Annotated in this window: 56 protein-coding genes (2 of these 56 cut by a window edge); 26 read left to right on the top strand and 30 right to left on the bottom strand. The window is 63.3% G+C overall.

The features are described 5' to 3' along the window. A protein-coding gene (locus WDU96_RS00740) for a methyltransferase domain-containing protein (protein WP_337336573.1) crosses the window boundary here: on the bottom strand, positions 1-408 show its 5' portion. 306 nt of this gene lie to the left of the window's left edge; only the first 408 of its 714 coding nucleotides appear in the window; its start codon is at positions 406-408; its stop codon lies beyond the left edge, outside the window. Continuing rightward, positions 405-1,532, bottom strand: a complete 1,128-nt coding sequence (locus WDU96_RS00735; RefSeq protein WP_337336572.1) for a type III polyketide synthase — start codon at positions 1,530-1,532, stop codon at positions 405-407. Before WDU96_RS00735 ends, WDU96_RS00740 begins: the two co-directional genes overlap by 4 nt. Before the next feature lie 149 nt (positions 1,533-1,681). Here WDU96_RS00735 and rraA point away from each other — a divergent pair, with 149 nt between their 5' ends. Further along, positions 1,682-2,149, top strand: coding sequence for a ribonuclease E activity regulator RraA (gene rraA, locus WDU96_RS00730; RefSeq protein WP_337336571.1), 468 nt, complete (start codon positions 1,682-1,684; stop codon positions 2,147-2,149). On the opposite strand, the gene WDU96_RS00725 is transcribed toward rraA, so the two are convergent. Next, the gene (locus tag WDU96_RS00725) at positions 2,146-2,739 is read right to left on the bottom strand and encodes a nitroreductase family protein (protein ID WP_337336570.1); all 594 of its coding nucleotides are present in this window, start codon (positions 2,737-2,739) and stop codon (positions 2,146-2,148) included. The genes rraA and WDU96_RS00725 overlap by 4 nt on opposite strands. A 171-nt stretch (positions 2,740-2,910) precedes the next feature. Between WDU96_RS00725 and WDU96_RS00720 the strand changes: the two genes are divergently transcribed. After that, the gene (locus WDU96_RS00720; protein ID WP_337336569.1) at positions 2,911-3,306 is read left to right on the top strand and encodes a VOC family protein; all 396 of its coding nucleotides are present in this window, start codon (positions 2,911-2,913) and stop codon (positions 3,304-3,306) included. Here WDU96_RS00720 and WDU96_RS00715 read toward each other — a convergent pair. After that, entirely contained in the window at positions 3,303-4,676 is a 1,374-nt protein-coding gene (locus tag WDU96_RS00715) for a glucose-6-phosphate dehydrogenase (protein WP_337336568.1), read from the bottom strand. The genes WDU96_RS00720 and WDU96_RS00715 overlap by 4 nt on opposite strands. Positions 4,677-4,753: 77 nt before the next feature. On the opposite strand from WDU96_RS00715, the gene WDU96_RS00710 reads away from it, so the two are divergent. Next, a complete protein-coding gene (locus WDU96_RS00710) occupies positions 4,754-6,553 on the top strand; it encodes a glycoside hydrolase family 15 protein (protein WP_337336567.1) in 1,800 nt (599 codons plus the stop codon). A 61-nt stretch (positions 6,554-6,614) separates the two neighbouring features. On the opposite strand, the gene dhaM is transcribed toward WDU96_RS00710, so the two are convergent. The 4 genes from dhaM to WDU96_RS00690 are packed head-to-tail and all read right to left on the bottom strand — an operon-like array spanning position 6,615 to position 9,824. Continuing rightward, positions 6,615-7,373, bottom strand: a complete 759-nt coding sequence (gene dhaM, locus WDU96_RS00705) for a dihydroxyacetone kinase phosphoryl donor subunit DhaM (RefSeq protein ID WP_337336566.1) — start codon at positions 7,371-7,373, stop codon at positions 6,615-6,617. A 1-nt stretch (position 7,374) separates the two neighbouring features. Further along, positions 7,375-8,010, bottom strand: a complete 636-nt coding sequence (dhaL, locus tag WDU96_RS00700) for a dihydroxyacetone kinase subunit DhaL (protein ID WP_337336565.1) — start codon at positions 8,008-8,010, stop codon at positions 7,375-7,377. 28 nt (positions 8,011-8,038) lie between these two features. Then, positions 8,039-9,031 (bottom strand): dihydroxyacetone kinase subunit DhaK, encoded by a 993-nt coding sequence (gene dhaK, locus WDU96_RS00695; RefSeq protein WP_337336564.1) that lies wholly within the window; start codon positions 9,029-9,031, stop codon positions 8,039-8,041. A gap of 28 nt (positions 9,032-9,059) precedes the next feature. Beyond that, positions 9,060-9,824: an MIP/aquaporin family protein gene (locus tag WDU96_RS00690; protein WP_337336563.1), complete on the bottom strand. Its 765-nt coding sequence runs from the start codon at positions 9,822-9,824 to the stop codon at positions 9,060-9,062. Between the two features lie 139 nt (positions 9,825-9,963). Here WDU96_RS00690 and WDU96_RS00685 point away from each other — a divergent pair, with 139 nt between their 5' ends. After that, positions 9,964-10,737, top strand: coding sequence for an IclR family transcriptional regulator (locus WDU96_RS00685; protein ID WP_337336562.1), 774 nt, complete (start codon positions 9,964-9,966; stop codon positions 10,735-10,737). An 18-nt stretch (positions 10,738-10,755) separates the two neighbouring features. On the opposite strand, the gene WDU96_RS00680 is transcribed toward WDU96_RS00685, so the two are convergent. The 4 genes from WDU96_RS00680 to WDU96_RS00665 all read right to left on the bottom strand — a co-directional run bounded on the left by WDU96_RS00680 (position 10,756) and on the right by WDU96_RS00665 (position 14,754). After that, positions 10,756-11,856 (bottom strand): ABC transporter permease, encoded by a 1,101-nt coding sequence (locus tag WDU96_RS00680; RefSeq protein WP_337336561.1) that lies wholly within the window; start codon positions 11,854-11,856, stop codon positions 10,756-10,758. Beyond that, on the bottom strand, positions 11,853-12,737 hold the full coding sequence (locus WDU96_RS00675) for an ABC transporter ATP-binding protein (RefSeq protein ID WP_337336560.1): 885 nt from the start codon (positions 12,735-12,737) through the stop codon (positions 11,853-11,855). Before WDU96_RS00675 ends, WDU96_RS00680 begins: the two co-directional genes overlap by 4 nt. 86 nt (positions 12,738-12,823) lie before the next feature. After that, the gene (locus WDU96_RS00670) at positions 12,824-13,492 is read right to left on the bottom strand and encodes a response regulator transcription factor (RefSeq protein ID WP_337336559.1); all 669 of its coding nucleotides are present in this window, start codon (positions 13,490-13,492) and stop codon (positions 12,824-12,826) included. Next, positions 13,489-14,754, bottom strand: a complete 1,266-nt coding sequence (locus WDU96_RS00665; RefSeq protein ID WP_337336558.1) for a sensor histidine kinase — start codon at positions 14,752-14,754, stop codon at positions 13,489-13,491. Before WDU96_RS00665 ends, WDU96_RS00670 begins: the two co-directional genes overlap by 4 nt. Positions 14,755-14,840: 86 nt before the next feature. On the opposite strand from WDU96_RS00665, the gene WDU96_RS00660 reads away from it, so the two are divergent. Then, positions 14,841-15,407 carry a hypothetical protein gene (locus WDU96_RS00660; protein WP_337336557.1) on the top strand — a complete coding sequence of 189 codons (567 nt, stop codon included), beginning with the start codon at positions 14,841-14,843 and terminating at the stop codon, positions 15,405-15,407. Positions 15,408-15,410: 3 nt separating this feature from the next. Here WDU96_RS00660 and WDU96_RS00655 read toward each other — a convergent pair whose 3' ends face one another. Continuing rightward, positions 15,411-16,250, bottom strand: a complete 840-nt coding sequence (locus tag WDU96_RS00655) for an exodeoxyribonuclease III (protein ID WP_337336556.1) — start codon at positions 16,248-16,250, stop codon at positions 15,411-15,413. Between the two features lie 77 nt (positions 16,251-16,327). Here WDU96_RS00655 and pyrE point away from each other — a divergent pair, with 77 nt between their 5' ends. After that, a complete protein-coding gene (gene pyrE / locus WDU96_RS00650) occupies positions 16,328-16,906 on the top strand; it encodes an orotate phosphoribosyltransferase (protein WP_337336555.1) in 579 nt (192 codons plus the stop codon). 152 nt (positions 16,907-17,058) lie between these two features. Here the strand turns inward: pyrE and WDU96_RS00645 are convergent, their stop codons facing one another. Next, positions 17,059-17,634 carry a YdeI/OmpD-associated family protein gene (locus WDU96_RS00645; protein ID WP_337336554.1) on the bottom strand — a complete coding sequence of 192 codons (576 nt, stop codon included), beginning with the start codon at positions 17,632-17,634 and terminating at the stop codon, positions 17,059-17,061. Between the two features lie 32 nt (positions 17,635-17,666). Next, a complete protein-coding gene (locus tag WDU96_RS00640; protein WP_337336553.1) occupies positions 17,667-18,476 on the bottom strand; it encodes an HAD-IIA family hydrolase in 810 nt (269 codons plus the stop codon). A 41-nt stretch (positions 18,477-18,517) separates the two neighbouring features. Here WDU96_RS00640 and WDU96_RS00635 point away from each other — a divergent pair, with 41 nt between their 5' ends. Beyond that, entirely contained in the window at positions 18,518-19,471 is a 954-nt protein-coding gene (locus tag WDU96_RS00635; protein ID WP_337336552.1) for an SDR family NAD(P)-dependent oxidoreductase, read from the top strand. A 52-nt stretch (positions 19,472-19,523) separates the two neighbouring features. Here the strand turns inward: WDU96_RS00635 and WDU96_RS00630 are convergent, their stop codons facing one another. From WDU96_RS00630 to WDU96_RS00620, 3 genes are all read right to left on the bottom strand, one after another. Continuing rightward, a complete protein-coding gene (locus WDU96_RS00630) occupies positions 19,524-20,165 on the bottom strand; it encodes a metal-dependent transcriptional regulator (protein ID WP_337336551.1) in 642 nt (213 codons plus the stop codon). Positions 20,166-20,169: 4 nt separating this feature from the next. Next, positions 20,170-21,240, bottom strand: coding sequence for a hypothetical protein (locus WDU96_RS00625; RefSeq protein ID WP_337336550.1), 1,071 nt, complete (start codon positions 21,238-21,240; stop codon positions 20,170-20,172). Positions 21,241-21,361: 121 nt separating this feature from the next. Then, positions 21,362-22,624 carry an Nramp family divalent metal transporter gene (locus tag WDU96_RS00620; RefSeq protein ID WP_337337628.1) on the bottom strand — a complete coding sequence of 421 codons (1,263 nt, stop codon included), beginning with the start codon at positions 22,622-22,624 and terminating at the stop codon, positions 21,362-21,364. A 287-nt stretch (positions 22,625-22,911) separates the two neighbouring features. Between WDU96_RS00620 and WDU96_RS00615 the strand changes: the two genes are divergently transcribed. After that, complete coding sequence (locus WDU96_RS00615; RefSeq protein WP_337337627.1) at positions 22,912-23,514, top strand: TrmH family RNA methyltransferase; 603 nt, start codon at positions 22,912-22,914, stop codon at positions 23,512-23,514. An 18-nt stretch (positions 23,515-23,532) separates the two neighbouring features. Here WDU96_RS00615 and WDU96_RS00610 read toward each other — a convergent pair whose 3' ends face one another. Further along, entirely contained in the window at positions 23,533-24,858 is a 1,326-nt protein-coding gene (locus tag WDU96_RS00610) for an MATE family efflux transporter (protein WP_337336549.1), read from the bottom strand. A 158-nt stretch (positions 24,859-25,016) separates the two neighbouring features. Here WDU96_RS00610 and WDU96_RS00605 point away from each other — a divergent pair, with 158 nt between their 5' ends. Then, positions 25,017-26,981 carry a M13 family metallopeptidase gene (locus WDU96_RS00605; protein WP_337336548.1) on the top strand — a complete coding sequence of 655 codons (1,965 nt, stop codon included), beginning with the start codon at positions 25,017-25,019 and terminating at the stop codon, positions 26,979-26,981. Positions 26,982-27,028: 47 nt separating this feature from the next. Next, on the top strand, positions 27,029-27,982 hold the full coding sequence (locus tag WDU96_RS00600; RefSeq protein ID WP_396667197.1) for a serine hydrolase: 954 nt from the start codon (positions 27,029-27,031) through the stop codon (positions 27,980-27,982). 13 nt (positions 27,983-27,995) lie between these two features. Here WDU96_RS00600 and WDU96_RS00595 read toward each other — a convergent pair whose 3' ends face one another. The 3 genes from WDU96_RS00595 to glsA form a co-directional block, all read right to left on the bottom strand. Then, entirely contained in the window at positions 27,996-28,676 is a 681-nt protein-coding gene (locus tag WDU96_RS00595) for a hypothetical protein (protein ID WP_337336546.1), read from the bottom strand. Positions 28,677-28,734: 58 nt separating this feature from the next. Continuing rightward, positions 28,735-29,616 carry a formyltetrahydrofolate deformylase gene (gene purU / locus WDU96_RS00590; RefSeq protein ID WP_337336545.1) on the bottom strand — a complete coding sequence of 294 codons (882 nt, stop codon included), beginning with the start codon at positions 29,614-29,616 and terminating at the stop codon, positions 28,735-28,737. 64 nt (positions 29,617-29,680) lie between these two features. Then, positions 29,681-30,985 (bottom strand): glutaminase A, encoded by a 1,305-nt coding sequence (gene glsA, locus WDU96_RS00585; protein WP_337336544.1) that lies wholly within the window; start codon positions 30,983-30,985, stop codon positions 29,681-29,683. Positions 30,986-31,034: 49 nt separating this feature from the next. Between glsA and WDU96_RS00580 the strand changes: the two genes are divergently transcribed. Continuing rightward, positions 31,035-32,033, top strand: coding sequence for a mechanosensitive ion channel family protein (locus WDU96_RS00580; protein WP_337336543.1), 999 nt, complete (start codon positions 31,035-31,037; stop codon positions 32,031-32,033). 74 nt (positions 32,034-32,107) lie between these two features. On the opposite strand, the gene WDU96_RS00575 is transcribed toward WDU96_RS00580, so the two are convergent. Then, the gene (locus WDU96_RS00575; RefSeq protein WP_337336542.1) at positions 32,108-32,617 is read right to left on the bottom strand and encodes a MarR family winged helix-turn-helix transcriptional regulator; all 510 of its coding nucleotides are present in this window, start codon (positions 32,615-32,617) and stop codon (positions 32,108-32,110) included. Positions 32,618-32,711: 94 nt separating this feature from the next. Between WDU96_RS00575 and WDU96_RS00570 the strand changes: the two genes are divergently transcribed. Further along, positions 32,712-33,059, top strand: a complete 348-nt coding sequence (locus tag WDU96_RS00570; RefSeq protein ID WP_337336541.1) for a DUF7882 family protein — start codon at positions 32,712-32,714, stop codon at positions 33,057-33,059. 34 nt (positions 33,060-33,093) lie between these two features. Then, positions 33,094-33,705, top strand: a complete 612-nt coding sequence (locus WDU96_RS00565) for a GyrI-like domain-containing protein (RefSeq protein ID WP_337336540.1) — start codon at positions 33,094-33,096, stop codon at positions 33,703-33,705. Between the two features lie 27 nt (positions 33,706-33,732). Here WDU96_RS00565 and WDU96_RS00560 read toward each other — a convergent pair whose 3' ends face one another. Then, complete coding sequence (locus WDU96_RS00560; RefSeq protein WP_337337626.1) at positions 33,733-35,133, bottom strand: MFS transporter; 1,401 nt, start codon at positions 35,131-35,133, stop codon at positions 33,733-33,735. Between the two features lie 58 nt (positions 35,134-35,191). Then, on the bottom strand, positions 35,192-36,496 hold the full coding sequence (locus tag WDU96_RS00555) for a condensation domain-containing protein (RefSeq protein ID WP_337336539.1): 1,305 nt from the start codon (positions 36,494-36,496) through the stop codon (positions 35,192-35,194). Positions 36,497-36,557: 61 nt separating this feature from the next. Between WDU96_RS00555 and WDU96_RS00550 the strand changes: the two genes are divergently transcribed. From WDU96_RS00550 to WDU96_RS00530, 5 genes are all read left to right on the top strand, one after another. After that, positions 36,558-37,352 (top strand): alpha/beta fold hydrolase, encoded by a 795-nt coding sequence (locus tag WDU96_RS00550; RefSeq protein WP_337336538.1) that lies wholly within the window; start codon positions 36,558-36,560, stop codon positions 37,350-37,352. Between the two features lie 15 nt (positions 37,353-37,367). After that, complete coding sequence (locus WDU96_RS00545; protein ID WP_337336537.1) at positions 37,368-38,060, top strand: GNAT family N-acetyltransferase; 693 nt, start codon at positions 37,368-37,370, stop codon at positions 38,058-38,060. Positions 38,061-38,426: 366 nt separating this feature from the next. Beyond that, entirely contained in the window at positions 38,427-39,560 is a 1,134-nt protein-coding gene (gene menC, locus WDU96_RS00540; protein ID WP_337336536.1) for an o-succinylbenzoate synthase, read from the top strand. A 51-nt stretch (positions 39,561-39,611) separates the two neighbouring features. Continuing rightward, positions 39,612-40,076, top strand: a complete 465-nt coding sequence (locus WDU96_RS00535; RefSeq protein WP_337336535.1) for a DUF4870 domain-containing protein — start codon at positions 39,612-39,614, stop codon at positions 40,074-40,076. Between the two features lie 108 nt (positions 40,077-40,184). Beyond that, entirely contained in the window at positions 40,185-40,655 is a 471-nt protein-coding gene (locus tag WDU96_RS00530; RefSeq protein WP_337336534.1) for a hypothetical protein, read from the top strand. A 10-nt stretch (positions 40,656-40,665) separates the two neighbouring features. Here the strand turns inward: WDU96_RS00530 and WDU96_RS00525 are convergent, their stop codons facing one another. Continuing rightward, positions 40,666-43,362: an MMPL family transporter gene (locus tag WDU96_RS00525; RefSeq protein ID WP_337336533.1), complete on the bottom strand. Its 2,697-nt coding sequence runs from the start codon at positions 43,360-43,362 to the stop codon at positions 40,666-40,668. A 167-nt stretch (positions 43,363-43,529) separates the two neighbouring features. Between WDU96_RS00525 and WDU96_RS00520 the strand changes: the two genes are divergently transcribed. Continuing rightward, the gene (locus tag WDU96_RS00520; RefSeq protein WP_337336532.1) at positions 43,530-44,918 is read left to right on the top strand and encodes a glycine--tRNA ligase; all 1,389 of its coding nucleotides are present in this window, start codon (positions 43,530-43,532) and stop codon (positions 44,916-44,918) included. A 112-nt stretch (positions 44,919-45,030) separates the two neighbouring features. On the opposite strand, the gene WDU96_RS00515 is transcribed toward WDU96_RS00520, so the two are convergent. The 4 genes from WDU96_RS00515 to WDU96_RS00500 form a co-directional block, all read right to left on the bottom strand. Next, complete coding sequence (locus WDU96_RS00515; RefSeq protein WP_337336531.1) at positions 45,031-46,452, bottom strand: flotillin family protein; 1,422 nt, start codon at positions 46,450-46,452, stop codon at positions 45,031-45,033. 151 nt (positions 46,453-46,603) lie between these two features. Further along, positions 46,604-49,486 carry an amidase gene (locus WDU96_RS00510; RefSeq protein ID WP_337336530.1) on the bottom strand — a complete coding sequence of 961 codons (2,883 nt, stop codon included), beginning with the start codon at positions 49,484-49,486 and terminating at the stop codon, positions 46,604-46,606. Positions 49,487-49,731: 245 nt separating this feature from the next. Beyond that, positions 49,732-50,154 carry a DUF1801 domain-containing protein gene (locus tag WDU96_RS00505; RefSeq protein ID WP_337336529.1) on the bottom strand — a complete coding sequence of 141 codons (423 nt, stop codon included), beginning with the start codon at positions 50,152-50,154 and terminating at the stop codon, positions 49,732-49,734. 1 nt (position 50,155) lies between these two features. Continuing rightward, positions 50,156-50,749: an HhH-GPD-type base excision DNA repair protein gene (locus tag WDU96_RS00500; protein WP_337336528.1), complete on the bottom strand. Its 594-nt coding sequence runs from the start codon at positions 50,747-50,749 to the stop codon at positions 50,156-50,158. A gap of 37 nt (positions 50,750-50,786) precedes the next feature. Between WDU96_RS00500 and WDU96_RS00495 the strand changes: the two genes are divergently transcribed. The 7 genes from WDU96_RS00495 to WDU96_RS00465 form a co-directional block, all read left to right on the top strand. Continuing rightward, positions 50,787-52,265, top strand: a complete 1,479-nt coding sequence (locus WDU96_RS00495; protein WP_337336527.1) for a protoporphyrinogen/coproporphyrinogen oxidase — start codon at positions 50,787-50,789, stop codon at positions 52,263-52,265. Positions 52,266-52,365: 100 nt separating this feature from the next. After that, entirely contained in the window at positions 52,366-52,794 is a 429-nt protein-coding gene (locus tag WDU96_RS00490) for a hypothetical protein (RefSeq protein WP_337336526.1), read from the top strand. A 1-nt stretch (position 52,795) separates the two neighbouring features. After that, positions 52,796-53,197 (top strand): phage holin family protein, encoded by a 402-nt coding sequence (locus WDU96_RS00485; protein WP_337336525.1) that lies wholly within the window; start codon positions 52,796-52,798, stop codon positions 53,195-53,197. Next, positions 53,187-53,465, top strand: coding sequence for a hypothetical protein (locus WDU96_RS00480; RefSeq protein WP_337336524.1), 279 nt, complete (start codon positions 53,187-53,189; stop codon positions 53,463-53,465). The genes WDU96_RS00485 and WDU96_RS00480 overlap by 11 nt, the downstream gene beginning before the upstream one ends. A gap of 183 nt (positions 53,466-53,648) precedes the next feature. Further along, positions 53,649-54,449 (top strand): uroporphyrinogen-III synthase, encoded by an 801-nt coding sequence (locus tag WDU96_RS00475; protein ID WP_337336523.1) that lies wholly within the window; start codon positions 53,649-53,651, stop codon positions 54,447-54,449. Continuing rightward, positions 54,446-55,429 (top strand): 2-phospho-L-lactate transferase, encoded by a 984-nt coding sequence (gene cofD / locus WDU96_RS00470; protein WP_337336522.1) that lies wholly within the window; start codon positions 54,446-54,448, stop codon positions 55,427-55,429. Before WDU96_RS00475 ends, cofD begins: the two co-directional genes overlap by 4 nt. Position 55,430: 1 nt before the next feature. Further along, positions 55,431-55,631: the start of a sulfite exporter TauE/SafE family protein gene (locus tag WDU96_RS00465; RefSeq protein ID WP_337336521.1), read on the top strand. Its footprint extends 546 nt past the window's final position; 201 of the gene's 747 nt are visible here — the first part of the coding sequence; its start codon is at positions 55,431-55,433; its stop codon lies beyond the right edge, outside the window.

Genomic DNA, 55,631 nt, shown 5'->3' with positions numbered 1-55,631 from the left:
CGCGTCAAATCGTTCGCCGGCGCCTATCAGGTCATTGGCATCAGCGGCACGGAAGGTGACCTGCGGTGGGCGCGGTCGTTCATTCGCGGCGTGCAGCGCACGAGGGTCGGGGTCGGCGCCAACCCACTCGACGTGAAGCCCGTCCTTTGCAGCCAGTGCCGACAGGCGCAGAACGATATCTCCTCCGCCCGAGCCGAGGTCGAGCACCCGAGCTGGACGACGAAGCCCGACAAGGAAGGGTGCGAGGTTGTTGCGGTAGACCGCGCCCCACCCCGAGATGAGGCGGTTGACCGTGCGGAACCGTCGCAGTGTTGCGCGAAGCCGCTCAGGATCGCAGGCGGGATCGTCCATCAGCTCCCGCAGGTCTTCGTCGCGGCTTCTGAGAGTGGTGCGCAGTTGGGCGGTCATGGCGTGGCCGACCGCTTGGTGAGAAGCGCTGACTCAACCGTCAGGCCCGGGCCGAACGCGAGCGCGCACACACTGTCACCGTCGCGAATTTCTTCATCGTGCAGCATCTCGCGCAAGATGAAGAGGAGCGTTGCGCTCGACATGTTTCCGTACTGTCGCAGTACCGCTCTCGAGGTGTCAATCGCGTTCGGCGTGAGATCCAGCCCGGTTTCAACGCGGTCAAGCACGCTGCGCCCCCCGGGATGTACCGCCCATGCATCGGGCCGCACCTCAGGGCCGAGAAAGGCGTCGACCGCCCCCCGAATCTCGCGGCCGATGATGCGCGGCACTTCTGCCGAAAGTGTCATCTCAAACCCGGCGTCGCCGATCGTCCAGACCATGTCGCTCTCGCCTTGCCCGGTGAGGGTGGTCGCAAAGCGCTCCATGTCGAGTCCGCCGCGACTGCGCAATTCCGGGCGCGCCGATATGATCGCGGCCCCTGCCCCGTCTGCGAACACCGATGCCGCGACGATCTGCTGGGGGTCGTTCGAAGCCCGCACGTGCAAGGTGCATAGTTCTGCACACACCACCAGCACCACGGCATCGGGCTGAGCCGAGGTGATCCGCGCGGCAAGGCGAAGTGCAGGGATAGCAGCGGCGCAGCCGATGAAGCCCAGGTGATACCGCTCAACCGTGGCAGCCAGCCCGAGGTCGCGGACGAGTCGGTAGTCGGGACCCGGGGCGAAAAACCCGGTGCACGAGACTGTGACGACATGGGTGATGTCTTCGGCGTTCACGTGTGCTTCTGCGATGGCATGCGCAGCCGCACGCGCCGAAAGGTCGGGCGCGACCGCGGTGTACACGTCGTTTCTGGTTCCAGTGCTCGGAATCAGAAGTTGTTCGTCGACGACGAAATCAGGGCCCCGGTGCGCAGATCCTCCGCCGGCGGGTTCGGCGGTGGCATCACCCAATTGGGTCAGCACCGTATGTCGGTAGTCGATGGCAGCAGCGTCAAATGAAGCGTGGATGAGTCTCTGGCTGAGTCGGTCTGTGCCGGGTTGAGACGTCAAGAAGTCGCGTATCCGCGTCTGCGCCACACGAGTAGGGGGCACCGCCGTGGCGAGGGAGAGGATGCGCGCCGTCATACTCCCCACCTAAGCACGCACAGTCGGTGCGTGGGTCGCGCTTGCGACGTGAGCCCCCACCGGCTAGGCATTCACTGGGTGTGAAACTCTGCGATTTTTCACCGCAGAGCCCCACCGGCGCAGCATCCACTCGCCCTTAGCCTGAGGGAATGACCATCGCGACGGCTGACCTCTATGACGAACGTGGTGAAGCGCTCGACTCGCTCTCGCTACCCATGCTTGACCTTGGCGGGCACGTCAGTTTTGATGGTCCGATTCGTACCGTGCGTTGCCACCGCGACAATGCATTGGTGAAGGCGATGCTCGCGACGCCGGGTGAGGGCGCGGTGCTCGTCATTGACGGCGGCGGCTCGCTGGAGTCTGCGCTTGTGGGAGACCTGATCGGTGCATCAGCCGTCAAGAACGGCTGGGCGGGTGTGATCGTCAACGGTGTCGTTCGAGACCGAGAAGCACTCGGGATGCTGCCACTGGGCGTCAAAGCGCTCGGCACCAACCCTCGCAAGAGCGCGAAAGAGGGTGCGGGCGAGATTGACACGGATGTCGTCATCGCAGGTGTCGTCTTCACACCCGGCAAGCACGTGTGGGCAGATGCCGACGGAGTGCTCGTCGAGCGCTAGGCCCCGAGAATCAATTCGCTGACCGGACGCCGCACCCGAGGAGCGACTTCGCGCTCAGCAAGTGCCTCGGGAAGGCTGCCAGCCTCACCAATCTCGCCGATCGCAATTGCCGTCATCGGAGTGAATCGCTCTGAAAGATCGAATGCGCTGCGCACCGCATCGCGGTCGAAGCCGCCCATCTGGTGCACGTGAAGCCCGTCGTGATGTGCTTGCACGCTCAGGTGTGCCACTGCCTGGCCAAGATCGTAGGCTGCGAATCCGATCTCTGTGCCGTCTTCGGCGGTGGTCTCTGCAACAGCGATGATGAGCGCTCCCGCGTTGGCTGCCCACGCCTGGTTGAAGCCCAGAAGCGACGCGACCAGAGTGTCGTGTGCTGTAGTGCCTCGGCGGGCGACGATGAAGCGCCACGGTTGCAGGTTGTGTGCAGACGGCGACCAGCGGGCGGCTTCGAGCGCGCTGGCGAGCTTGATCTCATCGATGTGGGCCGCGGCATCGAATGCGCGCGGGCTCCAACGACCGGCCAATACGTCCAAGACGGGACTATCGGTCTTAGCGAGGCGGTCAGAAGTGAGCACAGTTGCGTTGGTCATCGGAGTTCCTTCAATCAATGGATGCTGCTCGGGCGCCGGTGACCGCACTTTCGATAACAACATACGCACGCAGGAATTCCCTGCATGCGGCATCCACAATTACCGAACGGCTCTAGACAACGACACCGAAGCAGAGAATGCTGGCGAGCGAAGCGATGTCAGGAGGAAGAGATGTTCACAAAAGAGGGTGCATTCAGCGGGTTCTCGGTCGATGACATCGACGCGGCGCGCGAGTTCTACGGCAACGTACTCGGGCTCGACGTCGAAAGAAACCCGATGGGTTTCCTCAACCTGACTCTCGCCTCAGGAGGCAGCATCCTGATCTACGCGAAGCCCAACCACACGCCCGCGAGTTTCACGATCTTGAACTTTCCGGTCGCCGATATCGATGCCGCGGTCGACGACCTCAACGCGCGGGGCGTGACCACGAAGATCTACGGCAACGAAGAATTCGAGTCCGATGACCGAGGCATCGTGCGGGGAAACGGGCAGGGCCCCGATATCGCATGGTTTCGCGATCCCGCTGGCAACGTGCTCGCTGTCATGCAGGAAGAGGAACCCGCCTAGAGCTCGGGCCACGCCTTCGGCCCTGACGAACCGGCGGGATAGTCCTCGAGCGGCACCTGATCGGCGGCCCATGCCTCCAGCACCGGCTGCACGATGTGCCAGCAGCGCTCAGCGGTATCGCCTCGCACCGACAGCGACGGGTCGCCGTCGATGATGCCCGCGAGCACTTCACTGTAGGCACGGCGTTCGCCTTCGCTGAAGTCTGCTTCGAGCGTTGCGCGATCGAGGTGAAACGGTGCACCGGGGCCGTTGAGGTTGAGTTCGAGCGCCATCTTGTCGGCACCGAGGGAGAGGCGAAGCACCGATGGTTCGGTAGAGCCGTCGAAGCCCGCTGGCAGCAGTGACACCTGGCGGAAGCGAATGACGATCTCGCTGCACTTCTCGCCGAGTCCTTTACCCGAGCGCAGCGTGAACGGCACCCCGGCCCAACGATGCGTGGCTACTGCGAAGGTCACCTCGGCGAGTGTTTCGGTATTGCGCGTGACGTCGACACCGCCCTCATCGACATAGTTCGGCAGTTCGCGACCGTTGATGGAGCCGGCGGTGTACCGGGCGCGGCGCGAGTTGGCAGCAGGATCGTGGTTCCACACGCTGGTGGCGCGCAGCGCGGTCGCTTTCGCTTCACGGAAGTCTGCAGCATCCAATGTGGCCGGCGGGTCCATCGCGACGATCGCGAGCACCTGCAGCAGGTGGCTTTGGATCATGTCGACCATTGCACCCGCTTTGTCGTAGTAGCCGGCGCGGTTTTCTAGCCCCAACGTCTCGTCGTAGCGAATGGCGACAGATTCAATGTGCTCCCTCGACCACACGGGCTCGAACACTCGGTTCGCGAAGCGAAGACCGAGCACGTTGAGCACGGTCGAGCGACCGAGAAAGTGGTCGATGCGGTGCACCTGCTCTTCGGGTACCACCCGCGTCAGCTGTTTATTGAGCAGCTGTGCGCTTGCTTCGTCGGTGCCGAAAGGCTTCTCCAGCGCGAGAATGAGGCCGTCGGGCAGGTCGACCGACTCGAGGGCCGTGCACGCCTTCGCGGCGACGGCCGGCGGCACAGCGAAATAGAGGGCCACAGTCCCCGAGCACGTGTCCAGCAGGGCGGCGAAGTCTTCTGAGTCGGTGATGTCGCTTTTGCGATAGCGGGCGCCTGCGAGCACTGCCTCGACGGTTGCGCCCGAGGCATCCGCGGTCGCGAATGAGTCCGCGACGACCGAGCGCCACTTCTCGTCTGTCCAGTCATCTATCCCGGCGCCGACGAGGTGCACCGTGCGGTCTGGCTCTTCGGTGAGAAGCTGACCGAGGGCAGGCAGCAGCAGCCTGAAGGTGAGGTCGCCAGAGGCACCGAGAATACACAGGGTCGTTTCGGAGTCCGTCATGCCGCCCACCCTAGCGGCCAGGTCTTTCGCACAGGTACCGGCCCGGCGCCACCGACGAGGCTGACACAATCGAACACATGGCTTCACCGATCGAGGACTACGCAATTCTCAGCGACTGCCACACGGCGGCACTCGTCTCGCGCGAGGGCAGCATCGATTGGCTGTGCTTGCCCCGCTATGACTCTCCGTCGACGTTTGGCGCGTTGCTGGGTGACGACACTCACGGCAAATGGATGCTGCGCCCCACCGATCCCGACGCTGAAACGACCAGGCACTATGACGGCGATGGCTTCATCTTGGTCACACGCTGGCAGACCGCGTCGGGCGTCGCGGAAGTCGTCGATGTGATGCCGCACGGCGATCGTCGTGCCGACGTGCTGCGTCGTGTGCGGGGCATCGAAGGAACCGTCGAGTTCGAACAAGAACTGCGGGTGCGCTTCGACTACGCGCGGGCTATGCCCTGGATGCGACAGGCTGGCACCGACGATGCGCCCGCGTTGATTGCGACGGCGGGGCCTGATGCACTCGTTGTGCGTGGCGCTCGCCTCACCGCGTCGGATCACGCGCACCGCGGCACGGTCACTGTCGCCGCAGGCGAGCAGGTGGACCTGACACTCACATGGTTCTCTTCACACAAGGATGTTCCCGCCCCGATTGATGTCGATGCGGCGCTCGCCAGCACGGTCGCGTGGTGGTCTAAGTGGGCAGAGGGCATCGAGCACGCGGGTCCGCATCACGGCGAGGTCGTGCGGTCGCTGCTCGTTCTTCGTGCGCTCACCCACGAAGACACCGGCGGGATCGTTGCGGCGGCGACGACCTCGCTGCCCGAAGACTTCGGTGGCGCGCGCAACTGGGATTACCGCTATGTCTGGCTTCGCGATGCTTCTCTGACGCTTGAAGCGTTGCTTGATCATGGTTTCGTCGAAGAAGCGCAATCGTGGCGGCGTTGGTTGCTCCGTGCGATCGCGGGCAGCCCAGAAGACCTGCAGATCATGTATGGGCTCTCGGGTGAGCGCGACCTCACCGAGCGCACGCTGGATCATCTTCCTGGGTATGACGGAGCATCTCCGGTGCGCATCGGCAACGGAGCGGTCGACCAGTACCAGGCCGACGTGATCGGCGAGGTCATGGTCGCGCTCGAGGCGGCGCGCATGGCCGGGGTTGATGAGACCGAGTTCTCGTGGCCGCTGCAGCGGGCACTGCTCGATTTCGTCGAGCGGAACGTCGACCGTGCCGATAACGGCATCTGGGAGATTCGCGGCGAACCTCGCTACTTCACCCACTCACGCGTGATGATCTGGGCGGCGTTTGACCGCGGTGCGCGGGCGGTGCGCGAGTTTGGGCTTGATGGCGACGCGGCGCGTTGGGAAGAGCTTCGCGATCGGATGAAGGCCGAGATCGACGATCGAGGCGTCGACCCCGAAGGCGGGCACTTCGTGCAGACCTACGGATCAACCGACGTGGATGCCGCGCTTCTGCTGTTGCCATCAGTGGGCTTCTGCAAGGCCGATGACCCGCGCATGCTGGCGACGGTTGCCGAGATGGAGCGCACCCTGCTTCACGACGGCCTGTTGCACCGCTATCGCACTCAGACGGGAGTCGATGGTCTGCCGGGCGACGAGCATCCGTTCTTGGCATGCTCGTTCTGGCTCGTCGAGCAGTATGCAGCGAGCGGCCGGCTGAACGATGCACGCCTGCTCATGGACAAAGTCTGCGGGCTATCGAATGATCTCGGATTGCTGTCGGAGGAGTACGACGTGACGCTCCGGCGGCACGCGGGGAACACTCCCCAAGCGCTTTCGCACCTCGCGCTGGTGCGCGCGGCTGATGCACTGGTCGGTCACAGCGGTCGCGCGGCTCACAAGCAGAACGCGTAAACGACGGATGCCTCACCCACGCTGAGCGCCGGGTGAGGCATCCAATCTGGTGTGCTCGCGCCTAGAGTTCACCGAAGCCCTGCGCTACGAGGCTCTCCAGCTCGCCGATCACTTCTTGGGCCTGGGGCCCGCTAGCGTCGATGCGAACTTTGGCGCCCTGCGTCACGCCCAACGACATCAGCGAGATCAGCGAAGCGCCTGAGGCCGGGGCCTTGTCGCTGCCGAGGTCGGTGATGGTCACCTTGGCGTCATAGCGACCCACAGTCTTGACGAAAACCGCTGCCGGGCGCGCATGCAAGCCTGACGGATTGCGAATCACGCCCGTGAACACTGCGACACCGCTGGTTGCGGGTGCGGGGTCTGTCGCGGTTTCGGCTGGCGCTGCTGCGGGCGGTTCAGCCGCAGCTTTCCTGCCGGGCGCACCCTCAAGCTGTGCGATCTTGCCATCGAGCGCTCGGCGCACTTCAGCATCCACCTCGTCCAGTGAGGCGCCGCTTGCCGCGACGACGACGGCCGCGATCAGTCCCTCGACGAAGGGAGCATCGCTGAGGCGAACAGCGGCATCGCTGCTGACGAACTCCAGAGCCATGCCGGCGCTCAGGATCGCTGAACCCAGGTCCATCAGCACGAGCACGCCATCGGGCGATGCAACTTCATCGATTGCCGCGGCGATTGCCACCGCGTCGGTTCCGGTTGAGCCGTCAGAAGTACCTGCGGCGATGCGCACTGTGGGTGGGGCGTCTCCGCCCATTTCGAGAGCAAGATCCACCGCTGCCTGTGCGAGCGCGGGGGAGTGCGAGACGACAACAATCGAGATCATGTCATTCCCCCAGCGCGTCGCTGAGCGCGCGGAACAGCAACGTTGTCGACGCGGCGCCCGGGTCGAGATGTCCGGCGCTGCGGTCACCGAGGTAGCTTGCGCGACCCTTGCGGGCCACCAACGGAATCGTGGCGTCGCGACCCACCTCGGCAGCCGCCAATGCCGCTGCCGAAGCCTGGGCAGCTGACTCACCTGCGGCGACAGCAGCATCCCACGCGTCGATCGCCGGAGACATCGCGTCAAACATCGTCTTGTCGCCCTGCTCAGCTTTTCCGCGCGCAACGATTCCACCGAGTCCGGCGCGTAAAGATGCTGCGGTGCCCGCCGCATCGAGCGTTGTCACCGCGCCTGCATTCATCCCGAACCGCAGGAAGAAGGTGCCGTAGAGCGGTCCGCTCGCCCCGCCAACGCTGGTCACGAGCGTCATGCCGACCGCTTTGAACAGCTCTGCGACTGACTCGAACTCTTCGGAGTCGAGCTTGGCAGCCACGGCATTCATGCCGCGCGTCATATTGGCGCCGTGGTCGGCATCGCCGATCACCGAGTCGAGCTCGGTGAGCTCGGTCTGGTGCTCGGTGACGAGCACCTGGAAGCGTCGGAGCCAATCGGTCAGCTGGTCGATCGTGACATCAGTCATGGTGGATCTTCTCTCTTCGCTTTGTTTCTCAGGCTCCCCAGCGCAAGCCGGGAGTGACAACGGGAGCGTCCCACAGGCGCAGCAACTCGTCATCGGCCTTCAGTACGGTGAGCGAGCAACCTGCCATATCAAGGCTCGTGATGTAGTTGCCGACCAGGCAGCGGGCTGCATTCACGCCAGCTTCTTCGAGCAGTGCGGCCACTTCTCCGTACATCAGGTAGAGCTCGATGAGCGGGGTGCCGCCGAGTCCATTCAGCATGACGATGGCGTCGCCGCTGGCATCGATGTCGTGCAGAATCGGCTCCACCAGCATGGCGGCGACCTGTTTCGCGCTTGCCAGGGGAACGCGGTGGCGGCCGGGTTCGCCGTGAATGCCGACGCCCACCTCCATCTCGTCATCGGGCAGGTCGAAGGTCGGCTTTCCGGCGGCAGGGACGGTACAGCTGGTGAGCGCGACGCCCATCGAGCGCCCGCTTTGGTTCACGCGCTCCGCGAGCGCGACGATGGCGTCGAGGTCGTAGCCCTCTTCAGCAGCAGCCCCGACGATCTTTTCGAGAAGAACGGTCGTTCCCACACCGCGACGCCCGGCCGTGAACGTGGAGTCCTCAACGGCGACGTCGTCGTTGACGATGATGGACTCGACGCGCACGCCTTCGGCTGCGGCGAGCTCTGCAGCCATCTCGAAGTTCAGCACGTCGCCGGTGTAGTTCTTGACGATGTGAAGCACGCCCGCACCCGAATCGACGGCTTGGGTCGCAGCGAGCATTTGATCAGGTGTGGGCGAGGTGAACACTTCGCCCGCGCACGCGGCGTCGAGCATTCCGGTGCCAACGAATCCGCCGTGCAGCGGCTCGTGTCCGGTTCCTCCGCCGGACAGCAACGCAACTTTGCCTGGGCGAGTGGGGGTACCGCGATAGATCACGCGGTTCTCGTGATCAACGCGCAGATCGGGGTGAGCGGCTTCGACGCCCTTGAGTGAGTCGGCGAGCACGGCTGCGGGCTCATTGATGAACTTCTTCATTTTGGGTTCCTTTATCGAAGACTGAAAATTAGGCGCTGGCGACGGGCTCAGCGGGTTCTGACTCGACTGCGGCGGCTTTGTCAGCCGCGGTGTGAGCCACTATGCCAAACAGCACACCGGCTGCAACACCCCCGAGTAGCTCAGCGATGAGATAGACGGGCAGCTGCTCCCAGGCGATCGTGCCGCCGGCGATCTGCTGGACGAGCATCGGTCCGATGGTGCGGGCCGGGTTGATCGATGCGCCGGTGATCGGGGCAACGGGAATGATGGCAGCGAACACGACGAATCCGATGACCAGTCCCGCCCACCCCAGAGCCGCCTTGCGGTAGATCACTCCGAAAACGCCGAAGACGAGAAGAAAGGTGCCGACGAATTCGGCGAAGAAGGCTTGGGTCCATGGGATGTCAGCGCCATAGGCGGCAACGCCCAGCCCGAGGTCACTGGCTGCCTGACCCATCACGCCGAGAATGACGACGGCACCGACGATCGCGCCCAGTACCTGAGCGATCATGTAGGGCGCGACGAGCTTCCACGGGTGCTTTCCGGTCACGGCGAGGGCGAGAGTGACAGCCGGGTTGATGTGGTTGCCCGAGATGTAGCCGAAGATATAGACCGTCACCACGACAATCAGCGCGAAAGACAATGAGATGAAGCCGAGTTCGGCGCCAGTGAATGGCTCACCGCCTCGGGCAAGGGCCAGGGCGGGCACCGAGCCGACGCCGACAAACACGAGCATTGCCGTACCGATGAGCTCTACGGCGAGTTTCTGCCAGAGCTTATTTTCATCATCCATGAGGTCTCCTTTGATCCGGATGTGTCGAACTGCTTTCGACATTATCGAATAATGGCCGGAAACCGGGAGGGTGTCAAGGGGTCGATACGAATGCGCTATCGTTCACCACGTGCTCTTCCGCGGCATAGGAGGTGCGGGCATGATTCAGTCAATTGACCGAGCAGCGAAGATTCTGTCGAGTCTTCAGGGCGCTCGCCACCTGGGTATCACCGACTTGGCGGCAATCCTGGAGCTTCCGCCCTCGACCGTTCACGGACTCGTCAAGTCGTTGCAAGAGCATGGCCTCGTGGCAAAAGAGCCGGGCACTACCCGCTACATGCTGGGCCCGGCATTGCTGAAGCTGTCGAACGTCTATCTCGACACTCTCGACGTGCGTGCACGCGCGATGCGCTGGACAGCCGAGCTTGCCCGCCGCACGGGCTGCGCCACCCGGCTCGGCGTGGCGCTGTTTGACGAGGTGATTGTGATCCACCACAATCGTCGACCCGACGGCTCGGAACAGATGCCCGAGATCGGGGTGACGATTCCTGCGCATGCGACAGCGCTGGGCAAGGTGCTGCTGGCCTACGACCCCAACGTTGCAGATCCACTCATTGCCGGCGAGCTGCGAAGCCTCACCGGCGCTACGACCACCGATCCCGCTGATCTCGCCGTGCAACTCGCGCAGGTAGTCGAGCGGGGCGCCGCACACGATGAGGATGAAGCAGTTCTCGGCGAATCGTCTATTGCTGCACCGATCGCTGACCGCTCCGGTCAGGTCGTCGCAGCGATCTCGGTCGTCATGCCCACGAGCGAATACCCGCCTGGCGACACCGTGCTCAACGACCTACGCGAGGCCGCCCGCAACATCTCACGTGAACTCGGTGCTCCGAGCTGGCCGCCCGCAGTCGCACCGCGCAGAGCAGACGACTGAACAGCCAGCATCCACTCGCTATGAGCTGAGCGCCTCGCGAAGCTTGACGCGCGCGCCCATGCGCAGCAACGAGTTCTGATAGATGCGGGCGCCAATGACGATGGCACCGGCGCACGTGACGATGAGAATCGCCAGCGACAGCAGCGGCTCCCACCACTGCGCTTCGCCGAGAAAGAGCCGCAGCGGCATTCCAACGGGAGCCGAGAACGGCACGTACGACATGATCGTGAGCACCAGCGGATTGTCGAAGAAGAAGATCACCAAGAAGTAAGGAGCCATGACCAGCAGAGTCAGCGGGGTCGTGGTCGAACCGACATCTTCTTGGCGCGACACCATCGCGGCCGCGGCGGCGAACAGCGACGCAAGCAAGATGAAGCCAAACAAGAAGAACACCGCGAACCATGCGATCGGTCCGCCCAGTCCTTGCAGCAGTGCGGTTTGTCCAGCGACGGTGAGACCGACGATGGCGATGGAAGACAGAATCAAGACCTGACCCATCGCCAGCACCGTGTTACCGGCGACCTTGCCCGCCAGCAGCGCCCTGACCGGAATTGCTGAGATCAGCAACTCAACCACGCGCGTCTGCTTCTCTTCGACCACGCTCTGCGCGATCGTTCCGCCGAAGAGTGACGCCGCCATCAGGAAGACGATTCCGAAGCCGATCGCGGCAAGGTAGGCAAGCGCGCCATTGGTATCGCTGGGATTCAGCAGCTCCACCGGTGGTACCTGGGCGAAAGTCAGCAGCAGGGTGTTGCCCGCGCTCTCATCGGCGAGCAGAGTGAATCCCACCGGTGACGCGGGGTCGGCAACGACGGCAGCATCCACTTCACCGCTCGTGACCAACGACTCAGCCTCAGACCGATCAGCGACTTCGGTGACATCGAGCCCGGGTACACCCTGCACATACTGCGTCGCGCCTGCGGTGACCGCGACGGGGGTGCCCGTCGAGCTGCCGCCGGCGAATCCCAGCCAGATGACCCCGATAAGCGCGGCGACGAAAAGGATTGCCGTCGAGATCACAAACGCCTTGCTGCGCAGTTTTGAGCCGATCTCGCGCTCGGCCACAAGGGCCACACTCTGCACGAATGGCGGCGCGGTGACACTGATGGTGTTGCTCACTGGATGACCTCCTTGAAGATCTGGGCAAGTGAAGGATGCTGCGGTGCAAAGCTCGCCACTGCGCCGAGCTCGACAGCGCGGCGCAGTACGCGCTGGGCAACCTCGTCGGAATCGGCGTCGAACAAGGCGTAGCCACCGTCAAATTCGAGCACGGTGACCCCAGGATCATCGCGCAGCCAACCAGTGTCGCCCTCCGAGATCAGCTCGAAGCGACGAGTCGAATGCTGGGCGCGCAAGTGCTCGCGTGAGCCGGCGGCACGAATCTGGCCATTCGCGATGATGATCAAGTCGTCGCACAGCCGCTCAACCACGTCGAGCTGGTGTGACGAGAACAGCACTGCGGCGCCAGCTTGGGCACGCTCGTGCAACACCCCTGCGACGACGTCGACAGCGAGGGGATCGAGACCAGAGAACGGCTCGTCGAGGATCAATACCTCGGGGTCGTGCACGAGTGCTGCTGCGATCTGTGCGCGCTGCTGGTTGCCGAGCGAGAGCGTCTCAACATCGTCGTTGAGGCGCTCGCCCAGACCGAGCTGATCGAGGAGGGCGGTCGCGCGAGAAGACGCGTCAGCTTTCGAGAAGCCATGCAGCCTCGCGAGGTAGGTGATGTGCTCTTGCACCTTCATCTTCGGGTACAGGCCGCGCTCTTCGGGCATGTAGCCGAAACGCCGCCGATCAGCCTCACTCAGCTCAGTGTTGTCGAGGGTGATCGCGCCGCTGTCTTTTGCGAGCACGCCCAGCACGATTCGCATGGTCGTGGTCTTGCCAGCACCGTTGCCCCCGACGAAGCCGGTGAGGCGTCCTGGTTTGACGTCGAACGACACGTCGTCGAGGGCGAGGCGTTCACCATAGGCCTTCGTGATTCCGGTCAATTGCAGCATGTCTTCAACGCTACGGCTGCGGTGTTGAGCCGGGCATCCCCCGTGAGGGGGAGATTATCCGCGATGCCGCGATGCCACGATGGGCGCTAAGCGAGACCGTGGCGGTGCGCGTAGACCACGGCGGCGACCCGATCGCGCGCACCGAGCTTCTGCAGCACCTTCGAGACGTGGGTCTTCACCGTGGCCTCGCCGATGAAAAGCGACGTGGCGATCTCAGCATTGCTCTGCGCTTGCGCAAGCAACTGCAGCACTTCGGTTTCGCGCTCAGTGAGTGGCACCGTGATTGCGGGCATCGGCTGCTCAGCCGATGACGAAACGTGCGCCGTGGCGAACCGTTCGATGACCCGTCTGGTCACCTCGGGCGCGAGCAATGCATCACCGGCTGCGGCGACGCGGACGGCCGCAATGAGCTCTTCGGGTCCCGCGTTCTTGAGAAGAAAGCCGCTGGCGCCGGCATCGAGAGCTGCATAGAGATAGTCATCGCGATCAAACGTGGTGATGATGACAATCGCCGCATCCATCCCTTCGATCTCGGTGATCTTGCGGGTGGCCTCGATGCCGTCCAATTCAGGCATCTGTACGTCCATGCAGATCACCTGCGGCTGCAGCTCACGCGCTGACGCGATAGCTTCAGCGCCGTTCGCCGCTTCGCCGACGATGGTGATGTCACTGGCGGTTTCGAGGATCATGCGAAAACCGGCGCGCATGATCGCGTGATCGTCGACGAGCAGTACGCGGATTGCAGCGCGGGTCATGCGGGCACCACGACGGACACCGGAATGCGCACTCGCACCAGAAAACCGCCCCGCGGGCGCGGTCCGATCTCGATTGTTCCGCCCGATGCCGCGGCACGCTCACGCATGCCGAGCGTTCCGAGGCCGGCGCGTGCTGTCGCGACTGTACGACCTGAGTTGGCGACTTCGAGCTCGACCGCACCTTCGTCATATCGCAAGCGCACGTCTGCGGTGGCACCTGCTCCGCTGTGGCGGCGCGCGTTCGTGAGTGCCTCTTGCGCAATGCGATAGATGTTGACCTGCACAAGTTCGGGCATCTGCGTGGGGGTGCCGATGACCGTCAGCGTTGTCGGCATGCCGTTCTCGCGCGCATGCGCAACCAAAGTTTCGAGGTCGTGCACGGTGAGGGTGGAGCCATCGGGTGTGTCGTCGAGCGGGGAGCGCAGCGTCTCGAGCAGCTGCCGAAGCTCGTCGAGCGCCGCTCGCGCGGATGACTCGACCGCGAGCAGCGCGGTGCGTGCTTTCGCGGGATCAGCGTCTAACACCGTGCGCGCAGCGCCCGCCTGCACCCCCATCGACGAGACATGGTGCGCGACCACATCGTGCAGCTCTCGAGCGATGCCTACACGGTCGAGGGCCACAGCCTGAGCGGCCGTGAGTTCACGCTCATCTTCGAGTTCGCGCGTGCGTTGCTCGAGGGCCTTTAGATCGAGAGCCGAGGCATATGCACGATCGCCCATATAGTACGCCCCACCGAAGAACGCGATGTTCGTCAGAAACTGAATCAGCATGTAGGCGACGAACGGGGAGAAGAGCCCCTCGCGAGACAGCCCACCGTCATCGTCAGTAGTGGCGGCTTGGAAAGTAGTGACCATCAGCCAGAGGAACATGCCGACGATGATGCCGACGCGCACCCAGAATGCGCGGCGGCGGTTGTCGACCCACGCGCCCACCGAGTAGACCACGATGAACAGCGAGATGTTGCTCACATAGAACTCGGGGATGCGGGCGGTCACCCCGATGAAGAATGCGAGCGTCACCACAATCGCGGCGATCTCGGGCGCGCGCCGGCGGAAGGCGAGCGGTACCGCTAGCCCCGCGCCGTAGAGAATCGCCCAGCCGATGCTTGGGGACTCATCGCCGAACAGCCCCGCTGTCGCGCCGAGGGCTGCGCTGATGACCGCTCCGACGAGCAGCGCGGCAGCGAGCCACACGTCAGAGCGCAACTCCGCGGGGGTTGCGGGCTTGCGCCGCGGAGTCACGGCTTGTGGATGAGAGGGCATGCTTTCACGCTAGGCGCAATGGATGACCCGGGCATCCCCCTTGCGGCGGAGACAGTGAGCGGGCCTGGTCCGATAGCGTTCCTTGCATGGGCAAATCGGCGGAGGATTTGGATGCAGCGCAGAAGCAGCGACGCGATGTGCCGATCGGGGTGGTGATGGTTGCCATGTCGGTGGCCGTATGGTGGCCCTCTTTCACGCTGGGCGCGTACGGTGAGATCTTCTTCGATCAGCTGATGGCTATTTGGGCTGCAGCGACGGCGGCATTCGTCTTCGTGCTGGTCGAGCGCAGACCGGTCGGCGGTCGGCTCGTGCGCGCGTTCTTGCTGTTGTTGCCGTCACTGTGGCTCTTGCTGATGTTCACGTTGAATGACGAAGAGCAAGACTTCTTCGTGATCATCGTCGATTTGGGGGCGATCCTGGCCGTACTGATTGGCTTGCCCTTTACGCTCTGGGTTCTCGTGCGCATCGTCTGGCCTGACTTCGCGCACAACACCCGGGGTGCTGACAGGTGGCTGATCACGGTGGTGGTGCTAGGCATCGCCATGGCATCGTTCATGCTGGGTCTTGCCCAAGACCGCTTTCTCACGTGTGAGGATTTCGTGATCAGCGGCAACACGGCGCCCACTGATTGCACGCCCGCGCCGCCCGATTAAGCGCTAGAAGATCATTGGCCGATCGTCATCGTCGGGCTCATCAAGGTCGACGTCGACCACCACGGGTACGTGGTCGCTCGGGATGTCGCCTTTGCGCTCGTCTCGATGAATCGCCGCCCCGGTCACGCCGTCGGCGAACGAGCGTGAGCCCAGAATGAAGTCGATGCGCAGCCCCTGGTTGCGGGGAAAGCGCAGCTGCTTGTAGTCCCAGTACGTGTAGCCGGAGGGAACCAGAGGGCGCACCACGTCGGTGAGCCCCGCGGTCTGGAGGGCAGCAAAGGCTTCGCGCTCGGGTGGTGACACGTGGGTAGCAAATCCCGGCACGATCGTCGGGTCGCCGTTGTCGGCGTCGGTCGGCGCGATGTTGAAGTCGCCAACGAGTGCGAGCGGAAGGTCGGGATCACCGGCCAGCGAGGTGCGCGTGTACTCCTCGAGCGCCTTGAGCCAGCGAAGCTTGTAGTCGTAGTGCGGGTCGCCGAGCGCTCTGCCGTTGGGCACGTAAAGACTCCACACCTTCACGCCGCCAATGGTGGCGCCGATGGCGCGGGCCTCAAGCGGAGCATCCGGACCCTCATGGCCCTTTGCGAACCCGGGCATGTTCGCAAAGGCGGTCTCGACGTCTTCGATCGGCTCGCGACTCGCGATGGCGACGCCGTTCCACTGCGAGAGCCCATGTGCCTCGACGTGGTACCCAGCCTCTTCGAACTTGGCGAACGGAAACTGCTCGACCTTGCATTTGATCTCTTGCATCGCGAGCACATCGATCGACTCGCGCACCGCGAACTCAACGGTTCGCTCAACGCGCGCGCGGATGGAGTTGACGTTCCAGGTGGCAAGACGCATGCGTTCAAGATTACGGTCGAGCGGCGACCCCGCGGTACACGGCGGCGACGTTCGCGGCAGTCAATAGACTCGTCACCATGACCGTCTCCTCCGTGCCCTCTGTCGAAGCTGACCGCCAAGCCCTCATCGGGCTGATCAAGGCCGAAGCCGTGTTTCACGGCGACTTCACGCTCTCGAGCGGCAAGAAGGCGACGTACTACGTCGACATGCGCAAGCTCACGCTCGATCACCGCGCTGCGCCCGCCATTGGCCGCATCATGCTCGATCTGATTCGCGACATCGATGGCATCGTCGCCGTCGGTGGACTGACGCTCGGCGCCGACCCGATCGCCAACTCGGTGATGCACGAATCTGCGCGCACCGATGAGCCGCTTGACGCGTTCGTGGTGCGCAAGGAGCCGAAGGATCACGGTCGTGGTCGTCAGCTCGAAGGTGCCGACGTTGTCGGCAAGCGCGTGGTAGTGGTCGAAGACACCTCGACGACCGGTCAGTCTGCACTCAAGGCCGTAGAGGCGTTGCGCCGGGAGGGTGCGGAGCCGGTGGCCGTTGCGGTGATCGTCGACCGCAAGACCGGCGCCCAGGCGGCAATCGAGGCCGCCGGTCTGCAGTGGCTTGCCGCGATTGACCTCGACGATCTGGGGCTCGCTCCGCAGTAGCGGAGGCGACGGCACTTCCGCGTGCCGGACGGGCAGCCGTGAGCGCTGTCAGTCGCGATCGCGGCCGCGCCACCATTGCCAGATGAACACGGTCAGCGTACCCAGCAAGACGATGGCGCTGGTGGCAAAGATCAGATTCTGTTCAAGCTCGGTCATGATGGTCGCTTTCCTTGCGCGGCGTCCGCCACGATCTTGGTGATGCGGGCAGACTTCGTCTCTTCGCGCTTCGCGAGCGCGATCTGGCTGAGTCCTAGTTTCTTGATGGACTGGGGGAAGGCATCCCAGTTGGCGCGCGCGGCGGGAGCAGCATCCAACGCCCGCGCGAATGCCTCTGGTTCGATTCCCGCTTCAGGGCCGTCGAGCACCTCCCATGAACCATTCGCCTTGGCGACCGCGATCGCTTTCCAACCGGCTTCAGTCATGAGACCTTGTTCTTCGAGCACGATCAGCCGCGCCTTGTTTGTTGCTGCCCACCCGCCGTTAGGTCGTCGCGGTGAGAACCACAGGCCTCCGCTTCGTTCGTCGAAGGAGCGCGTCGGGCCGTCGATCCAGCCGAAGCAGAGGGCCTGGCGCACGGCGTCCTCATAGCCGATCGCTTCAAGAGTGAATCCCGCACGGGCGCGCACCAACCACACACCTTTCGACGTGCGATGGTGTGCTTCCAGCCACGACCGCCAGGCATCGGCATCCGGAACGAGAATGCGTTCGCCCTCGTCTAGTGCGCCCATGCCCACGAGCCTATCCGGGCGCGGGCAGTCGTTCAGAGAATGCTGACGTCTTCGCTTTCGACAGGCTCGTCTGAGAGCAGGTCGGCCACGGAGTGGAGCACCTCGTCGGGACGGAACGGGTAGCGGTTGATCTCGGCATCGTTCGAGATGCCCGTCAACACCAGCACCGTGTGAAGGCCTGCCTCGATGCCCGCGACGATGTCGGTGTCCATACGATCACCGATCATGCCTGTGTTCTCGGAGTGCGCTCCGATGCGGTTGAGTGCGGAGCGAAACATCATCGGATTCGGCTTGCCAACAACGTAGGGATCCATGCCCGTCGCCTTGGTGACCAGCGCAGAAATCGCTCCGGTGGCGGGCAACACGCCGTCAGCAGACGGACCCGTCGCATCCGGATTGGTAGCGATGAATCGGGCACCAGCGCCGATCAATCTGATCGCCTTGGTAATCGCCTCGAATGAATAGTTGCGAGTTTCGCCGACCACGACATAGTCGGGTTCCGTCTCAGTCATGATGAAACCGGCCTCGTGCAGAGCCGTCGTCAGGCCAGCTTCGCCGATCACGAACGCTGTGCCGCCGGGCGTCTGCGACTTGAGAAAGTCAGCTGTGGCCAGGGCAGAAGTCCAGATCGCCTCTTCAGGAACGATCAACCCCGATGCGCGCAGCCGAGCGCTGAGATCGCGCGGGGTGAAGATCGAGTTGTTTGTGAGCACAAGAAACGGGGTGCCCTGTGTGCTCCACTCTTCAAGCAACTCGGCAGCGCCGGGGATGGGACGGTTTTCGTGCACAAGCACGCCGTCCATGTCGGTCAACCAGCATTCAATATCGGCTCGGGTCCGCATATGGGCCAGCCTAGGCCCGAAAGGGGCCTATCGTCGTACTGATGGCGAGTACGACCTGGAACCCAGAGCACCTCCCTGATCTGACAGGCAAGGTGTATCTCGTCACGGGCGCGAACGCCGGACTCGGATACTTCTCCTCTGAGCAGCTGGTTCGAGCCGGGGCCAGAGTGATCATGTCGGGCCGAAATCCGAAGCGCATCTCAGCTGCCCGCGCGGCGATCCGTCGAAGAGTTCCGAATGCTGAGCCAGACGCGACCGAAACCTTGATTCTTGACACTTCGAACTTCGGTTCGGTGCGTTCCGCTGCTGCCAGTGTGCGCGGGCGCGGCCCCCTAGACGGACTGCTGCTGAACGCCGGCATGGTGCACCCCCCGAAAAAGCGCGAGGTGACGCTCGACGGCAACGAGATGGTGTTCGCCACGAACGCACTCGGACACTACGCGCTCGCCGGCTCGCTGTTGCTGCCGCTGGCTGCGGCGTCAGGTCGCATGGTCTGGCTCGGCAGTATGTCGACGTCGATCTCACAGTACGACCCTGTCGATCCCCAGCTGGTGAGCAATTACTCCGGCTGGCGCGCCTACGTGCAGTCGAAGATCGCAACAACGGTGCTTGGCTACGAGGCCGATCGCCGACTTCGTGCGGCGGACGTCGACGTGACCAGCGTTATCGCTCATCCCGGCTATTCGGTGAGTGGCCGCACGCCGGGCATCACCGGAGTGAACGAACCTTCGCGAAGCGCTCGATTCTTCGACAACCTGCAGGCTCCGATGACCCAGTCAAAAGAGCACGGTGCCTGGCCACTGGTGAGGGCTCTCGTCGACTCTGACATCAGCGGTGGCGAGTATTGGGGTCCGAAGTCCACGATGCGGGGCGTGCCCAAGCTGCAGAAGTCCTCCAAGATCACGCGATCGCTCGACGTTGCCGAGCGCATCTGGCAGGTCAGCGAAGAGGTGACCGGCGTGCAGTGGCCGTTCGCGCAGACAGCAGGGGCCTGAACGTCGCGCTGCGGGCTGGCGATGCACCCGCTGCCGTCGCGCTGAACAGCTGCTAGGCCGAGGCGCTCAACCAGACGGCTTCGATCGTCTCGGCAGGCATCGCGATCGTCGTGTTGTCGATCACGAGAGTGTCAGCATCCATCACCAAGACTTCGGCACCCACCGTCAGACCGGCCTCCTCGGCGACGCGCAAGATATCGGCATCGCGGTCGCTGACCCGCAAGACGCGACCGCTGTGCCCGGGCGCTGCGAGCGCAAGAAGCACAAACGGTTCGCGCTCGACATGGCCGTCGGCATCGGGGATCGCGTCGCCGTGAGGATCGAACCGGGGTCGCCCGAGGCGTTCGTCGATGCCCTCTAGCAGCCGATCACTGATTGTGTGTTCCAGCTCTTCGGCTTCTTCATGCACTTCGTCCCACCCGTAGCCGAACTCCTGCACGAGCCAGGACTCAATCAGGCGATGCCGGCGCACCATTGTCGCGGCGCGCTCATTGCCCGCATCGGTGAGCGCGATCGGACCATAGGGCCGATGGGTGACGAGCCCTTGTGCAGCGAGCTTCAACACCATCTCGGTGACGCTTGAGGGCGCAAGGCCGAGCACGTTTGCAAGCTGGGAGGGCGTGATGCGGGCGTCCTGCCACTCAGTGTGGTGATAGATCGCCTTCAGATAGTCATCGATCGCAGCAGAGGGCACGCAATCAGGGTACCGGCGCCATCGACCGGGGTTGCGCTGAGAAGTACCGCCGAATCAACGCAGGGGCGACGACCAACGCGATGAAACCCGCAACCAGCTTGTCTAGTACTGAGGTGATGATGTTTGACGAGAACACCGTGCCCACCGCCTGAGCGCCAACTATGGCGATGTTCTCTGCGATTGCTTGAGCGCCGACGTTCGTGGATGCTCCACCGAAAACGAACACGATCACGGGTGTCGCCACGAGGGTGCAGGCCAGTGCTACCGCAAGCGTCAGGCCAAAGAAGTGAAGTGGCGTGCGATCCAGGCGCCACACGCGCACACCGTAGCCCCACAGCAGTGCGCCAGTTATGTTGACGAGCATGAACGGCAGGCCATCGGCAGACGCGTCAATCACCGCGAACAGCCCGTGGGTAGAAACGGCGACGAGCACGCCCCACCACGGTCCGAGGGTGATGGCTGCGACGGCGGTGCCGATCATGTCGAGATATATCGGCAACGAGAGCGCAACGGCAGTTTCGGAGCCAGCCATATTGGCGGCCACGCTCAGCATGACGATGAGCAGCGTCGCGATGATGCGGCGGCGGTCGGCGGCGCCGCGAGCGGGCTTGTTGCGACGAGCTGCCACGGGCGCAGCGGGGGCGGCGGCGGGCGCAGCGGCGTCGGCGAGCGAGGTGGACGGTGTCAGTTGCGGCGAGAGCTGCGCGCCGTCATCGGAAGCCGCCATCACGGTCTGCTCGGGTGCCGCCGCTTTCAGCGAAGGGTCGCCATTTCGAGCTTGGATGCAGTAGCGGCGCCACCATTCGGCGCGCTCGGGGCTCTCGCCCAGCACTGTCGCAATGTCGGCGACGAGCGCGGGGTTGATGCGCCTGCGCCCCCGCCGAAAGGCGTCGTACACGGTAGAACGGCCGACGTATGCGGTGGCAGGGCTCACGCCGCGGCTCTCGCGCAGCTTGCACACCTGGTCTGCGATCTGCGTGTAGCTGAGCTCGCCAGATTCAAGGCGCAGCAACTGAAAGTCTGAGACGAAGCTGTCCAAGATGCTGTCGACTGAGAGCGATTCGTCGGACTGCATCGGCCCCCCGATCTATGCGCCTTCGATGTCAGGATCATAGCGGTGCGCGACGACGTACCGACCTCATCTGCCAGGTCGGTATGTCGACAATCGTTCGAGAGGTGTCTCGCTTGGCCGCGCCCTACGCCCCGGTGAACAGCAACCAGAGCAGCACCGCATTGAGCGCGATGAGAAAGAGGGATGCTGCGATCCCGGCGATCGTCGTGATGATGCGGTTGCGAAATGCGCCGAGCAGATTGCGCTGGGCGGTGAGCGCGACAAGCGGCACGAGCGCGAACGGAATTCCGAACGAGAGCACCACCTGGCTGAGCACGAGCGCCAGGGTCGGGTCTACGCCTATGGCCAGAATGGCGAGGGCCGGAATGAGGGTGACCAGTCGTCGGGCGATGAGCGGTATGCGTATCTTCAGCAGGCCGTTCATGATTTCGGCACCGGCATATGCGCCGACGGACGTGCTCGCCAGTCCGCTAGCTAGCAGTCCCACCGCGAACAGGGTGGCAACAACTGGGCCGATGCCGGTGTAGAGCGCCGCGTAGGCACCTTCGAGCGTGTCGGTGCCGGGAACGCCGGCGAGATTTGCGGCGGCGAGCAGCAGGATGCAGAGGTTGACGGTTCCTGCTATCGCCATGGCGATGGTGACGTCCCATCGTGTCGCGCTCAGGAGGCGCGCGGTTGAGATGCCACGAAGGGTCGCAAGCGAGGTGGACGTGCCGTGGGCGCCATCGTTCGCGAGTGGTTCGGGCGAGTTCGGGTGCGGTTTCGGCGGCGCGAAGCGGTCACGAGAAAGAGCGGAGTGCGCATAGATCGCGTGCGGCATGATCGTCGCCCCGAGGATGGACGCTGCTAGCAGCACACTGCCGGTGTCTTCGAAGCGCGGCACCAGGCCCGCGGCAACTCCGGCCGCATCGGGTGGGGCGACGAACACGCCAAAGGTGAATCCGATAGCGATGATCGCGATGAGACCGATCACCACGAACTCGAAACTGCGCGCGCCTCGGCGAGTTTGCACCATGAGCAGCACGATCGACACGGCACCCGTGATGACGCCACCCCACACCAGCGGAATGTTGAACAGCAGGTTTAATGCGACTGCGCCGCCGATCACTTCGGCGATATCGGTCGCCATGGCGACCAGTTCGGCCTGCAACCAGTAGGCGCGCCGACCCCAGCGGTTCTTCATGCGGTGGCCGAGCGCTTCGGGCAGGCTCTGCCCTGTGACGATGCCGAGCTTGGCCGACAGGTACTGAATCAGCCACGCCATGACGTTGCCCAGAACGACCACCCAGACCAGCAGGTAGCCATATTTCGCACCAGCGGTCATGTTGCTCGCGACGTTGCCAGGGTCGAGGTACGCGACACCTGCTACGAGCGCTGGCCCGATCAGCCAGGCAGCGCGAGGAGTCTTCGCAGTGCGAGGAGGCTTGGCACCGCGAGCACGAGGGGCGCCCCCGGCGTATGAGACGTTCTTCGGCAGATCTTTCGGCACACCGAAACTCTACGCCATGTTTCGGGTCACCGAAAAGTGCAAACTCAAGGCCGTGCGCTCAGACCGTGGTCGATGGGTGCCCGCCCTAACACGGGTAGCCTGAGCCGGTGACACAACCCGCAGATCCCACCGGTCCGGCAGAGCACGACTCCTCTGCGGAACACGTTGTTGCCGCCGAGCCGCAGCTGCCACACGGCGTCGGGCCTTGGCCCGGCGGCCAAGATGAGTGGCCAGACGACCCGCGCTTTGACCGCGACCTGCTCGCTCAAGGCGACTCGCGGAACGTGATCGACCGGTACCGCTACTGGAGCATGGACGCGATCGTCGCTGACCTTGACCAGCATCGCCACCCGTTCCACGTGGCGATCGAGAACTGGCAGCACGACATGAACATCGGCTCGATCGTGCGCAGTGCCAACGCTTTTCTCGCGAATGAAGTGCACATCATCGGCAGGCGGCGCTGGAACCGCCGCGGCGCGATGGTCACCGACCGCTACCAACACGTGCGCCACCACGAAGACATCGCCTCATTCAAACGGTGGGCAGATGCTGAAGCCCTCCCGATACTCGCGATCGACAACGTCGAAGGCTCAGTCCCGGTTGACAAAGCAGAACTGCCCGAGCAGTGCGTGCTGCTCTTCGGCCAGGAAGGACCGGGGCTCTCTGCCGAGGCTATCGCCGCAGCATCCGGAGTCATTGAAATCACTCAATACGGCTCCACCCGCTCGATCAACGCGAGTGCGGCTGGCGCGGTCGTGATGTATGAATGGTGCCGTCGCTGGGCCTAGGTCGCTGGGCTCAGGCTGCTATGCGCCAGCGGTCATCCACTCAGAGCCCCGAACGCGCCAGCCGAGCGTGACCAGCCGTGCCAGCATGTACACCCCGAAGAAGGCCGCCGACAGCCAGGCGAGACCCGCCGCTCCCGTCGGCGCCAGCGCCGCTACCAACACGAGTGCGGGCAAGAACGGTGCGAGATTCAGCACACCCACCCACGCAAGGTACCTCGCGTCTCCGGCGCCGATGAGCACCCCGTCAAGCACGAAGACGATGCCGCAGACGGGCTGGGCGACCGCGAGCACGATCAACGCCGGTTGCACGAGAGCGGCGACCTCGGCTGAGCCCGTGAACAGCAGCCCGATCACACCGGAGCAGGCGCCAATGATTGCGCCCACGATCACGCCGAACCACGCGCCCCACGCAACTGTGCGGCCGAGCACTCTCTTGACGGTTGCGGAGTCTTCGGCCCCCAAGCTCTTGCCGATCAGCGCTTGAGCGGCAATCGCTAGGGCATCGAGCGCGAAGGCAGCGGTCGAGAAGATGGTGAACGCTACCTGCCAACCCGCCAGTTCGGCGGTGCCGAGTCCCGCGGCAACCCCAACGGTCGCTAGCAGTGCAAAGCGCAGCGACACCGTGCGAAGGAACAGCCATCCGCCGATTCGTGCCGAGCTGCTCACGCCGTCGCGTCCAGGACGAATGGATGCTGCGTGTCGCCGCGCCATGCGCCCGATGACGATCACATAGGCGCCGACCATGCCCCACTGCGCCACGACAGTGCCCACGGCCGCGCCAGCAATTCCCCACCCGAATCCATAGATGAACAGCCAGTTCAACAGCGCGTTCGCGCCGAATCCGATGCCAGCGATCCACAGCGGGGTAACGGTGTCTTGCATGCCGCGCAGCAGACCCGTCGCGGCGAAAACGATGAGCATCGCCGGTAGCCCCCACATCGACAGACCCAGATAGGTAGCGGCCTGCGCAGCCACCGCGTCGCTTGCGCCGAAGAGGCCGACGAGCCACGGGGTGAGAAGGTAGCCGGCGACTGCGAGCACCGCGCCCATGCCGAGCGCCAGCCACATGCCATCGATGCCGACCGACACCGCCTTTGACGAGTTGCCGGCACCGAGGCGTCGCGCGACAGCCGGGGTTGTCGAGTAGGCGAGAAACACCATCAACCCGACGATCGTCTGAAGCACAGCCGAGGCGATGCCCAAGCCCGCGAGCGGAACTACCCCCAAGTGGCCGACAAGTGCCGAATCCACGATCAGGAAGAGCGGTTCGGCGATCAGTGCCCCCAGTGCGGGAACAGCGAGCCGCAGAATATCGCGGTTCAGCGTGTTAGGGGGCGTAGTCACGTTCACAGCCTACGGTCGCCAGCAGACGCAGCATCCGGATTCAAATGCCGAGAACCTGCTGCCGGCAACGGCACGAGCTGATGAAGACTCGCCTAACGATCACGTCGTTGTTGCCTACGCTGACCTAATCCAAAGGTTCGGGTCTTATTGTTGTTGCCATGACCGATGCGCCCCAATCTGGTCTCGTGCTCGAAGAGCTGAGCGCTGAGATTCGCCCACAAGATGACCTGTTCCGTCACGTCAACGGTGCCTGGCTAGACCGCACGGAAATTCCCGAAGACAAGGCGCGCTGGGGCTCTTTCCACCTCATCGCTGAGCAGGCAGAGAAGCATGTTCACGCCATCATCGAAGAGTCGCAGCAGGCTGAGCCCGGTACTGAGACGCGCAAGATCGGTGATCTCTACTCCAGCTTCATGGACACCGCCCGCATTGCCGAACTCGGGGCCGCGCCGCTGGCCGACTCGCTCGCGCGCGTAGAGAAAATCGATTCTGTGCCGTCGCTGCTGCGCACTGTCGGCGAGCTTGAGCGCGATGGTGTCGGCGGCATGATCTCGCTCTACATCGAGCCAGACCCGGGAAGCCCCGAGCGCTATGTGCCGTTCTTCGTGCAGTCGGGTCTGTCGCTTCCCGACGAGAGCTACTACCGGCTTGAGAACTTCGGCGAAGCGCGCATCGCGTTCCGCGCGCACGTAGAGAAGCTGCTTGATCTTGCTGGAGTCGCGGATGCCGCCGCCAACGCCGACCGCATCGTTGCTCTAGAAACCGAGATCGCGACCCACCACTGGGACAACGTCAAGAGCCGTGATGCCATGGCAACCTACAACCTCATGCCCTGGGCTGAAGTGCGAGCGCTTATCGGGGTAGACCTCACACCCTGGCTTGAGGGGATCGCCCGCGATCACGCCCGCGCGTTCGACGAGGTCAACATCTATCAGCCGAGCTTCATCGAGGGACTCGGCACCTTGCTCACCGAGGAACGGCTCGAAGACTGGAAGGCGTGGCTGCGCTTCTCGATCGTTCACGGTGCCGCCGCGTTCCTGTCAGACGAATTCGTCGCCGAGAACTTCTCGTTCTATGGAACTCAGCTCACCGGAGTGCCGGTCAACCGCGAGCGCTGGAAGCGCGGCGTCAGCCTCACCGAGGCGGCCCTGGGTGAGGCCATCGGCAAGGTGTACGTGCAGCGCCACTTTCCACCAGCGGCGAAAACAGCGATGGACGGGCTTGTCGAGAACCTAGTCGCGGCGTATCGCCAGTCGATAAGCGAGCTCGAATGGATGACGCCTGAAACGCGCGAGCGTGCGCTCGCCAAGCTCGAGGCGTTCACACCGAAGATCGGGTTCCCCACCAAGTGGAAGGACTACTCGAGCCTCGAGATCGACGCGACCGACCTGGTCGGCAACGTGCGACGTTCGCACATCTGGGAGCATGACCGCCAACTCGAGAAAGTTGGCCAGCCGATCGATCGTGACGAGTGGTTCATGACCCCGCAGACGGTCAATGCGTACTACAACCCGCTGATGAACGAGATCGTTTTTCCGGCGGCCATTCTGCAGTACCCGTTCTTCGACGTGGACCGCGACGATGCCGCCAACTACGGCGGAATCGGAGCAGTCATCGGGCATGAGATCGGGCACGGTTTTGACGACCAGGGCAGCCGCTTTGACGGCGACGGTTCGCTACGCGACTGGTGGACGGACGATGATCGTGCCGCGTTCGAAGTGCGCACCAAGAATCTCATCGCCCAGTACGACGAGCTCACCCCGGCGGGCCTTCCCGAAGAGAACAAGGTCAACGGGTCGCTCACGATCGGTGAGAACATCGGTGATCTCGGCGGTTTGGGCATCGCGTTGAAGGCCTATGAGCTCTCACTCGATGGCGCCGAAGCGCCCGTTATCGATGGGTACACGGGTGTGCAGCGACTGCTGCTGAGCTGGGGCCAGGTCTGGCAACAGAAGGGTCGGGATGCTGAGACAATCAGACTGCTGACCATTGACCCGCATTCGCCCAATGAATTCCGCTGCAACCAGATTGTTCGCAACATCGACGCGTTCTACGACGCATTCGATGTGACCGAAACCGACGCACTTTGGCTCGACAAGGATGAGCGCGTCACGATTTGGTGATCCTGTGCGGCACCCGCCCGCACAGCTGCACCCAGGTAGCCCCACTCATGTTCCGCCAAAATCGGAAGGAAGCCCAGTTGGGCACGTCCCCAGAACACCAACGGGACGCTGACTCGCTACGGGGGTCGCGCCGAAGCAGCAATCTGCGCGTGCCGCGTCGAGCGGCCATCGGTCGACGTTCATTCACGTCGACGCTCAAAGCGCTCGACGACCTCGCCACCTCTGGGGCGCAGGTCTCGGTGCGCATCACCGATCTCGATCGCGGCACCACGGTGCTCGCGGGAGACGACTTTCTCACCCTGCCCGTCGCCGGGCTCGGGGTCGTGCCACTGCTGATTGAGGTGGCGACTGCGTTCGAGGCGGGCACCCTCGACCCGCTCGAAATCGTTGATCGTTCGGCAGTAGCGCCGGTAGCGGTTTCTGGTGTGTGGCAGCACCTCAAAGCACCGGCACTGCCACTGATCGACCTTGCCGTGTTGACCGCTGCCACGGGCGACGCTCTCGCCGCGAACGTGCTTCTTGAGCGAGTGGGTCTACCCGCGGTGCGTGCTCGCATTGAGCAATTGGGAATGGAGCGCTCAGCACTGCTTGATCAGTTCCGCGATCAGCGAGGCCCAGATGATGCGCCCCACTTCGCTCTTGCATCTTCGCGTGAACTGTCAGAGATGTTCGCCGCGCTCGTGAACTCGAAGGCGGTTTCGCCCGGCGTCAGCGCGCAGGTCGCTGAATGGTTGAGCTTGAATCACGATCTTTCACTCGTCGCGTCCTCCACCGGCCTTGACCCGTTCTCTCATGAAAACGACGAGCACGGGTTGCTCTTCATCAACAAAACCGGGCGTGATTCGGGCATCCGTGCTGAAGCGGGAGTGCTCGCCGGTCCGCGCGCCGGGGTGTCATACGCCATGATTGTGTGTTTCGACGATCTCTCGATTCTGCACCGCATGCGGGCGCACGACGCGTTTCGTGCGCTCGGCGTCGAGCTGATGGAGTACGTGCACTAGGCGGGTGCCGGTGCTAGACGGGTGCCGGTGCCGGTGCCGGTGCCGGTGCCGGTGCGGGTTCGGGCTCGTACCGAAACAGGTAGGCAAATGCGGGTCGGGTGTAGGCGATGCCGCGGCCGGCTGCCCGAATCGCTTCGACCTCGGCAGCCGCAGGCTTCTTGGGCACCAGGTATCTGTCGAGATCGTGAGTGTTCCACCGGTAGACGCCGTCGCGATGGGTTGCTGCCGCAACGAGCGTCAGCCGGGCATCGAGTGCTGCGAGGCTGGCATCGCCATGGCTCGCATTCGCCAGAAACAGACCGCCCGCGCGCAGGTAGCGTTCGCACTCGTCCCAGCATGGACCTGTGAAAAGCGAAATGATCAGGTCGACACTTCGCGCCGCAACGGCGAGCGGAGCCGTGAAGTCTGCGTCGAGGAACTTCACCTCTGTGGCTGCTCCAGGGCGCGCTCGCCCTTGCAGGTCGGCAGCGACGCGTTGCGCGTCCGCGAAGAAGCGGGCAGCACGACGATCAACATCGACATAGGTCACGGCTGCGATAGCGACCGACGGTGACAGGTCGACGTAGCTGCCCAGATAGAGGGCGCAATCAACCGGCCACCGATCGACGAGTCCCTCGAACAGTCCGGAGCGATCGCCGATTGAGTCGCGATAGCTCGACCATGACACATCCGATGCGCGACGTTGCGAGGGCATGAGCCCACCCTATTCGACGGCGCAAAGCCGCAGCTTCGCGGGTGCGGCCGCTGCGGCCTCAGAAGACGATCGTGTGATTGCCGTGGCGAATCACGCGGTCTTGGGCGTGCCACAGCACCGCTCGCGAAAGCACCTGCCGCTCGACGTCGGCGCCGCGTCGGGCGAGTTCAGAAGCGGTATCGCCATGCGCGACTCGAACCGTGTCTTGCTCGATGATCGGCCCTTCATCGAGCTCACTGGTGACGTAGTGCGAGGTTGCGCCGATGAGTTTCACGCCCCGCTCTTTCGCCTTCTTATAAGGCTCGGCGCCAATGAAAGCGGGCAGGAACGAATGATGGATGTTGATCACCGGCACGCCGACCTGTTCCAGGAAACTCGGCGAGAGAATCTGCATGTAACGCGCGAGGACGATGAAATCGACGTTGCCACGCAGCAGTTCGACAATTTTGGCTTCGGACTCTGACTTATCCGGTCCCGGCACCGACGGTACGTGAAAGAACGGCACGCCAAACGAATGCACGTCGTCGGCGGCATTCGGGTGATTCGAGATCACCATGGAGATGCTTACCGGCAGGTCGCCCCGGCGATGGCGCCACAGCAGGTCGAGTAGACAGTGGTCTTGTTTTGAAGCGAGAATCGCCATGCGTTTCGGAGATGCTTGGTCGGTGATCGTCCACTCGAGGCCGAATTCGCCACCGATGGTGCGTTCAAGATCGGCTTCGATTGCGCCCAGTGCCGCTGACAAGCCCGCACGGTGAAAAACCACGCGCTGAAAGTACGCCCCTCCGACCGGGTCATCGGAGTACTGATCGAACGCCACGATGTTGCCCTGGTTTCGCGTGATCAGCGCAGAAACCGCGGCTACGATCCCCGGGCGATCCGCGCCATGAACGATCAGGCAGGCGTGGTCGGTCAACGAGGAATCAGGCACGACAGTCATGCATCGATTCTGCCCTGTCTTCGGGGGCGTCGCGGGCATCGGCGGGCATCGGCGGTCGGAAGGATCAGTCGGTAGACCCCAATACGTGCTCTGGGTCGTGAAGTACGAGACGTGGCTCGCCGGTGTCTGTGGGGCGAGCACCAGCCTCAGCCCAGCGGAAGAGTCGCGCGGCAGGGGCAGCAACGCGCGTGACGCCACCGAAGTCAAGGGTTAGAACTCCGCCCGTTTCAAGCTCGGGGAGCAGTTCGCTTAGAACCTGCTCAGCGTCACCGAACTTGAGGTCACCGCGCAATCGCGCTGAGACATCAGCGTCCGCAGCCTCGCTTGCGCGAGACACCTCGCCGATCGGTGAGAGCGGCTCTGCGCGATGCTCGAGCATGTGCAACCCGAAACGCTCGCTGAGTTCTTCGAGCATGGCAACGCCGCGAACGCTGTTGCCGCGGTCGTTCAGTCGCGGACTGAAGGTGCCGATGCCGAAACGCTCGGGCTGCAACGCCACGATGCCGCCGCCTACGCCGCTCTTCGCGGGCAAGCCCACACGAACGAGCCATTCGCCCGAGGCGTCGTACATGCCGCAACTGGTCATCACCGCGCTCGTCCAGCGAGCAACGCTTTCGCTGACGACTCTTTGGCGTGTGATCGGATTGACTCCGCCCGCAGCCAGGGTCGCAGCCATGATGGCAAGATCGCGTGCGTTGACGCGCATCGCGCACTGTCGAAAGTAGGCCCGAGTTGCGACTTCGGCGGTTGAGGCGAGCGTTCCCGCCGATCTCGCGAGGTAGGCGAGGGCCCGATTGCGATCGCCGGTTGCTGCTTCAGACTCGAACACCGCCTCATCGACGGCGAGATCCCGCCCGGCAAAGGCCGCCAGTCCGGCGCTGATGACGTCGAACTTCTCGTCCGCGGTATTCCCGGTGATGAGCGAGGTGGTGACGATCGCCCCTGCGTTGATCATGGGGTTCAGGGGGCGGCCAGAGGCTTCTTCGAGGCTGATCGCATTGAATGGTTCGCCGCTGGGCTCGAGACCGACATGCGTCGACACCGCGGCAAGCCCGAGCTGTTCAAGAGCGAGCGCGAACACGAAGGGCTTTGACACCGACTGAATGGTGAACTCGGCGGCACTGTCACCCATCTCGTGCGTCGTGCCGCGCACGCTGGCGAGCGCGATGCCAAGTTGGTCGGGGTCTTCGCGTGCGAGTTCGGGGATGTACGAGGCGACTTCGCCGTCGGTGAGCGCGCGCACGCGCTCGAAGACTGAGTCGAGCGCGGTGTGCAACGGCCGCGGGCGGTCTGCCGCTTGAGTTGATCCGGGTGGATGCTGCGCCTCGCGCCGTTGGTCGGTGTCGGTGGCTTCTTCGCTCGCGGGCATGTGGTCAGCCTATGGTGCAGCAGGCATCGTTTCGTGATTGGCTCTACCCATGCTCGGCCGCCGCCAATCACCCACGTTCGACGTTCTCGAAACATCCATGAGCGTTTCGGGTCTGCTGAGCGCCCTCGGCGTCTTGGTTGTCACCGTCGTGCTGGCGCTGGTGCTTCGCCACCTGATTCTGCGGCACTCTCGTCGTCAGAACACGGTTCATTCGTCAACCTGGTACACGTTGTCGCGGCTGGTGATGTACACCGTGCTGGTCATCGGGGTGCTCGTTGCAGTCTCATTCTTGGGCGTATCGCTCAGTGAGTTCTCGCTGATAGCGGGCGCGGTCGGCGTGGGACTTGGCTTCGGCCTGCAAACCCTCTTTGCCAACTTCATCTCGGGTGTTGTTCTGCTGCTCGACAAGTCGTTGACCGTGGGCGACTTCGTCGAGCTCGAGTCGGGAGTCACCGGAGAGGTGCGTGACATAAAAATGCGGGCGACCGCAATCGTCACGAACGACAACATCGACATTCTTGTGCCGAACTCCGAGTTTGTTAACGGACGCGTCGTCAACTGGACCCACCGCGATGCGAAGAGGCGCCTGCACGTGCCGTTCGGCGTCGCATACGGCACAGACAAAGAGGTCGCGAAGAAGGCAGCGCTCGAAGCTGCCGAGGCGGTGCCATTCACTCTCGATCTCGACGGGCCCTTGAGTCCGCAGGTGTGGCTGACCGAGTTCGGTGACAGTTCGCTCAACTTCGAACTTGTGGTCTGGCTCAATCCCGAGGCAACCAAGCGGACTGCGGGAGTCGCTGCCGCATACAACTGGGCCCTGCACGATGCGCTCATTTCGAACGGCATTGAGATTCCGTTCCCGCAGCGAGATCTCAATCTGCGTGGGTTGTTTGGCTTGCACGATGACCAGGCCCGTCGATCTGCAGGATTCGGCGCAGCGGATGCGTCGGGTGGCGACGTCGATTTGTCGCAGTCAGGCGCCGAGGCGCACGCGAGTCGCAACGATGCGATAGACGAGGTCGCCGCCGAGCCGGGGGCGACCGCATAGCGGCCGGCTCAAGAGTCTTCGCCGCTCAGCGTGGGTGCTGATGTTCGAGACGATGCTCGATGTCGTGCCAGCGCTTAGGCGTGGCGGTCAATCTGATCGACCGCGTGCGTCATGGCATCAAGAAAGCGCACGATGGCGACTGCATCGTCATCAGACAGATCATGGGTGGCATCCATCATTCGCTTGTGCATGTCGCCGAGTGTCTTGCGCACCTCATCGTTCGTGCGTTCAGTAGGAAGAAGCACCACCCGGCGGCGGTCGGTCGGGTGAGGACGGCGCTCGACGTGGCCGGATCGTTCGAGCCGGTCGAGGAGACTCGTCGTCGACGCGGTAGTGATCCCTAAGTAGCTGGCAACTTCTGAAGGAGTCGTGGGGGTGCCCTTGCCGTCTTGGCGCAGAATCAGCCGCAGCGCGAGAAGCTCGTTGTCGCCCATGGCCATCTCGTTGCGCGTGCGTCGGCGCATCGCAACATCGGCCGCACGATACACACGCATCGCCTCGAGCACGCGGCGTCCGCGCTCGACCTGTCGATCGATACCAGCGTCATACCAGTAGCCCCGACTGGCCGAATCGTCATTCACCATAAATTAAACATATCTCATTAGGCTTATTGCTAGTCTGTCTAGTAACTTAAACAGCGAGACAAACCGCTTTCTCACCACCCCCGAGGAGTTTCACATGGGCGCTCTCTTTTATGGCAACGACGCCGAGCCGATCACGATCCCCGATCACGCTCTCAGTCACCTGAAGATTCTCTTCGCATCAAAGCTGCGACGTGGAGAGAGCTTCTCATTCACCTGGAAGCACGGGGCTGACCAAGTGCGTGGCCGCTCTACGATCTGGATTCATCCGGCGATCCCCATGCGATTCGTTTTCGAAGAAGAGGTGGCGGCGCCGTTGGATCAAGAGCTGTTGCAGGACTTTGCGAGGCGAGCCAACTCGTCGACCGGTCTCGCGATCGACTTCAACGAGTTCGACTCCCCATCTGCCGTCGAGCGTCGCGGTGATCTTAGGCGCGTGGCCTAGAGCACTTCGCCGCTGAGTCGGTAGTGTCTGCCGTGTGAAAGTTGACCTCAAGAAGAGTCTCGACTCGTACCGTGCGAGGGCGAACGAGTTTCGCGTTCTCGACGTGCCGGCGATGCAGTATCTCGCGATCGATGGTCACGGAGCTCCGCTGAGCGGTGACTTTTCGGCGGCGATCGGAGCTGTGTACCCATTGGCCTACAAGCTCAAGTTCGCTAGCAAGCAAGATCTCGATCGCGACTATGTCGTTATGCCGCTTGAGGGATTGTGGTGGGCTGATGACATGTCGTCGTTCACCACAGCTCGCGATAAGACGCAGTGGGATTGGACGCTCATGATCATGACACCCGAGTGGATCACCCAAGAGATGTTCGACGCAGCAGTCGCGAAAGTTGCCAGCAAAGACCGGCCAGCCAAGCTCGACGAGGTGCGGCTCGAGACGCTCGCAGAGTCCCGTTGTGTGCAGACGCTGCATGTGGGGTCATTCGACGACGAGGTGAGCGTGCTCGCTGAGATGCACGATCGGTTCATCCCCGAACAGGGCTTCGCGATGACCGGAAAGCATCACGAGATCTATCTCAGCGACTTCCGTCGCGTCGAGCCGGCCAAGCTGCGCACGATCCTGCGTCAGCCCGTGCGTGCCGCCTAGCTCGCTGACGCTGCTCACGCCCCGGTGCTAATCGGGTAGCGAGGGATGCTGCTCGGAGGCGGCGCGGTGGCGCGGAATGAAGAGGGTCACCACCAGCGCGATCAGCGCTGCGGCAAGGCCGAGCCAGAATGACAGGTTGAATCCCATGGGTGTTGGCACGGGGATTCCGTCGATATCGACAGAGTAGGTGGCCAGCACTGCCCCCACCACCGCGGCCGCGATGCTTGTGCCGAGCGAGCGGAAGAGCGCGTTCAGGCCGTTCGATGCGCCTGTTTCAGATTGAGGCACCGACCGCATGATGAGCATGGGCATGGCGGCATAGCCGAAACCGATTCCGACACCGATGAGCAGGTTCGCCACGAGCAACTGCCACACCTCGGTTGCCCACAACAGAGTGAAGCCATACGCCGCCATGAGCGCGATCGCGCCCATGGCGAGCAGCAGTTTCGGCCCGATCGTGCTGGCCAGATGTCCCGAGAACGGCGACACGATCATCATCACTATGCCGGCAGGCATCACGACGAGACTTGCCGCGACGAGCGAGAGGCCGAATCCGCCTGCCTCGACGGGCAGAGCGAGGATCTGCGGGTACGAAACGTTCGAAGCGAACAGGGCGAAGCCCATCGCTATCGACGCGATATTCGTCAAGAGCACGGGGCGGCGTGCTGCCACCCGAAGGTCGAGCAGCGGCTCATCGGTTCGCAACTCGTACCACGCCCACAGCAGCAGCACGACAAGTCCGCCAGCTCCGCACGCGAGTGTGAGCGGAGCACCCCAGCCCCACTCGTTGCCTCGCGAGACTGCGAGCAGAATTCCGATCAACCCAATCGCCAGACCTGCTGTGCCGACATAGTCGTATTTGCCCGCTGTTCGCAGCACGCTCTCGGGCACGATTGCAGCAACCAGCACGAACACGGTCACGCCCAGCGCTGCCGCTAGCCAGAACACCAAATGCCAGTCGGCGCGCTCGGTGATGAGCGCGCTGAGGGGAAGACCAAGGGCGCCACCGACCCCGAGGGTCGCGCTGATCAGAGCGATTGCGGAGTTCACTCGGCTCTCGTGAAGAACATCGCGCAAGATCGAAATTCCCAGCGGCACCACCCCGGTGACGGCGCCCTGCAAGGTGCGCCCGATGATCAGCCACACGATGCCGGGTGACAGTGCCGCGATCACCGATCCGAGCACGAGCAGACCGACCAGAATCAACACGACGCGGCGCTTGCCATACATGTCGCCGAGCCGGCCCGAGATCGGCGTCATCACTGCGGCGGCCAGCAAAGTGGATGTCACAACCCACGCAGTGTCTTCGCGGCTCGCGTTCAGCAGTTCGGGCAGTTCTGACTGAATCGGCACAACCAGCGTGAACATGAACGACGTTGACATGCCGGCTATCGCCAGCACCGCAATGATCGCGCCCTGTCGGGGCATTCGGGTCAAGCGCTTGCGTGCGTCTTCGTCCCGGTTGCCCATCGTCACAGGCTATCTGTCACCTCGGCGTCGCCAGGGCAACAAGGCTGGCCTCGTGAATGCTCGACTGAACGGCATCGATCCAGGCGCCCACGTTCGCGCGTGCTTCGGGAGTATCGGGATAGCGGCAACGCAAGTGGAGCCCGGTGTCGTTGACGATGAACCAGATCATCACGCCGTCGGTGGGCACCACCGCCGACACGTACTGCACTTCGTACTCGGGCGATACCTGCACAGGCAGCCGACGTGTGTCGAGCCACGAGAACGCGAACATACCGGGTGTTGCAGGCATGCCGCCGTATGGCTCGAGGATCGGCGCAAGTGGGTACGAACCGAGCGTGATGGCCTCTTTCACCGCCGCCGTTGCAGAGTCGGGGTCGTGGCACTCAAGGATGGCATTGGTGATGAACCAGCCCACTGAGTCATGCCATCGAACGTCGTGTCTGCTGTGCACGGGAAACACCGCCCGCAGTGGTTCACCCGTCATCTCGCGAGTCACTGTCGTGATAAGGCTGACTGCGAGCGAGATCAGTCGAACTCCGTTCGCATCGGCACGCGCGGTGAAACGCCGCACTCCCGCACTGTCAAGCACATCTCGTACTTCAACGACCTCGTGCCGTGCGGTCGATACATCCCCGAGAGATAGCGGAAAGACGGGCATCAGGTCATCCCCGGCTGCCAGAAGCTCATGCCAACGTTCCGTGACGACCGTGGGCGCCGCCGGCATCTGTGCGAGTGCTGCGGTGTGCTCGGCGAACGGCGACGCAGCATCCATCGGCTCAGAATCGGGATCGAGCTCGATCGTAAGATCGCGCAGCAGCACCAGCAACGACCACATGTCGACGTGTGAATGGTCACTGGCGATGACGAGAGCAGGGCGAGGGTCGAGTGCTGATGCTTCGGGTTCGACGAGGCAGATGCGATGCGACGGCGCTGCGAACGGGCGACAGTTCGCGTCGAGTATGCCGCGAACGACGTCGCGGGTGGGCGCGCCTTCGGGCACGTCGTGCTCATGCCACACACCACTGTCGATGGTGATCTGGTTCAAAGCGAGGGTGCAGCCTTCGAGCGAGAAGGCCGTGCGCAGCGTGTGGTGGCGCGCGACCACTGCCATCCACGCGTCGCCGATGGATTCGCGCGTCACATCGGCAGGAAGCCGCGCAGCGAGTGCCATCCACGACCCTGCGCGGTCGCCTTCGCCGACGTGGCGGCCCTGGTCGAACGACACCGGAAGGGCGCCATTGACCGCGCCGTTCGTGGTGACGGCGTAGCTGTGCACCCGGCCATGGGGGAGCACCATTTGGGCGATATTTGTCAAGCGCATTGCGCCGTAGTCTAGGTGCACCGCATTACACAGCATTTCGCAGAGCGCTCGCTGGAGGATCATGCCCACATTCGACGTCTCAAACGCGCGAATCGACTACGACATCACCGGCGATGCGGGCCCGCTTGTCGTACAACTGCACGGACTGACATCTTCACGTGCTCGCGACGCGCATATGGGCCTCGACCTCGGGCGAGCTCTTCGCGAACATCGGGTGTTGCGCTATGACGCGCGCGGCCACGGTGGCTCCACCGGGTCGACCGCCGAAGCAGACTACGGCTGGGACGCGCTCGCCGATGACCTGTTGCACTTGCTGGATCACGTTGCCCCTGGCGAGCCTGTGCACGGCGTCGGACCGTCGATGGGAACCGGCACATTGCTTCACGCGGCGGTGCGTGACCCTGAGCGGTTCCGCACGCTGACCCTCGTCGTGCCGCCGACCGCCTACAAATCGCGCGTCGCACAGGCCGAACACTATCGGCTAGGCGCGTCGCTGATCGAGAGCCATGGCCTCTCAGCGTTTCTCGAACTCGGTGATACCGCTCCGGTGCCCCCGGCCCTCGCCGATGCGCCGCAGAGTGGTCCCGAGATCTCAGACGCGCTGCTGCCCACCGTGCTGCGCGGGGCGGCGGCGACAGATTTTCCAGCCCGCGACGCCGTCGCCCGCATCGCCACGCCGACGCTGATTCTCGCGTGGAGCGGCGACCCTGCGCACCCGGTGCGCACTGCGACGCGCCTTCACGAACTGATCGACGGCAGTCGCATTGTGGTCGCCCGCACGCCCTACGGCGTGATGGCTTGGCCGGGCCTATTCGCCGAGCACGTCATCATGGGTGGCGTAGCCGCGCACGCGTAGGTGCACACTGGTTTCATGGGCATCCAGATTCTTCCGCTCGAAGCCGTCGACGAAGTGCACACGGCTTCTCAGGTACTTGCCGACGTCTGGGGCGGCGACCGAGGTGGAATGCCGCCGAACCTGCTGCGCGCGCTCGCGCATTCGGGCAACTATGCGGTGGGTCTCTATGACGAAGGCCGCATGATCGGCGCCTCGGTGGCATTTTTCGCAGCGCCCGGTGAACGCTCGATGCACTCGCACATAACCGGGGTCCTCCCCGGTCTGCAGGGTCACGGACTCGGCCGGGCGCTCAAACAGCATCAGCGCGAGTGGGCGCTTGCCAGGCAGGTCGGTCAGATCACATGGACCTTCGACCCGCTCGTGGCGCGCAATGCGCACTTCAACCTGCGCACTCTCGGGGCACGTGTCACTGAATATCTTGTGGATCACTACGGCGCTATGGATGACGGCGTCAATCGTGGTGATGAAACCGATCGAATCATGGTGTCGTGGGCATTGGCATCGCCGCCGGTGCCGACGCCCGCCGACGATCGCGTCGTGACGACGATCCCGATCCCACGCGACATCGAAAGGGTCCGTCGCGAAGATCCTGTTGCGGCAGCGGATTGGCGATTTCGGGTGCGCGAGGAGTTCGTCGGCTTGCTCCAGGACGGCCTCGTGATCGGCGGATTCGACGACGAGCGCGGTTACCTCGTGCTGCGTCGCTGACGCCACCCAAAATTGTTTGACGGTTCGCCGCGTGAGAGGTTTCACGACTAAGGGCGGCTCTTCAGCATGATTGGTATCACCCAGCTGGCAACGGCCTCTTAGCCTGTGCCGACCGCCACCGCGTTCGGTCCACCGCGAAGGGACTGCCACCATGCGCGAAGTCATCGATCTGATTCGCAAATCACTGCCTACAGCGACCCGTCAAGAGGCTCGTGCGCGTCGAAATGCTCGCCCACGCAAACTAGGCCGGCACCCCCGCCGTGCGACGTACATTTCGCCCGGTTTGTTCCCGCAGCCGCCGCAGTTCGACCGCTTGGCGCACTGATCAAAGCAGTTCGTGCACACGGTGGGGCGTAGCCTGGCGCTATGCCGATCGCTCGCCCGTCCGTGCCCATCTGCCTCGAATCTGTCGAATTACGAGTGCTTCACTTGCCGCTCGTGTCACCGTTCACGACGTCCTTCGGCACCGAACACGTGCGCGAGGTGATCGTCGCTCGCGCCGTTACGGCAGACGGCGAGGGGTGGGGCGAGATCGTCACCAGCGAGGCGCCGCTGTACTCGAGTGAGTACACGCACAGCGCCTGGGATGTCGCCCGTCGCTGGCTCATTCCGGCGTTGCTCGCCAAGCGCACTTTCGCTCCAGAAGAAGTCCCCACCATTCTCGAACCCTTCAAAGGGCATCGGATGGTCAAGGCAGGGCTCGAGCTTTCAATACTGGATGCTGCGCTTCGTACCGAGGGCCGGTCATTCGGCGAGTACATCGGTGCAGAGCGCGAGCTGGTTCCGTCCGGAGTCTCGGTGGGAATCCAGCGTGACCCGCAGGCCCTCGTCGATGCCGTCGCCGGCTACCTCGACGAAGGCTACGTGCGCATCAAGATCAAGATCAAACCGGGCCGAGACATCGCCGATACGGCTGCCGTTCGCGAAGCATTCGGAACCATTCCGTTCCAAGTCGATGCGAACTCCGCGTACACCCTCGCTGACGTTGAGACTCTTGCTCAGCTCGATCAGTTCGACCTGCTGCTCGTGGAGCAGCCGCTGCAAGAAGACGACATCGTCGATCACGCCACCCTCGCGCGTCAGTTGAAGACACCGGTCTGTCTTGACGAATCCATCGTGTCGCACAAGGCGGCGATGGACGCCCTGGCGCTTGGCGCAGCATCCATCATCAACATCAAAGCAGGCCGAGTCGGTGGCTATCTCGAAGCGGTGAAGATTCATGACCTCTGTCGAAGTGCCGGCATTCCGGTCTGGTGTGGCGGAATGCTAGAAACCGGAATCGGCCGCGCCGCAAACGCTGCGCTCGCCGCCCTACCCGGATTCGAGTTGCCGGGAGACATCTCTGCGTCTGATCGCTTCTACACGCGCGACATCGTGACCGAGCCCGTCGTGCTTGAGGGCGGACACGTTCGCGTACCGACCGGACATGGTCTTGGCGTGCACATCGATCACGCTGCCCTCGAAGACTTCACGGTGGCGCGTGAGGTCGTCACGGCCTGAGAATCCGGATGCGGCGCCGTGCATTGCCCTGGTGCGAAGTAGGCTGGGCGAATGTCGACACCATCGCCGTATGTGCCGCCGCAGCCCCCAACTGGCTCTCCGCACGCGGGCTATTCGCAGCCCGCCTACTCACCGCCAGCGCAGCCTGCAGACGCGCAGCAGCAGCCTGGCTATGCGGCAGCGCAACCGTCGATGAGCCCCGATGACGAGAAAATGTGGTCGACACTCACCCACATCGGAGCCTTGTTCTTCGGTTGGATTGTTCCGCTCATCACATATCTGATGATGAAAGACCGCGGCCCCTTTGTGCGTGAGCACACCGCGGCGGCACTCAACTTTCAGCTCACGATGGTGATCGGCTACATCGTCGGCGCGCTTCTGATCATCGCGCTCGTCGGGTTCGTCATATTGATCGCGCTGCCGATTCTCAATCTGGTGTTCTGCATCATTGCCGCAGTCAAGGCAAACAAGGGTGAGTGGTATACCTATCCGCTCACCATTCGTTTTGTGAGCTGACGTTCAGCTGCTGCCACGGATTGCGGTGCCCCCCTTGCGGGCGGCGGCCTGGTGCGTGAGACTGCTCGTGTAAACACTCGGGGGGAGTGTCTGACATGGGGGCAAACGATGAGAGTTCGTCTATTTGTGGCCGCATCGGTGCTGGGGGCATCGGCGCTGGTGATCACCGGGTGCGCCAACCCGCTCGAGCAGCTGGTGCAGGGTGGGATTCAAGACGGAATCGAACAGGTTGTTGAAGAAGCGGCGGGCGGCGACGTCGACTTCGACGTTGATGCTGGCGCAGGCGCGAGCGTTCCCGATAGCTTCCCCTCTGACGTGCCGCTCCCACCAGGGGAGCTGATGGCGTCTTTCGCCGCTGCGGGCTCGTATCAACTGACCTACGCCATCGACAGTCTCGACCAGGTTTCCGCCTTCGCCGACTCGCTGATCGGGGACGGCTACGAGGTCGTGTCAGAGAGCGACATGGGTGAGATGAAGATCTGGGCGTTGCAGAACGACAAGTGGCTCGTCACTCTGGGGTCGTTCGATGCAGAAGGCGAATCGGGTCTGTCATACACGGTGTCGCCCGTCGAGGGGTGACGACCGACCGCTACGACCCACCGCGTTCTCGAAGCTGACGGCGGGTGAGCGGAGCGGCCGGCTCGACAGCGGTGGTCGCGGGTACTGACTCGCTTTCGGCCACGATCAGTCCCTCGCCAGCGTGGCTGCTGCCCGCGGCGGTGCCGTCTTCAGCGTCGTTGGCGTCTTCGTCAACCCAGGGCGCGTGGTGAGCGCGCTCGAGCGCTGCACCTTCGACGTCGACGTTCGGAATGAAGTGGTCGAGCCACTTCGGCAGCCACCATGCCGAGCGGCCGAGCAGATGCATCAGCGCTGGCATCAGCAGCATCCGAACCACAAAAGCGTCGATCAGAATGCCGAACGCGAGCCCGAACCCAATCGAGCGAATCATGGTCGAGTCGGCGAAGATGAATCCGCCGAACACCGCCACCATGATGAGCCCGGCTGCCGTGACCACAGCGCGCCCCGCACGCAGCCCACGCATCACTGCCAGGCGAGCAGGGGCTCCGTGCACGTAAGCCTCACGCATGCCCGTCGAGAGGAACAGCTGGTAGTCCATTGCGAGGCCGAAGAGAATTCCGACCAGAATGACCGGCAAGAAGCTCAGAATCGGGCCGGTGCTGTGCACGCCGATCAGCTCGGCGCCCCAGCCCCACTGGAACACCGCAACCGTCGCGCCATAGGTGGCGAACAGCGACAGGATGAAGCCGCCGGTCGCGATGATCGGCACCAGCAGAGACCGGAAGACCACGATCATGATGAGGAGCGACAGACCAACAACCACAGAGATATACAGCGGCAGCACGCTTGAGAGATTCTCAGAGATGTCGATATCGATAGCTGCTTGACCGGCGACGCCCAGCGGATATTCGTCATCGACGGGAGGCAGCTCACGAAGATCTCGCACGAGCCGTTCGGTTGACTCGGAGTTCGGTCCTTCAGCGGGCAGTACCTGGAACGCGGCGAGCGTGCCGTCATCTGACACCGCGATCGGCGCGACGGCGACAACCGAGTCCACCTCTGAGATCGTGGTGGCGATGTCGAGCTGCGCCTGCAGCTGCTCTTCTTCATCCTGACCACCGGGAAGTTCTGCGGTAACCAGCAATGGGCCGGTTGCGCCTTCGCCGAACGCTTCTACCGTCAGGGTGTGTGCGCGATAAGCGGAGGAGTCCTCGGGCTCGCTCGAACCGTCGGGCAGCCCAACCCGCATTGACAGTGAAGGAATCGCGATCACCACGAGCAAGACGATCGCCCCCGCGGCAGTCAGCAACGCTCGCCAGGTTTTCATCGGCTTTGCGTTCGTGTCTTCGTGGTGCACGCGTCCCGCGCGAGCGCGTGCCCTGCGGGTGAGCACGCGCATGCCCGCCAGGCTGAGCAGCGCTGGCGTGAGCGTGACGGCGATCACGACCGCGACTAGCACAGCGAACGCTCCGACGGTGCCCATCAGGCCGAGGAACGGGATGCCGGTGATGTTCAGCGCGAGCAGGGCGATGATGACGGTTGAGCCAGCAAATGTGACCGCGTTGCCTGCGGTGCCATTGGCCAGTCCGATCGACTCACTCACCTCGGCGCCCTCAAGCAGCTGCTTGCGATGGCGGTTGATGATGAACAGCGAATAGTCGATGCCGACCGCGAGCCCCAGCATGATGCCGAGCACCGGGGTCACCGATGACATGTCGACGACGCCCGAGAAAGAAAGAGCCGCGAGCACTGAGATCGCGACGCCCACCAGGGCGGTGACGAGCGGCATCGCGGCGGCGATCACCGTGCCGAGCATGATCAGCAGAATGACGCCGGCAACGACCACACCGGCGATCTCGCCGGGACCGACGAGCGAGGGGACCGACTGGGCGAGAGTGGCAGAAAACGCCACTTCGACGCCCTCAATGGGCGTGGCCTCAAAATAGTCGATGACGCTGGTCTTCGTTTCGGGCGATAGCTCGAGCTGGGGATCGTCGAACGCGACCGTGACGAGTGCGGTTGCGCCGTCATCTGAGACAACGCTGATGACCGAGGCGAGATCAACAAGCGCGGCGCCGGTTTCGAGCTGTTCTGAGCCATCGGTGAGCGCGTCTTGCTGCCCGTCGAGGGCCAACTGCTGCGCGGCGATTTCGGCGCGCGTGGCATCGATCTCAGCCTGCTCGGCGTCGAGCTGCGCCTGCTCGGCATCGAGAGCGGCGATTTCGGCCTCTGACGCGTCGTCAGATTCAGCCTCTTCTCGGGCCGCAGTCAGCTCTGCCTGACCTGCGTCGAGTTGCGCCTGTGCGTCGTCGAGTTGGGAGATTCCGGCATCGAGCTGAGCTTGTCCGTCGTCGATCCGGGCCTGGCCATCTGCGATCTCAGCGCGGCTGTCATCGATGGCTTGCTCGCGGTCTGCTCGTTCTTGTTCTGACAGGAACGGGTCGTTGACTTCAGCGACGCCTGCCAGATCTGCTGCGCCGGCCGCCAGTTCACTGATCTCAGCTTGCTGCTCTGCGGTGAATTCCTCGCCGCTTTCGCTGTGAAAAACCACGGTCGCGCTCGCACCAGCAAAGTCAGGAAGCTGCTCGCTGAGCTGATCAATGACCTCACCCGAAGCGGTGTCAGGCACATCGAAGCTCGTGGCGAGGCTGCTGTAGCCGACCGAAAAGGCCACGCCCGCGAGCGCGAGAACGGCCACCCAGCTGACGATTACCAGCCACGCGCGCCGGGCCGAAACTTTGCCGAGCCGGTAGAGCAGTTCTGCCATGTGTATTCGGTCCCCCCGTCGACCGCTGTCGCGGCCGTGGGCCAGCCTACGATATGCCGATGCTTGCTGACTGGTCACTCAGCCGCTCTCACCTAGAATTGGTGGATGCTGATGCTCATCAGCATCCTGCGATTTCGCACTCTCCTCTCCCGACCATTGGAGCCACCATGGCCGAACAGTCCCGCCTCGACAAAGTCATTGCCCTAGCCCGACACCGCGGTTTCGTGTTTCAAGCCGGTGAGATCTATGGAGGTTCGCGCTCCGCGTGGGACTACGGGCCACTCGGTACCGAACTGAAAGAGAACATCCGCCGACAGTGGTGGCAGACGTTTGTGCGCGGGCGCGGTGACATGGTCGGCCTCGACTCATCGATCATTCTTCCCAAGCGGGTCTGGGAGGCCTCCGGCCACGTCGCGACCTTCACCGATCCGCTCGTTGAATGCTTGCAGTGCCACAAGCGCTTTCGCGCTGACAACCTGATCGAAGATTTCGAAGCGCGCAAGGGTCGCAAGGCTGAGAACGGACTCGCTGACATTCCGTGCCCCAACTGCGGCAACAAAGGCCAGTACACCGAGCCGAAGGCGTTCTCGGGCTTGGTCAAGAGCTACCTCGGTGTCGTCGACGACGAGTCGGGGCTGCACTACCTTCGCCCCGAGACCGCGCAGGGCATCTTCGTCAACTTCTCAAACGTGCTCACCGCGTCGCGGAAGAAGCCGCCATTCGGCATCGGCCAGGTAGGAAAGGCGTTCCGAAACGAGATCACCCCGGGAAACTTCATTTTTCGCACCCGCGAGTTCGAGCAGATGGAGATCGAGTTCTTCACTCCTCCTGCCGAAGCAGATGAGTGGTTTGATCACTGGGTCGAAGCCTGCTGGAACTGGTTCGTTGACCTCGGCGTGAACCCCGACAATATGCGCCGCTTCGACGTTCCAGAAGACGACCGGGCACACTACTCAACGGGCACGATCGACGTGGAATACCGTTTCGGATTCACGGGCAAAGAGTGGGGCGAACTTATGGGCGTCGCCAATCGCACCGATTACGACCTCGGCAGTCACACCGAAGCGTCGGGGCAGAGCCTCACCTACTTCGACCAGGCATCGGGCGAGAAGTACATTCCCTATGTCATCGAGCCATCGTTCGGCCTCACCCGAGCGATGATGGCGTTCTTGGTTGACGCATACGACGAGGAATCAGTGCCGAACGCAAAGGGCGGTGCCGACACCCGCACAGTGTTGCGCCTTGACCCGCGCCTCGCACCGGTGAAGGTCGCCGTGCTGCCACTGAGTCGCAACGAACGCCTGTCACCGCTCGCGCGTGAGGTTGCCGATACACTCCGCAACCGGGGGTGGAACATCGACTTCGACGATGCTGGCGCAATCGGTCGCCGCTACCGCCGCCAAGACGAGGTTGGCACGCCATTGTGCGTCACGGTCGACTTCGACTCGCTGGACGACAATGCCGTCACCGTGCGCGACCGCGACACGATGGCTCAGGAGCGCATTCCGCTCGACGCGCTTGAGGCGTACCTCGCCGATCGACTCAAGGGCGCCTAACGCCGCAGCATACAAGAACCGCCTACCGCCAGCTCGATGAGCTGCGGTAGGCGGTTCTTGTATGACCGGGTCGCGAGAGGTAGTCGCGGTGGGGTCAGTCGCGGGGTGCGACTTACGCCTGCGGCGATGCCTCAGTTGCGGGGGTGGCAGCCACGTCAGCCGCTGCAGCTGGCACTTTGGACGAAGCGTCGTCGTCGCGCAAGCCCTGCGCAACGCCACGACCGGTGGCTTGCCCTTGAATGATGTCGCGCAGGTTGATTCCCGTCGCGGCTTCAACGGCATCGAAGGTTGCGCGCATTCCGGCGGCAGACTCACCTGCGATGTGCTGTGATGCTCCGGCTCCGCCAAGCACCGTGATCGAGCCGACTTTGTCGAAGCCACGAGCAAACTCGGTCATCATCGGCACGAGCGCCTCGAGTGCGCGCTGCGCGAGCAGCGCCTCTTGGTTGCGTGAGAGCGCTTCGGCTTCAGCCTCGATTGCTTTCGCGCGCGCCTCACCGGTGACGCGAACCGCGTCTGCCTCAGCCTCGGCGCGAAGACGTGTCGCGGCAGCTTCTTGAGCCGCGATCTCAGCGCGGGCTTCGGCTGCCTTCACCTCGCCATAGGCGTCGGCGTCGGCGGAGCGCTGCCGTTGGTAGAGGTCGGCATCGGCGACCTTCTTGATGTCTGCGTCGAGCTGTGCCTGCTTGTTCTCGGCGCCCTGCAGCAGCACGGCCTGCTCGCGCTCGGCGCGTTCCAGTGCTTCAGCCTGGTCTGCCTCGGCGCGGGCGCGGCCGACTTGGGCGGCTGCGGCGGCGGTATTGCGGTCGTAGGCGGTCTGCTCGATGAGGTTCGCCTCGTCGGTGGCGAGCTGGCGAGCCTTGACTTCACGTGCGGCGTTGATGCGAGCAACATCGGCTTCACGGCGCACGCGTTCGACTTCGCTGGCTCCCAGCGCGTCGATGTAGCCGTTCTTGTCGGTGATTCCCTGAATCTGGAACGAGTCGAGAATCAAGCCCTGCGACAGCAGATCGTGCTTGATGCCCTCGGCGATCTGGTCTGACAGCTTCTGGCGGTCCATCATGAGCTGCTCGACGGTAAGCGTCGCCACCACGCCGCGCAGTGCGCCTTCGAGTTGCTCGGTGGTGAACTGCTCGATGGCGGCATCCTGCGAGAGAAAGCGCTCAGCAGCCCGGCGCACAAGCTCGGGTTCCGAGCCGATCTTGACCAACGCGACGCCGTTCACGTTCACCGTGACGCCAGTGGATGACTGCGCAGTCGGTTCGATCTTGATCTGGCGTGCGCGAAGCGAGATCATCTCGGCGCGTTGCGTGAGCGGATTCACCAGGGCGCCACCGCCGGTGATTACGGCGATGCGCGACGACGAGCCGCCGACGCCCTTCTGCGTGCGACCAACTACTACGAGGGCTTGGTCTGCCTTTGCAACCTTGTACCACGAGCGCACGAAAATGAGCAGGATGGCCAAGAGGATGAGCACCGCAACGACGATGCTGGCGATGAGCACAATGAGGCCCCCGCTACCGATGAGATCCACTACGTTCCTTCCAGGTTGAAGCGTCGTTCTCGACGGTACCCGTTAGAACACAGCGCAGGGCGAATGTACCGAGATCTGTGGATGAAGGGTGGGCAACGCAAAGGGCGCCGAGTGCAGAGCGGATGCTCTGCGCCCGGCGCCCCGCATTCTGCTACTGCGAGTTGTGCTGACCGCGGCGGCGAATGGCCAGAACAAGTGCTCCCGAGAGCAGCAGCCCGCCAGCGAGCGGAAGCAGCCAGCCTCCGTCGAAGCCAGTTGCCGGAAGCGCGGCAACCTGAGACGCATCGGTTACCTCAAGATCAGCGAAGACGCTGATGCCATCGGCTCGCACCTCGATCTCGTGCGATCCTGCGACCGTCGAGACAGGGATGGTGACTGACACGCTGAGGGCATCATCATCCGCAACGACCGACGCGAGAAGCACGGGATCTGAGTGGAGCCAGATCTCTACTGTCTCGCCGGCGGCGACTCCCTTGGCGGTGACAGTGATCGAGCCTCCGGCCACCACCTCGCTGCTTGAGAGGGTGACGCTTGCCTCTGTCGTCGGATCCACTGGTTCCGGTTCGGTGGTCGGGTCCGGGGTCGGCGTCGGTGACGTCGTCGGGTCCGGGGTCGGCGTAGGCGTAGGCGTAGGCGTAGGCGTCGGTGTGGGCACGGGTGTGCCGTCATACGTCAGCGCAGGGGCCGTGGTCACGACGTGCCGGGCCAGTGTCTCTTGCTCGAGCGCGTAGCCCATCGCAAGCACCTCTGCGTCAGTCCAGGCTGTGCCGACGATCTGCATCGCAACTGAGTAGCCGTGCTCGTTCGTTGCCACTGGGACGACGACCGTAGGCAGACCCACGTTGGAGGTGAGAACGCCGGTTGAACGGTCAGCGCTGTGCTGGTTGCTGTTGCCGTCGTTGTTGTAGATGTCGCTCAAGAATCCGGCGTACACCAGCACGTCGACTCCCTCCGCCTCCATCCACTCCTCGATGATCTCCTTGTACTCGGCGCGATAGTCGAGCCACGCGTCAACCTCTTCATCTGTCATGCGAGGTGTGTCGTTCAGTTCTTGCTGGCGGTACAGGATCACGTTGGGATCAGCCCGCAGTTCGTTGCCGTCAGCGAAGGGGAACAGACCGTTCTGCTTCTCGATGTATCGTGCCCATCCTTCGATGCTTCGACTTCCGCTCGGCGATGACGGCCGATCAGGCGTAGCATCCAGCTCGACCATCGTCGCGCCAGCGGATTCGAGAGCGGCGAACTGCGACTGCACCGTAGCCCCGGTGTCGTCGTCTGCATAGGCCGAGACGAACGAATCAGGCAGGTAGCCCACACGCACACCCTGAAGTGCCGACGTGTCGAGTGCTGCCGTCCAGTCCTCGGGACGGTGCTCATCAGCTTCGGCCGTCAGGATGTCGTCGGGGTCTGTTCCGGTGGTGGCGTTCAGCAGGTAGGCAAGGTCGGTGACTGTCCGGGCGATGGGGCCCGCGTAGTCCTGAGCCCACGACAACGGCATAACGCCTGTGTCGCTGGCCATTCCGTCTGTGCCGCGGAAGGTCGTAAGGCTTGACCCTACGGTCGGCGCGTACAGTGACACGCCGGTCTGGGTTCCCAACGAACCGGCTGCCAAGCTCGCGGCCACCGAAACGGCAGATCCGCCACTGGAGCCGAACGATGTCTTCGACGGGTAGAGCGCGTTCCACACTTGCCCGAAGTAGCTCTCGCTACGGCTGCCTGAGTTGGCGAACTCCGAGAGATTCGCCTTGCCGATGATCACGGCGCCCGCTTCGCGCAACTGCGCAACCTGGAAAGCATCATGGTCGGGCTGGTAGTCAGCGAGAGCAGCGGTGCCGCCAGAAGTGGGCATATCGAAGGTATCGAACAGGTCTTTCACCGCGATGGGAATGCCGAGCAGTTCGCCCGTTGCGCCGCCTGCGCGCGCCGTATCAGCGGCACGTGCCTGCTCGAGCGCGGTGTCTGCAATGGTGATGAAGGAGTGGTAGCCGAACTGGCCCTCGTCATACACATTGATGCGGTCCAGATAAGCCTGGACGATCTGCTCTGACGTGGTCACGCCAGACTCCATGTCGGCTTGCAGCTGCTCGATCGTCTTGTTTACGACGTCGTACGCAGAACTGGTCACAGCGTCAGCGGTTGCTGGAACGGCTGGCATTGTCAAAGTCACCGCGTCTGCGCATTCAAGGCTTGGATCGAGCGCTCCGATATCCCAGTTCGCCACCGAGCAGATCTCATCGGTCGAGAGCCCGGTGAGGTCGGGCGCGGTGGCAAGAGCCTCGAGATCCATTGCCGCGTCAGCTTGCGAACCCGCCTCATCCGAGCCGGCGATGATGAATCGAGCCAGCGACTGCGTCTCTCCGGGAGCGATTTCGAGGGTGTTGATGTAGCCGACGAAGTTGGCTTCGTGTCCCTCGGTTGCCATCGCAGTCGTGAACGGATCACGTTCTTGGTTGCCCGTGCCCGCGAGGGCGCCCTCAAACGGTGCGGGCGTTCCCAGCACCACTCCGATCGGGCGATTTTCATCGTCGGTGGTTGCCGAGAGAGTCCACGCGTCCTCTGCCGTTACAAGGTCGTCACCGCTGGACGTCGACCTAATCAAGCTCTGGTCACTTCCCGACCCATAGCCGAGAGCTCCACCGAAAGACACCTCGACCGTGAGGGGTGCGCTCGTCGTGTTGGTGAACGAATCGAAGTAGCGGGCGGTGTCGCTATCGATGTCGATCGAAATGTCGCGCGTCATGCTGATGCCAGCAAGCGGGACTGCTGCGGTGCTCTCGTACTCACTTGTGCCGTCGAAGCTGAGGCTGAACCCGCGCATCATCTCGCCGTTGAACCGAACAACGTCATCGGTGGTGACGCGCACGAAGATATTGCCGAATCCATCCACGCCTGATTCGCTGATCGCGCGGATGCTGCCGGTGTCGAGCCCGGGTCGAGCGGAGTCGTGGAACTGCCACTCTGCTTCGTTGCCCGTCGTGACGGCGGTGACGGCTTGGGCGCCGACCGTGGGCACTACGCAGGCAGTTGCGACCATCAGGGCGGCACCGCCAATCGCGAGGCGCCTTGTGTGTTTTCTTCGCTGGTATGGCGTGGCCATAGGGAAGTACTCCAATGGGGAGGGGCGTGGTGGTTGCATCCGAGAGGACCGCTGGCGACGTTAGTGACGTCATATGTCCGACTTGTTTCGAACAAGCCGGACTCTTGTTTCAGGTCTCATCAGGCAATCAACCGACGCGCACCGGGCCGCGAAAACGGCCATCGCGCATGATGGGCTCGTATCTAGCCCGTCACCTCGAGCGACTCGTATGAGGTGTTTCCACTCACCACGTCGCCGTACGCGCGCATGAGCATGCCGCGTAGAACGGATTCGTCGACTTTCTCAAGATCCTTCACGTAGAGACACGCGACGCTCGAGGTGTGCGGACCGAGGTCAGTCATTGCGGCAGCGTGTCGTTCGAGTGCGTCGAAATAGATCGTGGATGCGGCTTTGCGGGGCGCAAACGCAAGGATGGGCATATCGCCCTGGTTGCCGGTCGCGTAGCGGTAATGGCAACTTCCGAAGCCGATGATCGTGCCCCACAATTCGGGCTCGCGCCCGCTGATCTCGCTCATGAGCGCGACGAGAACCTCGGCGTCGCGGCGCCGAACTGCTGGCGTTACTTCTGCAATGAAGGCCGCGACGCTGCCGCCTGTCTTGTCCACTTCAACCCTTTTCCGTCTTCGCCGCTGCCTTCATGGCCCGTTTATGCTCTCGCACCTTTGTCAGGGACTCTGCAGAGACGATATCGGCGACGCTGCGAAAAGAGCCTTCCTCGCCATATGGAGTGGATGCTTCGCGCCATCCAGCGCCCTCATAGCCGTACTGCTTGCCAATCAACGCGAGAAAGATCTTTGCCTTCTGCTCGCCGAATCCGGGCAAGGCCTTCAACCGCTTGAGAACGGTGGCGCCATCGGGCGGTGAATCGGAGCCAGATGCCGGACGACTCCAGATAGCGGCGGCATCGCCGTTCCACTCTTCGGTGATGGCCGTGCACAGCAACTGCACACGCCGCGCCATCGACCCGGGAAAGCGGTGCACGGCGGGAGTCTTCTTGAATTGCTCCACGAAGGCTTGTGGCTCATAGCCAGCAATGCTGGCGGCGTCGATCGACCCGATGCGCTGCGAGATCTTGAGCGGGCCAGCGAACGCAGATTCCATCGCGATCTGCTGGTCGAGCAGCATGCCGATGAGCAACGCGAGCGGATCTTCGGTGAGGAGTTGATCTGCGGCATCGTCGCCTGTGATGTGAAGGCTCATGCGCTCTAGTCTTTCACTGCGGTGGGAGGATGGGCAGGTGGCAGATTCTGATGGTGCCTTCAACAACCTGGTTGCGCACGCGCACGACGCGCATTTCGTGATCGTCGGCGGCGGGATCGCAGGGCTGACTTTCGCCTATGAGTGCGCAAAGGTGGGCATCGCCGTAACGCTGTTCGAGAAAGATGATGAACTCGGCGGCACGATCGCGTCCGTGGAGCTTGATGGCGTGCGCATCGACACGGGCGCCACCTCGTGGCAAGCGAAGAGCCCCGCAATGAGTGCTCTGATCGCCGAGCTCGGGTTGCAAGATCGCGTTGTCACGCCCGCCAGAGACCAGGTGTGGATTGCTGACCCCGCTCGCGGGTGGGCAGCCCCGCTTCCCGCTGACACCGTGCTGGGCATTCCCGCGAACACGTGGGATGAGTCGGTGCGTCGTGTCATCGGCTGGGGCGGTACGTGGCGCGCGTACCTTGATCGGTTGCGGCCACCACTCACCATCGGGGTTTCACGAAATCTCGGTGCCCTCGTGCGCTCGCGCATGGGAGAGAAAGTGCGGGATCGCCTTGTGGCGCCGCTGACATTCGGGCGCTTCGGCATCGCACCCGAAGACGTCGACGTCGATATCGCCGCTCCCGGTCTGAACGCCGCGCTGACACGCACCGGTTCGCTGGGTGGCGCCGTCTCAGACCTGCTGGTCGACCGCAATCGGGAAGCTTCGATTCACAGCCTTGACGGGGGAATGCCGCAACTCGTCGAGGCCCTGCGAGCACGGCTGGTTGAGCTCGGGGTCGTGATGCGCACGGGCGCGACGGTGACGGCTGTCGAACGTTCCCAAGACGCTCACTGGCAGGTGCATGTCGAAGCGGCCGAGGGTGACGTTCGCGAATCGTCTGAAGTCGTGCACAACGCCACCGTCGTTGTGCTTGCGACTCCCGAGGCGATCAGCCGTGACCTGGCGGCGCAGGCGCTTGGCCGGCCGCTCGCGACCGCGCGGGCGAACGTGCACAGCCGCGAGATTGTGACCCTGGTTCTGGCTGCGCCAGCGCTCGATGCGGCAGCGCAGGGCACCGAGGTGTACGCGGTGCCCGGATCGTCTCGAGCGTCGGGAATCGTGCACCAGACTGCACGCTGGCGGTGGCTCGAACGCGAGACCGACGCCGGGCGCCACGTGGTGAGTGTGGCGTTTGACACCGACGGAGATCCTGCAGGGGTGACCGACGCTGAGCTTCGCACGAGCGCCGTGGAGGCGGCATCAGCTCTATTGGGTGTCGCGCTCAATGAGGCGCACGTGCGCGGGATGCACCGTGCGCGTTTTGTGCTTGACCAACCGAAATCGACCCGTGATCACGCCGAGAGGCGCGCCGGTGTGCGGTCAGAGCTAGCCGAGGCGGGCGACCTCGTTGCGGTAGGCGCGTGGCTGTCGGGAAGCGGGCTCGCGCAAGTGGTCGCAGACGCCGTGAGTGAAGCGGATCGAATCCGAAGCGCGGTGTTGTGGGGTGAGGCCGGTGGTGACTAGTCGATGATCCGTTGTTCGCGCAACCCCGAATACCTGGATTGGCATATAGGGCTACTCTGGACACACCAATAGGCGCATCACCGAGCTTAAGGAGGCCCCCATGAGAGGCAAATCAGGACTCGTAGTCGGCCTGGCCGTCGGATATGTACTCGGCACACGTGCCGGGCGCGAGCGTTACGACCAGATCAAGACTCAGTGGAACAAGCTCTGGCAGCTCGACGTTGTTCAGGATCAGGTCACAAAGGCAACAGACTTCGCCAAGTCTTCGGCGATGGCGTTGCCGAGCACACTGTGGGATTCGGCCGTCAAGGTGGCCAAGGCGGCGTCATCGAATGGCTCCGCTGGCTCGAAGATCGATGCCGTCATCAAGGCGAACAAAGATTCCGCCGCAGACGTCGCCCAGGCCGCTGAGACGACGGCCGCCGCGGTGAAAGATGCAGCGGAAGACGCAGCGAATGACGTCTCAGACGCTGCCGACGAAGTAAGCGAAGCAGCCAAGAAGTCAACTCGCAAGCGCACCGGAGCCTGATATGCCCACGCCTCGTGGATACCGCGACCGCGCAGACGACAGTTTTCTGTCACTGCTCGGCGACCTGCCCGAACTGATTCGAAACCTGGTCATCGCCGAGGTCGATGCAGCGAAAACGTGGGCAACGCGAGCCGCGCAGGATGGCAAGTGGGGTGCGATCTGGGTATTTATCGCGCTGTTCTTCCTTTTCTGGTCGATCCCCGTCTTCGGCACTTATCTCATCGCCGGCCTGTCGTCGTGGTGGCCGGTGTGGCTGTCAGCTCTGACCATCTTCGTCGTGATGATCGTCGCCACCGTGGTGTTCGCACTGCTCGGGTTCATGCGATTCCGCAACATGGTCAAACGACAGAACCCCGTTCAGTCGATCACCAAAGACATCAAGGAGATGAGCGATGAGCTCTGACGCGCCACAGATCCTGCCGCGCACAGCGGTGCCCAATGGGCTGGTCGATCCCGTCGAGAAAGCCCGAGCTGAGCTCAAAGCGGCGCTGGCTGCGATCGAGATCAAGGGGAATGTTCCCCGCCGACTCGCGGACCGCCTCGACGAGGCGACACTGAAAATCAAGAAGGCTCAGCAACGCAATCCTGAACGCGCAATGGCGGTCGCTGTTGCCGGTGCGGTGACCGTAGGGGTCGCCGTGTGGGCCCTGGTGAACTCGATCACTCGCTGACGTATCAGCTCGATCACGTTGTCGGGCTTTTCTGAGATGAACCGTGCATTCACGGGGTATGCTCAGGAAAGGCAGTGCAATGGTGCGAAATGCTGCCGATAGTGCGCAATCCCGATTCAGATGCGCGCGTCGGCTGCTCGAACTTATCGTGGGCGGTCGACTGCACCACGAGAGTCAAACCCCATGAAACCAGTGACACAACCGATTCATACCAAGCCCCTGGCCGGCTGGCGCGTTCTCGTGCCTCGCGGTGGCCCGTGGGGCGACGGTGTTGCCGCGAACTTGCGCAAGCAGGGGGCTGTGCCCGTCATCGCTCCGCTGATCAACTTCGCTCCGGCTGACGATCAGGCAGCGCTCGAGAAATCACTTGCCGACCTTGCGGCCGGTCAGTTCGAGTGGCTCACAGTCACGAGTGCGACGACAGTTGACGTTCTCTACGCATATCGCGCGAAGATTCCCGCAACGACCAAGATCGCCGCGGTGGGCGAAACGACCGCGGCGGCGCTGATTGCGGTCGGTTACGACGTCACGTTGGTTCCCGCCGAAGACAACTCCGCCGCTGGCATGGCCGAGCAGATCCTGGCTCTTGAGACCGAGCCACGAGAGATCCTCACGCTGCGCAGCGAAATCGCAAAGCCGGTGCTCACTCGAATGCTCAAGGCAGCCGGGCACAACGTGCGAAGCGTTGTCGCCTACCGCACGGTCGGCGTGCCGGTGACTGATCGAATCGCCGAAGACGTGCGCTCGGGCAGAATCAACGCGATTCTGATTACGAGCGGGTCGGTAGCCACGCAGGTCTACGAGCAGTTTCCGCATGTTCCCGACTCAACCGTGATTGCTGCGATCGGGCCGCGCACTGCAAAGGATGCGCGCAAGGCAGGGCTGGGAGTCGACGTCATCGCGCAGACGCAGACCGTTGATGCGCTTATCGAAGCCGTTGGCAGATTTCCGCTTCCCCACGCGGCAGACGAATTCGCCCCGTGACCGCTCCAGCGCGAGTCGTTGTGCTCGCGGGCGGAGTAGGCGGCTCGAAATTCGTGCTCGGCGTCAGAGACGCACTTCGTGCGCGTGGCCTCGCAGACACAACTGCTGCGCTGACCGTCGTCGTCAACACCGGTGACGACCTGTGGCTGTCTGGTGTGCGCCTGCAACCTGACGTCGACTCGATCACCTATGCCCTCGCTGGAGTCAACAACTCTGAACAAGGCTGGGGTCGCGCGGGCGATACCGAAAGAGTGAACGAAGAGATCCAACAATGGGGGGCTGGTTGGCCTTGGTTCACCCTGGGTGATCTCGACCTGGGCACTCACCTCGCTCGCACCGGGTGGCTGCGTGAGGGCCTCACCCCGACACAAGTGCTCGAACGGATGTCAGCGCGATGGCAGCTTGGCGCACGTCTGCTGCCCATGACTGACGCTGAGGTCGACACGATTGTCGAGCTGAACGATGCCAGCCGCATGCATTTTCAAGAGTGGTGGACGCGTCATCGAGCCCGGCTCGCCCCGGCACGCTTCGAAAATCCCGGTATCGATGAGTCTGCGCCAGCACCCGGAGTCGAAGCAGCGATCGCCGAGGCCGACATTGTGCTGCTTGCTCCCTCGAACCCGGTGGTGTCGATAGGTCCCATTTTGGCTGTGCCCGGCATGAGCGAAGCGCTGCGTCAGACGTCAGCCGCGGTCGTCGGTGTCTCGCCGATCATCGGCGGTCGGGTGGTTCGCGGTATGGCCGACGTCTGCCTCGGCGCGATCGGCGTTCAAACGTCTGCCGCCGCTGTCGCCGCACACTACGGATCTCGTGCTGACGGCGGTGTGCTGGACGCGTGGTTGATCGGTGAGGAAGACTCGGCCGAGAGCGCAGCCATCGACGACGCCGGCATTCGTTCGGTCGTTGTGCCGCTTTGGATGAAGGATGCTGCGAGCTCCGCCGCGCTCGCTGAAGCGGCACTGTCGGCCGTGAGTATCTGACGTGCCCGAACTGTCGAGCATCGCGTGGATTCTGCTGGCAGTTGCCGCGGTGACGGTGGGCGTCTCTAAGACCGCGGTTCCAGGAGCGAACACCATCTCCATTGCCATCTTCGCGGCAGTCTTACCCGCGAAGGAGTCCACGGGCGCCCTGCTCATCTTGCTGATCGTGGCCGACGTCTTTGCGGTTCTGATGTATCGGCGT

The organism is Microbacterium marmarense, from assembly GCF_037204165.1.
Classification (GTDB): domain Bacteria; phylum Actinomycetota; class Actinomycetes; order Actinomycetales; family Microbacteriaceae; genus Microbacterium; species Microbacterium marmarense.
Note: the sequence above shows the minus strand (reverse complement) of the source record. Positions and strands in the feature narration are given on the sequence as shown.

What these genes read in the sequence shown, in the direction of transcription:
- WDU96_RS00595 (WP_337336546.1), bottom strand. Translation starts at nt 28,676, where the DNA reads ATGCCCTCGCAACGTCGCGCATCGGATGTGTCATGGTCGAGCTATCGC.
- WDU96_RS00635 (WP_337336552.1), top strand. Translation starts at nt 18,518, where the DNA reads ATGGCGAGTACGACCTGGAACCCAGAGCACCTCCCTGATCTGACAGGC.
- WDU96_RS00645 (WP_337336554.1), bottom strand. Translation starts at nt 17,634, where the DNA reads ATGGGCGCACTAGACGAGGGCGAACGCATTCTCGTTCCGGATGCCGAT.
- WDU96_RS00525 (WP_337336533.1), bottom strand. Translation starts at nt 43,362, where the DNA reads ATGGCAGAACTGCTCTACCGGCTCGGCAAAGTTTCGGCCCGGCGCGCG.
- WDU96_RS00655 (WP_337336556.1), bottom strand. Translation starts at nt 16,250, where the DNA reads ATGCGTCTTGCCACCTGGAACGTCAACTCCATCCGCGCGCGCGTTGAG.
- WDU96_RS00640 (WP_337336553.1), bottom strand. Translation starts at nt 18,476, where the DNA reads ATGCGGACCCGAGCCGATATTGAATGCTGGTTGACCGACATGGACGGC.
- WDU96_RS00580 (WP_337336543.1), top strand. Translation starts at nt 31,035, where the DNA reads ATGCTCGGCCGCCGCCAATCACCCACGTTCGACGTTCTCGAAACATCC.
- WDU96_RS00550 (WP_337336538.1), top strand. Translation starts at nt 36,558, where the DNA reads ATGCCCACATTCGACGTCTCAAACGCGCGAATCGACTACGACATCACC.
- WDU96_RS00545 (WP_337336537.1), top strand. Translation starts at nt 37,368, where the DNA reads ATGGGCATCCAGATTCTTCCGCTCGAAGCCGTCGACGAAGTGCACACG.
- dhaM (WP_337336566.1), bottom strand. Translation starts at nt 7,373, where the DNA reads ATGATCTCGATTGTTGTCGTCTCGCACTCCCCCGCGCTCGCACAGGCA.
- WDU96_RS00605 (WP_337336548.1), top strand. Translation starts at nt 25,017, where the DNA reads ATGACCGATGCGCCCCAATCTGGTCTCGTGCTCGAAGAGCTGAGCGCT.
- WDU96_RS00510 (WP_337336530.1), bottom strand. Translation starts at nt 49,486, where the DNA reads ATGGTCGCAACTGCCTGCGTAGTGCCCACGGTCGGCGCCCAAGCCGTC.
- WDU96_RS00665 (WP_337336558.1), bottom strand. Translation starts at nt 14,754, where the DNA reads ATGCCCTCTCATCCACAAGCCGTGACTCCGCGGCGCAAGCCCGCAACC.
- WDU96_RS00570 (WP_337336541.1), top strand. Translation starts at nt 32,712, where the DNA reads ATGGGCGCTCTCTTTTATGGCAACGACGCCGAGCCGATCACGATCCCC.
- glsA (WP_337336544.1), bottom strand. Translation starts at nt 30,985, where the DNA reads ATGCCCGCGAGCGAAGAAGCCACCGACACCGACCAACGGCGCGAGGCG.
- WDU96_RS00625 (WP_337336550.1), bottom strand. Translation starts at nt 21,240, where the DNA reads ATGCAGTCCGACGAATCGCTCTCAGTCGACAGCATCTTGGACAGCTTC.
- dhaL (WP_337336565.1), bottom strand. Translation starts at nt 8,010, where the DNA reads ATGACTGATGTCACGATCGACCAGCTGACCGATTGGCTCCGACGCTTC.
- WDU96_RS00485 (WP_337336525.1), top strand. Translation starts at nt 52,796, where the DNA reads ATGCCCACGCCTCGTGGATACCGCGACCGCGCAGACGACAGTTTTCTG.
- WDU96_RS00660 (WP_337336557.1), top strand. Translation starts at nt 14,841, where the DNA reads ATGGGCAAATCGGCGGAGGATTTGGATGCAGCGCAGAAGCAGCGACGC.
- WDU96_RS00480 (WP_337336524.1), top strand. Translation starts at nt 53,187, where the DNA reads ATGAGCTCTGACGCGCCACAGATCCTGCCGCGCACAGCGGTGCCCAAT.
- dhaK (WP_337336564.1), bottom strand. Translation starts at nt 9,031, where the DNA reads ATGAAGAAGTTCATCAATGAGCCCGCAGCCGTGCTCGCCGACTCACTC.
- rraA (WP_337336571.1), top strand. Translation starts at nt 1,682, where the DNA reads ATGACCATCGCGACGGCTGACCTCTATGACGAACGTGGTGAAGCGCTC.
- WDU96_RS00500 (WP_337336528.1), bottom strand. Translation starts at nt 50,749, where the DNA reads ATGAGCCTTCACATCACAGGCGACGATGCCGCAGATCAACTCCTCACC.
- WDU96_RS00560 (WP_337337626.1), bottom strand. Translation starts at nt 35,133, where the DNA reads ATGCCCCGACAGGGCGCGATCATTGCGGTGCTGGCGATAGCCGGCATG.
- WDU96_RS00710 (WP_337336567.1), top strand. Translation starts at nt 4,754, where the DNA reads ATGGCTTCACCGATCGAGGACTACGCAATTCTCAGCGACTGCCACACG.
- WDU96_RS00725 (WP_337336570.1), bottom strand. Translation starts at nt 2,739, where the DNA reads ATGACCAACGCAACTGTGCTCACTTCTGACCGCCTCGCTAAGACCGAT.
- menC (WP_337336536.1), top strand. Translation starts at nt 38,427, where the DNA reads ATGCCGATCGCTCGCCCGTCCGTGCCCATCTGCCTCGAATCTGTCGAA.
- WDU96_RS00530 (WP_337336534.1), top strand. Translation starts at nt 40,185, where the DNA reads ATGAGAGTTCGTCTATTTGTGGCCGCATCGGTGCTGGGGGCATCGGCG.
- pyrE (WP_337336555.1), top strand. Translation starts at nt 16,328, where the DNA reads ATGACCGTCTCCTCCGTGCCCTCTGTCGAAGCTGACCGCCAAGCCCTC.
- WDU96_RS00715 (WP_337336568.1), bottom strand. Translation starts at nt 4,676, where the DNA reads ATGACGGACTCCGAAACGACCCTGTGTATTCTCGGTGCCTCTGGCGAC.
- WDU96_RS00600 (WP_396667197.1), top strand. Translation starts at nt 27,029, where the DNA reads ATGTTCCGCCAAAATCGGAAGGAAGCCCAGTTGGGCACGTCCCCAGAA.
- WDU96_RS00675 (WP_337336560.1), bottom strand. Translation starts at nt 12,737, where the DNA reads ATGCTGCAATTGACCGGAATCACGAAGGCCTATGGTGAACGCCTCGCC.
- purU (WP_337336545.1), bottom strand. Translation starts at nt 29,616, where the DNA reads ATGACTGTCGTGCCTGATTCCTCGTTGACCGACCACGCCTGCCTGATC.
- WDU96_RS00685 (WP_337336562.1), top strand. Translation starts at nt 9,964, where the DNA reads ATGATTCAGTCAATTGACCGAGCAGCGAAGATTCTGTCGAGTCTTCAG.
- WDU96_RS00720 (WP_337336569.1), top strand. Translation starts at nt 2,911, where the DNA reads ATGTTCACAAAAGAGGGTGCATTCAGCGGGTTCTCGGTCGATGACATC.
- WDU96_RS00520 (WP_337336532.1), top strand. Translation starts at nt 43,530, where the DNA reads ATGGCCGAACAGTCCCGCCTCGACAAAGTCATTGCCCTAGCCCGACAC.
- WDU96_RS00535 (WP_337336535.1), top strand. Translation starts at nt 39,612, where the DNA reads ATGTCGACACCATCGCCGTATGTGCCGCCGCAGCCCCCAACTGGCTCT.
- WDU96_RS00490 (WP_337336526.1), top strand. Translation starts at nt 52,366, where the DNA reads ATGAGAGGCAAATCAGGACTCGTAGTCGGCCTGGCCGTCGGATATGTA.
- WDU96_RS00555 (WP_337336539.1), bottom strand. Translation starts at nt 36,496, where the DNA reads ATGCGCTTGACAAATATCGCCCAAATGGTGCTCCCCCATGGCCGGGTG.
- WDU96_RS00670 (WP_337336559.1), bottom strand. Translation starts at nt 13,492, where the DNA reads ATGACCCGCGCTGCAATCCGCGTACTGCTCGTCGACGATCACGCGATC.
- WDU96_RS00735 (WP_337336572.1), bottom strand. Translation starts at nt 1,532, where the DNA reads ATGACGGCGCGCATCCTCTCCCTCGCCACGGCGGTGCCCCCTACTCGT.
- WDU96_RS00690 (WP_337336563.1), bottom strand. Translation starts at nt 9,824, where the DNA reads ATGGATGATGAAAATAAGCTCTGGCAGAAACTCGCCGTAGAGCTCATC.
- WDU96_RS00575 (WP_337336542.1), bottom strand. Translation starts at nt 32,617, where the DNA reads ATGGTGAATGACGATTCGGCCAGTCGGGGCTACTGGTATGACGCTGGT.
- WDU96_RS00475 (WP_337336523.1), top strand. Translation starts at nt 53,649, where the DNA reads ATGAAACCAGTGACACAACCGATTCATACCAAGCCCCTGGCCGGCTGG.